General features: G+C 41.6%; 61 protein-coding genes, 1 other RNA gene, 1 pseudogene and 1 riboswitch (2 of these 64 cut by a window edge). Of the genes and pseudogenes, 55 read left to right on the forward strand and 8 right to left on the reverse strand.

From position 1 onward, the window contains the following. From dinG to A8F95_RS03595, 9 genes are all read left to right on the forward strand, one after another. Window positions 1-465: the 3' end of an ATP-dependent DNA helicase DinG gene (gene dinG, locus A8F95_RS03555; RefSeq protein ID WP_065409242.1), read on the forward strand. It extends 2,340 nt beyond the left edge of the window; the window shows 465 of its 2,805 coding nt (coding positions 2,341-2,805); its start codon lies beyond the left edge, outside the window; it ends in the stop codon at window positions 463-465. 72 nt (window positions 466-537) lie between these two features. After that, the gene (locus A8F95_RS03560) at window positions 538-1,344 is read left to right on the forward strand and encodes a ComEC/Rec2 family competence protein (protein WP_065409243.1); all 807 of its coding nucleotides are present in this window, start codon (window positions 538-540) and stop codon (window positions 1,342-1,344) included. Between the two features lie 81 nt (window positions 1,345-1,425). Continuing rightward, a complete protein-coding gene (locus tag A8F95_RS03565; RefSeq protein ID WP_065409244.1) occupies window positions 1,426-1,596 on the forward strand; it encodes a YpmA family protein in 171 nt (56 codons plus the stop codon). A 34-nt stretch (window positions 1,597-1,630) separates the two neighbouring features. Next, the gene (locus tag A8F95_RS03570) at window positions 1,631-2,830 is read left to right on the forward strand and encodes a pyridoxal phosphate-dependent aminotransferase (RefSeq protein WP_065409245.1); all 1,200 of its coding nucleotides are present in this window, start codon (window positions 1,631-1,633) and stop codon (window positions 2,828-2,830) included. Between the two features lie 405 nt (window positions 2,831-3,235). Further along, window positions 3,236-4,144, forward strand: a complete 909-nt coding sequence (locus A8F95_RS03575; RefSeq protein ID WP_065409246.1) for an alpha/beta fold hydrolase — start codon at window positions 3,236-3,238, stop codon at window positions 4,142-4,144. A gap of 616 nt (window positions 4,145-4,760) precedes the next feature. Next, window positions 4,761-6,053 (forward strand): asparagine--tRNA ligase, encoded by a 1,293-nt coding sequence (asnS, locus tag A8F95_RS03580; RefSeq protein ID WP_065409247.1) that lies wholly within the window; start codon window positions 4,761-4,763, stop codon window positions 6,051-6,053. A 204-nt stretch (window positions 6,054-6,257) separates the two neighbouring features. After that, a complete protein-coding gene (locus tag A8F95_RS03585; protein WP_049662842.1) occupies window positions 6,258-6,947 on the forward strand; it encodes a DnaD domain-containing protein in 690 nt (229 codons plus the stop codon). 15 nt (window positions 6,948-6,962) lie between these two features. After that, window positions 6,963-7,616 (forward strand): endonuclease III, encoded by a 654-nt coding sequence (gene nth / locus A8F95_RS03590; RefSeq protein ID WP_065409248.1) that lies wholly within the window; start codon window positions 6,963-6,965, stop codon window positions 7,614-7,616. Continuing rightward, window positions 7,613-8,107 (forward strand): YpoC family protein, encoded by a 495-nt coding sequence (locus A8F95_RS03595; RefSeq protein WP_049662840.1) that lies wholly within the window; start codon window positions 7,613-7,615, stop codon window positions 8,105-8,107. The genes nth and A8F95_RS03595 overlap by 4 nt, the downstream gene beginning before the upstream one ends. Window positions 8,108-8,139: 32 nt before the next feature. Here A8F95_RS03595 and A8F95_RS03600 read toward each other — a convergent pair whose 3' ends face one another. Beyond that, the gene (locus A8F95_RS03600; RefSeq protein WP_065409249.1) at window positions 8,140-11,004 is read right to left on the reverse strand and encodes a transglycosylase domain-containing protein; all 2,865 of its coding nucleotides are present in this window, start codon (window positions 11,002-11,004) and stop codon (window positions 8,140-8,142) included. Between the two features lie 54 nt (window positions 11,005-11,058). Further along, window positions 11,059-11,664 carry a Holliday junction resolvase RecU gene (gene recU / locus A8F95_RS03605; protein WP_049662838.1) on the reverse strand — a complete coding sequence of 202 codons (606 nt, stop codon included), beginning with the start codon at window positions 11,662-11,664 and terminating at the stop codon, window positions 11,059-11,061. A gap of 390 nt (window positions 11,665-12,054) precedes the next feature. Here recU and A8F95_RS03610 point away from each other — a divergent pair, with 390 nt between their 5' ends. The 13 genes from A8F95_RS03610 to A8F95_RS03670 all read left to right on the forward strand — a co-directional run bounded on the left by A8F95_RS03610 (window position 12,055) and on the right by A8F95_RS03670 (window position 23,483). Continuing rightward, window positions 12,055-12,276 (forward strand): hypothetical protein, encoded by a 222-nt coding sequence (locus A8F95_RS03610; RefSeq protein WP_049662836.1) that lies wholly within the window; start codon window positions 12,055-12,057, stop codon window positions 12,274-12,276. Window positions 12,277-12,376: 100 nt separating this feature from the next. After that, window positions 12,377-12,727 (forward strand): DUF1798 family protein, encoded by a 351-nt coding sequence (locus tag A8F95_RS03615; RefSeq protein ID WP_049662835.1) that lies wholly within the window; start codon window positions 12,377-12,379, stop codon window positions 12,725-12,727. 62 nt (window positions 12,728-12,789) lie between these two features. Beyond that, a complete protein-coding gene (locus A8F95_RS03620; RefSeq protein ID WP_065409250.1) occupies window positions 12,790-13,161 on the forward strand; it encodes a YppG family protein in 372 nt (123 codons plus the stop codon). Window positions 13,162-13,310: 149 nt separating this feature from the next. After that, complete coding sequence (locus tag A8F95_RS03625) at window positions 13,311-15,593, forward strand: DEAD/DEAH box helicase (RefSeq protein ID WP_065409251.1); 2,283 nt, start codon at window positions 13,311-13,313, stop codon at window positions 15,591-15,593. Window position 15,594: 1 nt separating this feature from the next. Then, window positions 15,595-16,830, forward strand: a complete 1,236-nt coding sequence (locus A8F95_RS03630; RefSeq protein ID WP_065409252.1) for a ribonuclease H-like domain-containing protein — start codon at window positions 15,595-15,597, stop codon at window positions 16,828-16,830. Between the two features lie 336 nt (window positions 16,831-17,166). Further along, window positions 17,167-17,403, forward strand: a complete 237-nt coding sequence (locus A8F95_RS03635; protein WP_049662831.1) for a spore coat protein — start codon at window positions 17,167-17,169, stop codon at window positions 17,401-17,403. 60 nt (window positions 17,404-17,463) lie between these two features. Further along, complete coding sequence (locus tag A8F95_RS03640) at window positions 17,464-18,030, forward strand: SLOG family protein (protein ID WP_065409253.1); 567 nt, start codon at window positions 17,464-17,466, stop codon at window positions 18,028-18,030. Window positions 18,031-18,105: 75 nt separating this feature from the next. Continuing rightward, window positions 18,106-18,423 (forward strand): cell division regulator GpsB, encoded by a 318-nt coding sequence (gpsB, locus tag A8F95_RS03645; protein ID WP_065409254.1) that lies wholly within the window; start codon window positions 18,106-18,108, stop codon window positions 18,421-18,423. A 74-nt stretch (window positions 18,424-18,497) separates the two neighbouring features. After that, window positions 18,498-18,892, forward strand: an RNA gene (gene rnpB / locus A8F95_RS03650) — RNase P RNA component class B. 108 nt (window positions 18,893-19,000) lie between these two features. Continuing rightward, window positions 19,001-20,143 carry a THUMP domain-containing class I SAM-dependent RNA methyltransferase gene (locus tag A8F95_RS03655; protein ID WP_065409255.1) on the forward strand — a complete coding sequence of 381 codons (1,143 nt, stop codon included), beginning with the start codon at window positions 19,001-19,003 and terminating at the stop codon, window positions 20,141-20,143. Between the two features lie 261 nt (window positions 20,144-20,404). After that, window positions 20,405-21,241, forward strand: coding sequence for a cytochrome c oxidase assembly protein (locus A8F95_RS03660; protein ID WP_065409256.1), 837 nt, complete (start codon window positions 20,405-20,407; stop codon window positions 21,239-21,241). Window positions 21,242-21,372: 131 nt separating this feature from the next. After that, window positions 21,373-21,474, forward strand: a riboswitch (purine riboswitch). Between the two features lie 120 nt (window positions 21,475-21,594). After that, window positions 21,595-22,179: a xanthine phosphoribosyltransferase gene (locus tag A8F95_RS03665; protein ID WP_065409257.1), complete on the forward strand. Its 585-nt coding sequence runs from the start codon at window positions 21,595-21,597 to the stop codon at window positions 22,177-22,179. Next, window positions 22,176-23,483: a nucleobase:cation symporter-2 family protein gene (locus tag A8F95_RS03670; RefSeq protein ID WP_065409258.1), complete on the forward strand. Its 1,308-nt coding sequence runs from the start codon at window positions 22,176-22,178 to the stop codon at window positions 23,481-23,483. The genes A8F95_RS03665 and A8F95_RS03670 overlap by 4 nt, the downstream gene beginning before the upstream one ends. Before the next feature lie 175 nt (window positions 23,484-23,658). Here the strand turns inward: A8F95_RS03670 and A8F95_RS23465 are convergent, their stop codons facing one another. After that, entirely contained in the window at window positions 23,659-23,799 is a 141-nt protein-coding gene (locus tag A8F95_RS23465; protein WP_483826430.1) for a hypothetical protein, read from the reverse strand. 598 nt (window positions 23,800-24,397) lie between these two features. Between A8F95_RS23465 and A8F95_RS03675 the strand changes: the two genes are divergently transcribed. From A8F95_RS03675 to A8F95_RS03695, 6 genes and pseudogenes are all read left to right on the forward strand, one after another. Next, window positions 24,398-28,039: a dynamin family protein gene (locus tag A8F95_RS03675; RefSeq protein ID WP_065409259.1), complete on the forward strand. Its 3,642-nt coding sequence runs from the start codon at window positions 24,398-24,400 to the stop codon at window positions 28,037-28,039. Beyond that, window positions 28,020-28,247, forward strand: a complete 228-nt coding sequence (locus tag A8F95_RS03680) for a hypothetical protein (protein WP_331456996.1) — start codon at window positions 28,020-28,022, stop codon at window positions 28,245-28,247. Before A8F95_RS03675 ends, A8F95_RS03680 begins: the two co-directional genes overlap by 20 nt. Continuing rightward, window positions 28,237-29,052, forward strand: coding sequence for a sulfurtransferase (locus tag A8F95_RS03685; RefSeq protein ID WP_077247188.1), 816 nt, complete (start codon window positions 28,237-28,239; stop codon window positions 29,050-29,052). Before A8F95_RS03680 ends, A8F95_RS03685 begins: the two co-directional genes overlap by 11 nt. Next, window positions 29,006-29,221 (forward strand): annotated as a pseudogene (locus A8F95_RS23160) (sulfurtransferase); the annotation flags it as partial. The gene A8F95_RS03685 and the pseudogene A8F95_RS23160, both read left to right, overlap by 47 nt. Window positions 29,222-29,319: 98 nt before the next feature. After that, window positions 29,320-30,231: a 5'-3' exonuclease gene (locus A8F95_RS03690; protein ID WP_065409261.1), complete on the forward strand. Its 912-nt coding sequence runs from the start codon at window positions 29,320-29,322 to the stop codon at window positions 30,229-30,231. 20 nt (window positions 30,232-30,251) lie between these two features. Further along, window positions 30,252-30,524 (forward strand): DUF6123 family protein, encoded by a 273-nt coding sequence (locus tag A8F95_RS03695; RefSeq protein WP_065409262.1) that lies wholly within the window; start codon window positions 30,252-30,254, stop codon window positions 30,522-30,524. 31 nt (window positions 30,525-30,555) lie between these two features. Here the strand turns inward: A8F95_RS03695 and A8F95_RS03700 are convergent, their stop codons facing one another. Together A8F95_RS03700 and A8F95_RS03705 are read right to left on the reverse strand one after the other, a co-directional pair. Next, entirely contained in the window at window positions 30,556-31,461 is a 906-nt protein-coding gene (locus A8F95_RS03700) for a DMT family transporter (RefSeq protein WP_065409263.1), read from the reverse strand. Continuing rightward, window positions 31,458-31,850 carry a reverse transcriptase-like protein gene (locus A8F95_RS03705; RefSeq protein ID WP_342669936.1) on the reverse strand — a complete coding sequence of 131 codons (393 nt, stop codon included), beginning with the start codon at window positions 31,848-31,850 and terminating at the stop codon, window positions 31,458-31,460. Before A8F95_RS03705 ends, A8F95_RS03700 begins: the two co-directional genes overlap by 4 nt. 678 nt (window positions 31,851-32,528) lie before the next feature. On the opposite strand from A8F95_RS03705, the gene A8F95_RS03710 reads away from it, so the two are divergent. Beyond that, entirely contained in the window at window positions 32,529-33,182 is a 654-nt protein-coding gene (locus tag A8F95_RS03710; RefSeq protein WP_065409265.1) for a reverse transcriptase-like protein, read from the forward strand. Between the two features lie 30 nt (window positions 33,183-33,212). Then, the gene (locus tag A8F95_RS03715; protein WP_065409266.1) at window positions 33,213-33,392 is read left to right on the forward strand and encodes a zinc-finger domain-containing protein; all 180 of its coding nucleotides are present in this window, start codon (window positions 33,213-33,215) and stop codon (window positions 33,390-33,392) included. Window positions 33,393-33,433: 41 nt separating this feature from the next. On the opposite strand, the gene cspD is transcribed toward A8F95_RS03715, so the two are convergent. Further along, window positions 33,434-33,634, reverse strand: a complete 201-nt coding sequence (gene cspD / locus A8F95_RS03720; protein WP_041096853.1) for a cold-shock protein CspD — start codon at window positions 33,632-33,634, stop codon at window positions 33,434-33,436. Window positions 33,635-33,886: 252 nt separating this feature from the next. Between cspD and mntR the strand changes: the two genes are divergently transcribed. The 11 genes from mntR (at window position 33,887) to A8F95_RS03775 (ending at window position 43,509) form a co-directional block, all read left to right on the forward strand. After that, window positions 33,887-34,306, forward strand: a complete 420-nt coding sequence (mntR, locus tag A8F95_RS03725; protein WP_049662806.1) for a transcriptional regulator MntR — start codon at window positions 33,887-33,889, stop codon at window positions 34,304-34,306. Between the two features lie 218 nt (window positions 34,307-34,524). After that, window positions 34,525-34,920 carry a hypothetical protein gene (locus A8F95_RS03730; protein ID WP_245671072.1) on the forward strand — a complete coding sequence of 132 codons (396 nt, stop codon included), beginning with the start codon at window positions 34,525-34,527 and terminating at the stop codon, window positions 34,918-34,920. A 118-nt stretch (window positions 34,921-35,038) separates the two neighbouring features. Continuing rightward, entirely contained in the window at window positions 35,039-35,716 is a 678-nt protein-coding gene (locus A8F95_RS03735) for a class I SAM-dependent methyltransferase (RefSeq protein WP_065409267.1), read from the forward strand. Between the two features lie 11 nt (window positions 35,717-35,727). Next, on the forward strand, window positions 35,728-36,252 hold the full coding sequence (locus A8F95_RS03740) for a hypothetical protein (protein WP_141676219.1): 525 nt from the start codon (window positions 35,728-35,730) through the stop codon (window positions 36,250-36,252). Between the two features lie 24 nt (window positions 36,253-36,276). After that, entirely contained in the window at window positions 36,277-38,160 is a 1,884-nt protein-coding gene (locus A8F95_RS03745) for an ABC-F family ATP-binding cassette domain-containing protein (RefSeq protein ID WP_065409269.1), read from the forward strand. 70 nt (window positions 38,161-38,230) lie between these two features. Further along, window positions 38,231-39,370: a conserved virulence factor C family protein gene (locus A8F95_RS03750; protein WP_065409270.1), complete on the forward strand. Its 1,140-nt coding sequence runs from the start codon at window positions 38,231-38,233 to the stop codon at window positions 39,368-39,370. Between the two features lie 2 nt (window positions 39,371-39,372). Continuing rightward, window positions 39,373-39,807 carry a BrxA/BrxB family bacilliredoxin gene (locus A8F95_RS03755; protein ID WP_049662799.1) on the forward strand — a complete coding sequence of 145 codons (435 nt, stop codon included), beginning with the start codon at window positions 39,373-39,375 and terminating at the stop codon, window positions 39,805-39,807. Between the two features lie 124 nt (window positions 39,808-39,931). Beyond that, on the forward strand, window positions 39,932-40,744 hold the full coding sequence (locus A8F95_RS03760; RefSeq protein ID WP_065409271.1) for a class I SAM-dependent methyltransferase: 813 nt from the start codon (window positions 39,932-39,934) through the stop codon (window positions 40,742-40,744). Between the two features lie 5 nt (window positions 40,745-40,749). After that, window positions 40,750-41,706, forward strand: a complete 957-nt coding sequence (locus A8F95_RS03765) for a thymidylate synthase (RefSeq protein ID WP_065409272.1) — start codon at window positions 40,750-40,752, stop codon at window positions 41,704-41,706. 214 nt (window positions 41,707-41,920) lie between these two features. Continuing rightward, window positions 41,921-42,940: an STAS domain-containing protein gene (locus A8F95_RS03770; protein WP_065409273.1), complete on the forward strand. Its 1,020-nt coding sequence runs from the start codon at window positions 41,921-41,923 to the stop codon at window positions 42,938-42,940. A gap of 83 nt (window positions 42,941-43,023) precedes the next feature. Beyond that, window positions 43,024-43,509: a dihydrofolate reductase gene (locus A8F95_RS03775; RefSeq protein ID WP_065409274.1), complete on the forward strand. Its 486-nt coding sequence runs from the start codon at window positions 43,024-43,026 to the stop codon at window positions 43,507-43,509. Window positions 43,510-43,594: 85 nt separating this feature from the next. Here the strand turns inward: A8F95_RS03775 and A8F95_RS03780 are convergent, their stop codons facing one another. Continuing rightward, a complete protein-coding gene (locus A8F95_RS03780; RefSeq protein ID WP_065409275.1) occupies window positions 43,595-44,581 on the reverse strand; it encodes a DMT family transporter in 987 nt (328 codons plus the stop codon). A 342-nt stretch (window positions 44,582-44,923) separates the two neighbouring features. Here A8F95_RS03780 and A8F95_RS03785 point away from each other — a divergent pair, with 342 nt between their 5' ends. The 4 genes from A8F95_RS03785 to A8F95_RS03800 all read left to right on the forward strand — a co-directional run bounded on the left by A8F95_RS03785 (window position 44,924) and on the right by A8F95_RS03800 (window position 49,038). After that, on the forward strand, window positions 44,924-45,925 hold the full coding sequence (locus A8F95_RS03785) for an ABC transporter substrate-binding protein (RefSeq protein ID WP_065409276.1): 1,002 nt from the start codon (window positions 44,924-44,926) through the stop codon (window positions 45,923-45,925). A gap of 61 nt (window positions 45,926-45,986) precedes the next feature. After that, window positions 45,987-47,006, forward strand: coding sequence for an ABC transporter permease (locus tag A8F95_RS03790; protein ID WP_065409277.1), 1,020 nt, complete (start codon window positions 45,987-45,989; stop codon window positions 47,004-47,006). Next, a complete protein-coding gene (locus A8F95_RS03795; protein ID WP_049662781.1) occupies window positions 46,981-47,775 on the forward strand; it encodes an ABC transporter ATP-binding protein in 795 nt (264 codons plus the stop codon). Before A8F95_RS03790 ends, A8F95_RS03795 begins: the two co-directional genes overlap by 26 nt. Window positions 47,776-48,195: 420 nt before the next feature. Further along, window positions 48,196-49,038: a DegV family protein gene (locus tag A8F95_RS03800; protein ID WP_049662778.1), complete on the forward strand. Its 843-nt coding sequence runs from the start codon at window positions 48,196-48,198 to the stop codon at window positions 49,036-49,038. Window positions 49,039-49,084: 46 nt separating this feature from the next. On the opposite strand, the gene A8F95_RS03805 is transcribed toward A8F95_RS03800, so the two are convergent. Beyond that, window positions 49,085-49,591 carry a PCYCGC motif-containing (lipo)protein gene (locus A8F95_RS03805; RefSeq protein WP_065409278.1) on the reverse strand — a complete coding sequence of 169 codons (507 nt, stop codon included), beginning with the start codon at window positions 49,589-49,591 and terminating at the stop codon, window positions 49,085-49,087. A 161-nt stretch (window positions 49,592-49,752) separates the two neighbouring features. On the opposite strand from A8F95_RS03805, the gene A8F95_RS03810 reads away from it, so the two are divergent. The 10 genes from A8F95_RS03810 to A8F95_RS03855 all read left to right on the forward strand — a co-directional run. Further along, complete coding sequence (locus A8F95_RS03810; protein ID WP_049666576.1) at window positions 49,753-50,523, forward strand: SGNH/GDSL hydrolase family protein; 771 nt, start codon at window positions 49,753-49,755, stop codon at window positions 50,521-50,523. Then, entirely contained in the window at window positions 50,520-51,098 is a 579-nt protein-coding gene (locus A8F95_RS03815) for a YpmS family protein (RefSeq protein ID WP_065409280.1), read from the forward strand. Before A8F95_RS03810 ends, A8F95_RS03815 begins: the two co-directional genes overlap by 4 nt. Window positions 51,099-51,254: 156 nt before the next feature. Further along, complete coding sequence (gene msrA / locus A8F95_RS03820; protein WP_065409281.1) at window positions 51,255-51,791, forward strand: peptide-methionine (S)-S-oxide reductase MsrA; 537 nt, start codon at window positions 51,255-51,257, stop codon at window positions 51,789-51,791. Next, the gene (gene msrB / locus A8F95_RS03825) at window positions 51,781-52,218 is read left to right on the forward strand and encodes a peptide-methionine (R)-S-oxide reductase MsrB (RefSeq protein WP_065409282.1); all 438 of its coding nucleotides are present in this window, start codon (window positions 51,781-51,783) and stop codon (window positions 52,216-52,218) included. The genes msrA and msrB overlap by 11 nt, the downstream gene beginning before the upstream one ends. 72 nt (window positions 52,219-52,290) lie before the next feature. Continuing rightward, a complete protein-coding gene (locus A8F95_RS03830; RefSeq protein WP_065409450.1) occupies window positions 52,291-52,557 on the forward strand; it encodes a YozE family protein in 267 nt (88 codons plus the stop codon). Window positions 52,558-52,721: 164 nt separating this feature from the next. Next, window positions 52,722-53,492 (forward strand): sporulation protein, encoded by a 771-nt coding sequence (locus A8F95_RS03835; protein ID WP_065409283.1) that lies wholly within the window; start codon window positions 52,722-52,724, stop codon window positions 53,490-53,492. A gap of 99 nt (window positions 53,493-53,591) precedes the next feature. Next, a complete protein-coding gene (deoD, locus tag A8F95_RS03840) occupies window positions 53,592-54,296 on the forward strand; it encodes a purine-nucleoside phosphorylase (RefSeq protein ID WP_065409284.1) in 705 nt (234 codons plus the stop codon). A gap of 132 nt (window positions 54,297-54,428) precedes the next feature. Further along, complete coding sequence (locus tag A8F95_RS03845; protein ID WP_065409285.1) at window positions 54,429-55,217, forward strand: M15 family metallopeptidase; 789 nt, start codon at window positions 54,429-54,431, stop codon at window positions 55,215-55,217. Window positions 55,218-55,479: 262 nt separating this feature from the next. Continuing rightward, window positions 55,480-56,955 carry a lmo1851 family serine protease gene (locus A8F95_RS03850; protein ID WP_065409286.1) on the forward strand — a complete coding sequence of 492 codons (1,476 nt, stop codon included), beginning with the start codon at window positions 55,480-55,482 and terminating at the stop codon, window positions 56,953-56,955. Between the two features lie 577 nt (window positions 56,956-57,532). Continuing rightward, on the forward strand, window positions 57,533-57,671 hold the 5' end (the start) of the coding sequence (locus A8F95_RS03855; RefSeq protein ID WP_065409287.1) for a CAP domain-containing protein. It continues 650 nt past the right edge of the window; the window shows 139 of its 789 coding nt (coding positions 1-139); the start codon lies at window positions 57,533-57,535; its stop codon lies off the right edge, out of view.

The following is a 57,671-nucleotide window of genomic DNA, read 5'->3' on the forward strand; positions in this document are numbered from 1 at the left end:
AGCGGTCTGCTTGATGAGTATATTTTGTTAGCCCAAGGGATTACGACGGGAAGCCGGAGCCGCTTGACACGAAACTTTCAGAGGTTTGATAAAGCCATTTTGTTTGGTACGAACAGCTTTTGGGAAGGCATTGATATTCCAGGGGAGGATTTGTCCTGTCTTGTGATCGTTCGCCTGCCATTTTCGCCGCCGGATGAACCGTTTGCTCAGGCTAAGAGCGAACAGTTAACGCAAGCAGGGAAAAATGCGTTCTCCGCTTTCTCTCTGCCACAGGCTGTCCTGCGCTTTAGACAAGGGTTTGGCCGGCTCATCCGCAGCAGTACAGATCGAGGCATTATTATTGTATTCGACCGGCGTATTCAAACAAATAAGTATGGAAAAACATTTTTGCAATCTATTCCTGATATTCTGATCGAGGAGGCTTCACTGAGCGAGACCATTTCCATCATTGAGAAATGGCTGTGATTTCCGGCAGGCACCTGCGTTTATTTTGCGAGTGAATGACGTACCATAACGGTATCGAAAGGAGCGGCCGTTATGAGAATCGTCTTAGCTATTGTGGTATCTATGTTATTCGTTTCTCCTATGTATGCAGCTGCCTCTGTTATTCATTTGCATTTAGAAGAAGAGGAATTTGCTCTCTCGTTTTTGCCATTATCAGACGGGGAAGCTGCCTTTTTACACACAGCAGATGGCCAGCATTTTTTAATTAATACCGGACACAAAGGCACCGAAGCGGAAATCTTTCAATATATGAATAGCTTTCAAATTCATGAGCTTGATGGGCTGATTATTACAGAAAGAAGATATTGGCGAGAGTCGTTCATTGAAGAACTCAGAAGGAAACGGAAATTAAAGAAAATATTTACCGGCTGGCCGTTACCAGCTCGTTCACGCGGCAGCCGCTTCATACATGAAAAGTGGCAGGAAGGGGATTTGCGGGAGATCAGTCCAGGGGTGAGAGTATCTGTACTTTATAGTGGATTAAGAAAGAACGAAGGCCTTGATTTTTCCATCAGACACTATGACTCCCGCCTCCTATGGCTATCCTCTGCTTCAAGATCGTCTGAGAAGAAGCTGTTAGCATTGCCTCTTAGGGACAGTAACATTGTAAAAATTCCTCAGTTTGGTAAACACGATAGTCTCTCTAATAACCTGTTAACTCACATTGACCCGCAAACGGCTGTTTTATTCAAACAAAAAGCAGCTTATCCGGATGAGAGACTAATGGAACTGCTTCATGAGATGTGGATTGATATTTACTACACAGGCCAGCACGGTATCCTCATTGTTAAATTTACAAAAGAGGGATACGAGCTTTTTTCCCTGCCGGATTTAAAATGAGCGGGATTCGCACTTTTCACAAAATTTCTTAATGACCTGTTAAAATTTCCTGATATAATATAAAAGAATGGGGGCATTCGCATGGAAAGTAAAATTGAAGTTTTATCCTCTGTTACGGTCAACAATCAGTCAGATTTATACAAAATTGTAGATACATTAAACCGTACGTTAAAGCGGGAAAATTTAATGTTTGGTTTGGCGCTTGATAAGGCAGACAAAGATAAAGCTGTTTTTACTATTTACCGTACATAATGAAATAAAATAGACAAATAGTGGAGGTATTTTTGTGAACGTACAATTAGCACAGCGGGTTAAAGCACTAACTCCTTCTACAACACTTGCCATTACAGCAAAAGCAAAAGAGATGAAAGCGCAAGGAATCGATGTGATTGGTCTTGGTGCAGGGGAGCCTGACTTTAATACACCTGAACATATCATTGAAGCGGCCTATGAATCACTGAAAAAAGGACAGACAAAATATACACCATCTGGCGGTCTTCCTGAATTAAAGGACGCGATCATTGGCAAGTTTGAAAAAGATCAAGATTTAACTTATAAACGCAGTGAAATCATTGTAACGGTTGGAGCGAAGCATGCCCTGTATACATTGTTCCAAGTTATTTTAGATGAGGGAGATGAAGTGATCATCCCAACTCCATACTGGGTAAGTTACCCGGAACAAGTAAAGCTTGCTGATGGTACACCGGTTTATGTGGAGGGCAAGGAAGAAAATCATTTCAAAATTACGCCTGAGCAGCTTGAATCAGTGATCACACCGAAAACAAAAGCGGTTATCATTAATTCACCAAGCAATCCAACAGGAATGATTTATTCAAGAGAAGAATTAGAAGCGCTTGGAGAAGTAGCGCTTAAACATAATATTTGGATTATCTCTGATGAAATTTACGAAAAGCTTGTCTATGGAGAGAATAAGCACGTATCCATTGCAGAGATTTCTCCGGCTTTAAAAGAACAGACGATCATTATTAATGGTGTATCTAAATCTCATTCGATGACGGGATGGCGTATCGGATACGCAGTAGGCAATGAGCAAGTGATTAAAGCGATGACAGACCTTGCGAGCCACTCAACATCTAATCCAACAGCTGTATCACAATATGGTACGATTGCTGCCTACGAAGGAACGCAAGAACCAGTGGAAGAAATGAAAAAAGCGTTTGAAGAGCGCTTAAATATTATCCACAGCAAGCTAAATGAAATTCCAGGCGTTAGCTGCCTAAAGCCGCAAGGAGCTTTCTATTTGTTCCCTAACGTAAAAGAAGCGGCTAAATTAACAGGATTCAGCGACGTAGACGGTTTCGTTAAGGCACTTCTAGAAGATGCGAAAGTAGCGGTTATTCCAGGAAGCGGTTTTGGTTCTCCAGACAATATCCGTCTTTCCTATGCAACGTCACTTGATCTTTTAGAAGCGGCAGTTGCTCGTATTGCGGAATATGTTAATAGCCACGCAACAGCAAACAAATAATAAATAGGTCAATGATACTGTAAGGCTGCTTCTAATTAGAAGCAGCCTTTTTGCTGTCTTTAAAAACTAGGCGCTGTTAAAGTAAGTAGTTCCGTTTTTGTAGACGAATATAGTAAATAACATATGGATTGGTATGCTGTTTTTTGGTGGTATAGCATCATTTTTATAGAAAATACTCTCAAAATAGCATAGTGAATAGCAACCCCAATATGCTATTAATAATAGAGATTATCATCCTGTGAGTTGGGGTGTTGATTTGCTTGTCATTTACGATGTTAGTTTTGGTCTATATGGAGTAAAATCAAAGATTGTTGTTATTTTATGTTGAAGCAAATATAAAGCATTTAAGTAAACTTGCACCTAAAGTAACGGACGGGTTAGCTTTAAGAAGGATTTTAATTTCCTATGCCGAATTTTAATATAGAAAAAGAAGAAAAGAGGTATACATTCTTGCAAGACTCATTTACTTTTTTACAAGATAATCGGAAATTATCTTATGTAAGCTATGGAGAGACAAATGAAAATACAGTTATCTTCTTTCATGGATTTGGTTCATCGGTTAGTTCCATTCATCCCGATACAACAATATTAGATAAATATAATGTTCGATTTTTTGCCGTTAATCGTCCAGGGTATGGAAACTCAGATTTGATGCTGAAATATACTATGGAAGACTATGCCGATTTTATAAACAATTTTCTCATTGCGAAAGGAATTCAAAAGGTTTCGATTATTGGTTGGTCAGCTGGCGGATTATATAGCCAGGTTTTCGCTGATAAATATTCCGAAAAAGTCACGTCCCTTAATTTAGTTAGTAGTGCAATACCTCTAAATAGTAAGGAAACTAAAAAGATTCTGCCTTCAAATTGGAAAATGATTTCTAATATGAATAGATACCTCCCTATCATGACAAAGATTTATTTTAAAAATCTAAGTAAGAAATTATCCAATAATTTAGATGGTACAATACAGGAATCTATACAACAAATGGTTGAAAGCGATCAGAAAGTGGTAAATGACCTGCTAATGCGGACAGTAATAATGAAAGGAACAGTGGAAGCATATAGTAATGAGGGTCTCGGGGTTTATTACGATGCTCTTGCATTATGTAAAGCAGCAAAGTGTACAAGCAACCCTTTGCTTAATGCGAACGTTCATATTTGGCAAGGTGAAAAAGATACCATTTGGACTTTGGAGACTTCTAATTACCTTCGTGAGAAATACCCTAATTCCACCTATTCTTTTATTAAGAATGAAGGACACTTACTTTATTTATCTCATTGGGATGAAATACTTAAAAAAACGTTAAGCTAACAAGTGAGTTTTAACGGTTAAGCTGAAAACTATGGTACATATTGATTAGATTGGGAAAATTCTATTTAAACGAGCAGCCTTCATTTAGGATTGGATTATCTCTTTAAAAAACATAGTCATTGTGGTCGATAACAATTGTACATCCGGTTTACAATTTATGATTATATACACGGGGATAAATAAAAAATTTATAGCTAAGGCTTTATGCCTCTTTTATATTGAAAGAAGGAATTGTACTTGTGCTAACAAGTAGTGTTAGATAAAGCAGGTACGTACCACATTGAAGTCAAAAAACTTGCGGTTTGAAAAATTCACTCAAGTTTTTTTAGGTGCTATATACACTGTTTTTTATATTGCTAATTTGTATGTTATTTAACTAGTGACTTTGAATTTTTTTCATTTAAAGGAACTACTTACTGTTAAAACGGATAGTGTTTTTACAGTTAATTGGACGGAAAACGACCGGCCGCAGCGAAAATCAATAGCCGATTGTAACAAAGCCGAAAAATTTGAAACCGACCACGTTAACAGGCATTTCTTGTACTTTTTGATGAAACATAGGTATAATATGAAGCGAATGGGTTAGAATTGCCAAATATGTTGGAGGGAATCTTACATGAAAATAACGATAGCGGAAGTAAGCCAATTCGTTGGACAAGAAGTAACGATTGGCGCTTGGCTGGCAAATAAACGTTCTAGTGGAAAAATTGCTTTTTTACAGCTTCGTGATGGAACAGGCTTTATCCAAGGCGTTGTTGTCAAAAGTGAAGCAGGAGAAGAACTCTTTAAAACAGCAAAAGCTCTGACGCAGGAATCTTCTCTATATGTTACAGGGATCGTCCAGGAAGACAACCGTTCGCCTTTTGGCTTTGAGTTAAATGTAACGGGTCTAGAAGTGATTGCTGAAGCTGTTGATTACCCAATCACACCAAAAGAGCACGGAACCGAATTTTTGATGGATCATCGTCATTTATGGCTGCGCTCTCGACGCCAGCATGCGGTTATGAAAATCCGCAATGAAATTATCCGGTCAACATACGAGTTTTTTAACGAGCGGGGATTTGTAAAAGTCGATCCGCCGATTTTAACCGGCAGCGCACCAGAAGGAACGTCCGAATTGTTCCATACTCAATATTTTGATGAAGACGCTTATCTTTCGCAAAGCGGGCAGCTTTATATGGAAGCGGCAGCGATGGCGCTTGGAAAAGTATTCTCCTTTGGACCGACCTTCCGTGCTGAAAAATCAAAAACCCGCCGTCATCTTATTGAATTTTGGATGATCGAGCCGGAGATGGCCTTTTACAACTTTGAAGATAATCTAAAGGTACAGGAAGAATATGTAGCCCACATTGTCCAGTCTGTTCTTAAGAATTGTCGTTTAGAGCTCGAACGGCTTGGCCGGGATACTTCGAAGCTAGAGCAGATTAAAGCGCCATTCCCGCGTATTACATATGATGAAGCGATCGAGTTTTTACACAAAAAAGGCTTTAACGATATTCAATGGGGGGACGACTTTGGTGCTCCTCATGAAACGGCGATTGCCGAAAGCTATGACAAGCCTGTATTTATTACGCATTATCCTACTTCTCTCAAGCCATTTTACATGCAGCCAGATTTAAATCGCGAAGAAGTCGTATTATGTGCGGATTTAATTGCGCCAGAAGGCTATGGAGAAATTATTGGCGGTTCGGAACGGATCCATGATCTAGATTTGTTAAGCGAGCGGATTAAGGAGCATGAACTTGATCCTGAAGCTTATAAGTGGTATCTTGAACTCCGGAAATACGGCTCCGTTCCTCATTCAGGCTTCGGTCTTGGTCTTGAGCGGACAGTTGCTTGGATTAGCGGCGTTGAACATGTTCGGGAAACAATTCCTTTCCCGCGTTTATTAAACCGTCTCTATCCGTAATGGTCATGAGGTCATCTTGCCAGCAAACAATGAACCCGTTTTGCCATTAATATTTCTTGGCTTGACGGACGAGTTCTAAAAGCAGGCGAGGCGGCCTTTTCTTTATTTTTCATCTGCTAGTAAAAAGACAAATCACAATTTCTCATTTGTCAATTCTCAATTTTATAATTTCCCCATGATATACTTAATTGTGAGGTGTCTGCAATGGAACAAAAAGAATTATTAATGCGTTGGATGAACGAAGGAATGGTTAGTATTCCCCAGGTTTTGCTTACCTACTATAAAAAATTAAAGCTTAATGAAACAGAGCTTGTTTTATTACTGCAAATTTTTTCTTACAAACAAAAGGGCCGGCATTTTCCGACATTTGAGGAACTAGCGGATCGGATGACCATCTCTGCCGGTGAATGTTCCCTCTTAGTAAAAAAACTTGTACAACATCAAATACTGGCAATTGAACAAGGAGATACGCTAGGCTTTGAAAGTTATTCGTTAACCCCGCTTTGGAAGAAGCTTGCTGATTTTATGCTGCAGCAGTCAAGACAATCTGCGCTGCATCAAGCGATGAGCGAAGAGCAGGATTTATACACATGTTTTGAAAAAGAGTTTGGCCGGCCGCTTTCTCCACTCGAATGCGAAACACTGGCGATTTGGATTGATCAGGATCATCATGATGCGGTTATTATTAAAGCAGCTTTAAGAGAAGCGGTCATTTCAGGAAAGATGAATTTTCGCTATATTGACCGGATTCTTTTTGAATGGAAAAAGCAGGGGATTGAAACGCTAGAGCAGGCAAGAGAGTATGGCCAGCGTTTTAGGAAGAATCAATTACCCGTGGATCAAGTGCAGCGATCGAAGAAAGCTGTTCCATTCTACAACTGGCTTGAGCAGTAAAAGGAGAGAAAAGGTATGCTGAATAAAACGCAAATACGATATTGTCTAGATACGATCGCTGACATGTACCCCGATGCTCATTGCGAATTGATTCATGACAATCCCTTTGAGTTAGTGATTGCTGTCCTGTTATCTGCTCAATGCACGGATGCTCTAGTGAATAAAGTGACGAAAGATTTGTTTAAAAAGTATAAAACGCCGGAAGATTATTTAGCTGTTCCGCTGGAGGAACTTCAAGAGGACATTCGTTCGATTGGCTTGTTTCGCAATAAGGCAAAAAATATTCAAAAGTTATGCCGTATGTTAATTGAAGAGATGAATGGCGAGGTGCCCAGAACACAGGATGAACTAGTGAAGCTTCCGGGTGTGGGCAGGAAGACAGCTAATGTCGTAGCTTCTGTTGCTTTCGGCGTGCCTGCTATTGCTGTTGATACGCACGTAGAGAGAGTCAGCAAACGGCTCGGTTTTTGCCGCTGGAAAGACTCTGTAACAGAAGTGGAAGAAACGCTGATGCGAAAAATCCCAAAAGAAGAATGGTCTGTTACGCATCATCGGCTCATTTTTTTCGGACGCTATCATTGTAAAGCCCAATCTCCTCAATGTGAAATTTGTCCGCTGCTTGACTTATGCCGAGAAGGTCAAAAACGGATGAAGAAGCGAACGGGATGAGAAAGCAGATTGTAAAGGTTTCAGAACAATTGAAACACCCCTTGTTCTTTTCTGCAGAAGAATTCGTGGAATTGCCAGGGGGGCATTCGCTGTCTGCGCCTCCTTTTTTTATTTATGAATTATCGGAGAGGGAACGGCCTTGGATAGAGGAAAAGCAGGGCTTGCCTTTCGTGGAAAGAGAATGGTCCCAGCTCCAATCTCAGCTTGAAGAAAAGTTTCAACAGCGGGATAAGAAGATTCAGCTAGAAATGAAAGCGGCCATTGCCTTATTTTTAATGAAGCTATTTTGGAGCAACGGCCAGCCAGTACAATTGAACAACTGGAAACAGAACGTGAAGAAACTTGATATCAAGCCGGTAAATGTCGAAGAGCGGCTTGAATTTATTTTTAATCGCCCTTACTCGTATCATTCTTATAGACAAGTATTTGAACTTATGAGTGAACAGGAAAAACAGGTAGCGAAGTATTCAATACTGAGACAGAAAAAATAAAAGGATGGCCTTGTGCCATCCTTTTTTGATTATTATTCATCTGTACTTTGTGTTTGGGCACCCGCAGGAGGAGTAGGAGTGCCTTGTTGTGTATTGCCGCCAGAAGCAGGAGGTGTTCCTGTTCCTCCACCCGGAGGAGTAACAGGCGGTTTACTTGTATTGCCGCCTGTGCTTCCACCGTTGCCGCCGGTATTGCCGCCGTTACTGCCGCCGCCATTGTTGCCACCGGTATTGCCGCCGTTACCGCCACCATTGTTGCCGCCAGTATTGCCGCCGTTACCGCCGCCATTGTTGCCACCGGTATTACCGCCATTACCGCCGCCATTGTTGCCACCGGTATTGCCGCCGTTGTTACCGCCATTGTTGCCACCAGTATTACCGCCATTGCCGTTGTCATTACCATTGCCATTATCGTTGTCATTGTCGCCTGGGGTTGATTGATCATCATCAGGCTGTGTTGCCGGTGGATTATCCTCGTCACTATTTGCCGGAGGCTCTTCACCTGTCGGCACAGTGATAGATGTTGAGGCCGTATCCACTGTTTGACCATCCACGGTTGCTGTTACGGTATAGCTGTATGAATTTCCTGGCTGGGCATTGCCGAAGACGGCGGATGTGCCGCTAGTCGATTGAGATTCACCAGTTGAGGAAGAAACAGCAAAGCTTGGTGTTCCCTTTCCTCCAAACGACCAGGATACTTTTATGCTTTGAGAGGATGTGTCATAAGAAGCAGTAAGGTTCTCAATTTTTCCTTCTTTTTCTTTTTCTTTATCCTCGTCGTCTTTCTTGTCTTTAAAGTCATTAAATACTTTCTTAGGCTCTTCCCCTTTAATGAATAGTTCATACACTTTTTCGCTGTCAGGAGTACCTGCTCCTGCAATTTCAGCTGGGTTTGATCCTTTTTTAATTGGAAGCTCGACTACGCTATTTGGTTTTTTAAAGTTCTTCGTTTCTTTATCGGATGATACTTCTTCCATCAAGTGTTTAAACAATTGCTTGGAAATGTTTTGGCTATCTTTTGATAAATATTCTTTTTTACTTTCATATCCTGTCCAGATGGCTGCTGTGTAGTTTGATGTATAACCAACAAACCAAGAATCTGGTGCAGCTGAAGAAGGAATATTCCATTCTCGCTTCTCTTTTTCTGTGTAGTTCGTTGTTCCGGTTTTCCCTGCTAAAGGAAGGCCAGGAATGTTCGCTCGGCGGCCTGTTCCTTCTTTCACTACGTCCTTTAGCATGTCGGTAATCATATAAGCCGTGTAATCATTCATAGCTTTCTTCGGCTTAATCGGGTTTCTTACTTCTGTATCACCGTCAGCGAGGACGATTTTCTTTACTGTATGGGGCTTAATATAAGTGCCTCCGTTACCAAAAGCTGCATAAGCACCAGATAAATCAAGCGGAGAAATGCCGCTCATGGCTCCGATAGAGTTAGATTCATTTTCTGATTGACTCTTGGCAAGCTGGATTCCTACGTTATTTAAGAATTCATTAGCTTTTTCATGGCCGACCTTTTTATAGGTTTGCAAAGCAGGAATATTACGAGAATAGGTAAGAGCTGTTCTCATTGACAAAGGGCCCATATAAGATCCGCCAGCGTTTCGAATCGGTGTTCCGTTTGAATAAGTATCAGGCCGGTCATCGAGCTGTTGGTACGTTGACCACTTTAAATACTCAATAGCTGGTCCATAATCGATGAGCGGCTTAATAACTGATCCAGGCTGACGTTGCTTTAAATCTACCGCATAGTTAAAGCCACGCTCGACCTTTTGATTTCGTCCGCCGCCAATGGCTCGGACTTCTCCGGTTTTCGTATCGATTAAAGAGATTCCTGCCTGGAATTTTTCGCTTGGATAATTGATGATTTCTTCTGTATCCAAGAGTTTTTCCATATAAGTTTGTGCTTTTGGATCAAGGGTTGTGTAAATTTTTAACCCGTCAGAGTAAGGGTTGTATCCGCCCATTTTTTGGACTTCTTCCACTACCATATCAATATAGGCGTTGAACTTTTTTGCAGGACCAGTGTCTGGCTTCTGCTCAGCGAGCTGGTCGGCTACAGATGTTTGTTTTGCTTTCTCCATATCAGAGGTGGAGATTTTATGGTGCTGCTCCATTAAAGACAGCACAACATTCCGGCGCTTTTCTGCTCGGTCCGGATGTTTGAATGGATTGTAGTTATTCGGGCTTTGCGGCATGCCGGCAATCAATGCTGCTTCAGGTAAAGTCAGCTCATCAAGTTCTTTTCCAAAATAATGATTGGCTGCTTCTTTAATGCCGAAAATGCGGTCTGACATAAAAACTTTATTCACATACATTTCAAAGATTTCTTCTTTGGAGTATTCTTTATCAAGCTGATAAGCGAGCCATGCTTCCTGGGCTTTTCGCTTTATTGTTTTATCAGGAGACAAGAAGGACATTTTTACAACCTGTTGAGTAATCGTACTTGCTCCCTCTGAGCCAAAGCCATTTGTTACGTTTTTAATTGCGGCTCCTCCGATACGGATAATATCGACACCGTGATGTTTAAAAAAGCGAGCATCTTCTGTCGCAAGGATCGCATCTCTTACTAAAGGTGGAATATCCTCGTATTTGACATAATCACGCTTTTGCGAACCGACAGATGTAACAAAATCGCCATTCATATCATAAATTTTGGATGAAATCGGGTCATGCAGCAGCCCTTCGTCAAGCTTCGGAGCGTCCTTTACCATAAGTGCAAATGTACCAAGCCCGCCCGCAAGCATTAATAAGAATAAGGCGGCAAAAGTAAGAAATATTTTTTTAGCTAAAGATGATTTTTTCTTCTTTGGTTTTTTTGCAGCTGGCGCCGTGTTTTGGGGCGCACGTTTTTTTTGTTTCTTTCTTCTTTCTATACGTGAATTGTATTGATCAGACATTTGTGCAATATCCTCGCTTTCAATGGAAATAAAGAGTGTTAAGCTTCTGTTATTCTAAAAATATAGCTGATCGATGACAGATAAATAAGGGATACGGGGGTGAAGGCCTGTCTGAATCGAAAAGCCTGAGCTCTCAATTTCCGCTTTTGTAATCGATTTTCGGCCGCCGTTCTCCATTCTATCCCAATACTCGAACAAACGGCTCGCAGGAAGGTAAAATACTTCCCCGGTTGTGGTGAAACGAATAATAACAAAGCTGATGCCTTTCTGCTTTTCAACGTTTTTCATATGGGTAATTTGGTGACGATGAAAGTTTTTTAATGGAAAAGCTGTTGCGTTCTTCGTTTCTTTTGCTTCAAAGTCAACGTATTTCCCCCGGTACACGCCATTATAGTCAGTGGTGGAAGCTTGTTTAAAGTAGGCTTCCTTGATGACTGCTGCGCTCCTTCTAGGATAGTCCACCTGAACAATTTGTACAGGCGTCGGCTTTTTATGGATTACTGCTAATCCACGCTCGAGATAGAAGGTATTCGTATCATTCAAATCCTCCTCAAGCGTCATTCCTCTGTTGCTGTAGCTATCCTGCAGAGGAGGCTGTCTAGTTGTCCTAGTTTTCGTATCCGTTACATATTTCTTTCCGTTCGGATATTTTATTGTCATTGCATACACCTCACAAGATAATACATATCATAACAGAAAAATTATTTACAGGGGAAAAAATAGAGTGATTTTTTCCTTTTTCCGTTCGGTATCCGAAGTGAGAGTTCTTACCCGGCAACCCTCTTGTACAGTTATGCAGCTAAACCATCTCATATAACCCTTTTCGCGCTTCTTTATTATAACCTTTTCAGACGTGCTCTGCATTTTAAAGAATATGGTACCTTGAGAGAATAAAAGCTTTGTCGAATAAAATGAATTTTTTTGACCCGCTGCTTCTTTCTTTGCCGAATAGAACCTAGTTTTGTCAGGCAGGAAGGAATTCATTGGGAGAAGAGAGAAAGAGGTGAGCAAGAGAAACAGCGGGGAAAAAATTTAAAAGGAGTGGGGAGAATGACGAGAGAAGAAGTGCTTCGTACATTAAATGAGATTGAGGAAAAGGTAGAGCAAATTGAAAAAGTATTAAAGAAACGTGTGACCATTATGCACAAGGCTCACTATTCACGTCTTTGGAAAAAGAAAGAAATGGTCATGGCGCGCATGAATCAGCTTGAAGAAGGGGCAGATTTCTTATTGGCTGCTACTCCTTCCTATAGAATGGTCCAATCCTTTTAATGTATGAAACAGAAGTAAGAGCGGCCTCTTGAAGACTCTCATAAAAACTTATAAACTATATAGGTACGAAAGAATGATGGGGTGAAGAGGAGAGTAGGATATGAGCAGACTTCAAGAATTAACAGAGAGGCTAATAGAGATCGTCACCCATGCCAATAACCGTTATCATATAGCGAGAGAGCAACAGAAAAAAGGAGATTTTTATAAAGAAGTAAAACCGTTTGCGGATGAAGCTCATCTGCAGTTAAAGGAATGGGAAAAAGAAATTAGGACTTGTTTACAGACGACACGTTTTAAATATATTCATGATCCCCAAGTGAAATCCGTCGTAGAAAATATAGAGCTGATTTCAGTGCAGGCATTTTTTCCGGAAACGAGCTATACACGCTTTCGAAATTATGTAGAATCAACTCTCTTTGTTTTACAGCAGCTGTTAAAAGAATTAAGATAGCATTCACTTTTTTCCTCGAATCAACGTAAGATGTTATAACCAACATTGTGGGAGGGAAAAAGATGAACCCGTGGGAACAGGTGCATCCATATTCTGGACCTTATCCTTATCAATCGCCGGCCGCCTATCCCGGCTACACACCTTCTCCACCTGGGTACAATCAATATCCAGGTGATTTATGGAGTCATCCGCTTTATCAAATGCAAATGCCAGAGGGACCGTACCAAATGTTTTCACCTGCTTCTTCCATGCCGCAAACTATACCGTCGGCACCGCCAGCGAAAAGCAATAGCCAGCTTTTGCTGAAATCTTTTCAAAATAAAGACGGTACATTTGATATTAACAAAGCAATGGATACGGCGGGAATGATGGTGAATACAGTGTCCCAGCTGTCAAAAGTTGTGAAAGATATGTCTGGCTGGCTAAAAGCATAAGAAAGTGAGCGTTTATCTCTAGCTCTATGGCCCTAAAGGAAAGAATCCTTCGGGGTCTTTTTGTTGTGTAAAAAGCAGATCTTTACATAGACTGTTGTTTTCCTTCCAAATGGATCGTTTGTTCGCTAAAATAGAGAGGAGGTGAGAGTATGCTATTCAGGAGAAAAACGTTACAAGAGGCCATTGATTGGCTAAGGCAGGAAGAAGCCGTCCGTTCAAATATTATTCATTGGCATACGATCCCGGAAAAAAAGGCGGATACCGTTTCGCTGCCGGCTGATATTGCCCCTGAGCTTGCAGCCGCATTAAAGAACAGAGGAATTGAAACGTTATATACCCATCAATTAGCGGCTTATGAAGCAGCAAGAAAGGGAGAAAGCTTTGTAGCCGTCACACCGACAGCATCCGGGAAAACACTTTGCTATAATTTACCGGTTATTCAATCTATTATTGAAAATGAAGAAACACGGGCTCTTTACTTGTTTCCTACTAAAGCCCTTGCCCAAGATCAAAAGAGCGAGATCAATGAGTTAATCCAGGAGATCGGGCTGCCGATCAACAGCTACACGTATGATGGAGATACACCGGCAAATATCCGGCAAAAAGTGCGGAAGGCTGGACAAGTTATTCTCACAAATCCTGATATGCTGCATTCCGCTATTTTGCCTCATCACACGAAGTGGGTATCGTTATTTGAAAACTTAAAATACATCATTATTGATGAACTTCATATATATAGAGGGGTGTTTGGTAGTCACGTAGCCAATGTGCTGCGCCGCTTACAGCGCATTTGCCGCTACTATGGAAGTGATCCGGTTTTTATTTGCACTTCTGCTACCATCGCTAATCCACTAGAGCTTGCTGAGTCATTAACTGAAAAAAAGATAAAATTAATTGATCAAAATGGAGCGCCGGCTGGCAAAAAGCACTTCGTGTTTTATAATCCGCCTGTCGTTAATAAGCCCCTTAATATTCGGCGCAGTGCGGTCCTTGAAGTCCGCCGTCTTGCAGGTGAAATGTTAAAAAATAAAATCCAAACGATTGTCTTTGCCAGAAGCCGGGTACGGGTTGAAATCCTTTTGACGTATTTGCAGGAGCTCGTCAAAAATGAACTTGGCCCTAAGTCCATTAGAGGCTATCGAGGGGGATATTTGCCTACACAGCGCCGTGAGATTGAAAAAGGATTAAGAAATGGAGAGATTTATGGGGTAGTGAGCACGAATGCGTTGGAATTGGGAGTAGATATCGGTCAGCTGCAAGTGTGTGTGATGACTGGCTATCCTGGCACGATTGCGAGTGCTTGGCAGCAGGCGGGAAGAGCCGGCCGCCGCCACGGAGAATCACTCGTTATTATGGTAGCAAGCTCCGACCCGCTCGATCAATTTATCATTGATCATCCTGATTATTTCTTTAAGCGGACGCCGGAAACAGCCCGCATTAATCCTGACAATCTCGTCATTTTAGTTGATCATTTAAAATGTGCTGCCTATGAGCTCCCTTTTAAAAAGGGAGAATTATTTGGGCAGACGGATGTTGAAGAAGTGTTGGAGTTTTTAACAGAGGAAAGAGTGCTTCATGAAAATCATGGCCAATGGTTTTGGATGAATGATTCCTTTCCGGCTCATAATATCAGCTTGCGCTCTGCTTCCCAGGAAAATGTCGTCATTATTGATATTTCCACAACAGCCAGCCATAAGGTGATTGGAGAGATGGATACTTTTAGCGCTATGACGCTTTTACATGAAGAAGCCATTTATCTTCATCAGGGAATCCAATATCAGGTAGAGGAGCTTGATTGGGAAGAGAAAAAAGCCTATGTCCGCGAAGTAGATGTCGACTACTTTACGGATGCGAATTTGGCTGTTCAGTTACAAGTATTAGAGGAAGATCAAAAGCAGGAAAAAGAGCATGTTACATTTTCTTATGGGGATGTTGCTGTTCATGCGATGGCTACTATTTTTAAAAAAATTAAATTTGATACACATGAAAACATCGGATCAGGGCCTATTCACTTGCCGGAAGTAGAGCTGCATACGAATGCGATGTGGATGTCATTGAATGCGGAATTAAAGGATTTGTCGGAGGAGCGGCTAGAGAACGGTCTGATTGGGGCGGCCCATTCTTTGAAAGCGATCATCCCTTTATTTGCAATGTGCGATCCAAATGATATTCATATCGTGCCGCAAGTAAAAGCGAGCCATAATCAAAAGCCAACGATCTTTGTATATGATCATTATCCGGGCGGAATTGGATTAAGTGAACAGGTTTTCAATCAATTAGAAGAAATTATAAAGCAGGCAGCCGAACTGATTCATCATTGCCCTTGCCCAAGTGGCTGTCCTTCCTGCATCGGCACAGAGACCGCTCTTCATACGGCTAAAAAGGATGCATACCGCCTGCTTGAGATGTTTCTAACGATAGGAGCGAAATAAAATGGGGTTATCTGGAAAGCTTCAGCGGATGAAGCGCCATATTGTAAGGGAAGAGACAAAGGAAATGATAGAAAAGCCAGTCGTCCAGCAGCTCGATTTTCCTCACATGGATGAATGGGAAAAAGCGGGGGCAAAGCCCTATGTGTTAGGTGATCAATGGTGTCTTATCCGTGAAGCCAGCTATCCACTCTCTTTTCAGCACGGCAAGCATCAATTTTCCGAAGTGAAAAAAGCAGTCGCTAAATGGAACGAATGGGAAGGGACGCATCCGCTGTCTGCCAAAGGATTGGCAGCTTCAGATTTATTTTTCTTTGATACAGAGACGACGGGTCTTGGAGGCGGAGCAGGAAACACCATTTTTTTGCTCGGTTATGCAAGAATAAAGGAAGAGGAAGTAGTGGTACGCCAGCATTTTTTGCCTGCTCCAGGAAATGAAGTCGCTCTCTATTCAAGCTTTCTCGAAAAAGTAGATTATACGACGCTTGTTACGTATAATGGAAAATCGTTTGACTGGCCGCAAGTGAAAACACGCCATACACTTGTTCGTGAACACGTTCCGAAGCTGCCGAGCTTTGGTCATTTTGACTTATACCATGCGTCCAGAAGGTTATGGAAGCATTCGATGGAGTCTGTCAAACTTGTCAACGTCGAAAAGGAAAAACTGGACATTGCTCGAGTAGAGGATATCCCTGGCTATTTGGCGCCGATGATTTATTTTGATTTCGTCGAGCGAAAGCACCCTGAAGGCGTACTGAAAGTGATGGAACATAATGAAAGAGATATTTTAACCCTTATCACCCTTTATACTCATATTAGCTTTCATCTATTACAGGAAGGAAACCATTATACTAGCCGGGAACGACTAGAGGTGGCAAAGTGGTTATCAGCGGTGGGAGAAAAAAAACTCTCGGCGGGAGCTTACCAGGAGTTGGTGGATGAGCAGCATGAAGAGGTACAAACGACTGCCAGCCATGCTTTAGCTTCTCATTTCAAAAGAGAAAAAGAATGGGATCAAGCGGTGAATCTTTGGAAAAGAGTGTGTGAAAAAGGAAAGCTGCCTGAAAGGATAGAGGCGCATATTGAGCTTAGCAAATATTACGAACATCAACGAAAATGTTATGGGCAAGCCCTGCACCATGCAGAGGAAGCTCATAGACTCCATAACAATACGAGCAAACGAATGGAAGAAGATTTAATCAAAAGAAAAAAACGGTTAGAGCGAAAGATGGGTGTGTAGGTAATTAGATCTAATTTTCGTTTTGAAAAACGACAAATTTTTAGTTGCTTCAACAAAAATAATTTCCTTTTCTTTATTGTTTCTTGTGACAAAAGGCGGTAAAATGTAGAATGGTATGAAAAGATATAAGAAAATATTTACGGGGTGGAATGAACGTGTATCGCGCTTTATTTGTGTTGTTCTTTGTTGTTGTCGGCTTAACGGCTTTTTTTATGACCAATATGAAAGATAGCTTTTCAAACTTTATGTGAAAATAGGTATTCATAATAGTACATGTCCCCTTGCTTCTACATAGACTGTTTTATATAGACAGAGAGGGAAAGGGGGAAGAGAATCATGCACTACAACCGTCCTATTGTATTACCGGCTGTGATTCATCCACCGATGTGTTGCGAAAATCACACTTTTGAGCAATTTATTGTGCCGCATATTCATCCAACACACACGGCCAACATCAATCACCAAATGTACCAACATCAACATTATTACCCACAAACTCAATCCTTTGCTCAAGATGTGAACAACCAGCAATTTGTCTGTGGTGGAGGACCGCGGAGGCCATTTGGTTTTTAAGTAGATAAAAAAGTGAGGGGCAATCCCTTGCTTTTTTATTATGTTAAAGGAGGTTTTGGGGTGTCTGTTTGGACAGTAGCCGGGTACAAACCCTACGAGCTTGGAATTTTTAAAAAAGATGATCCGGCGGTCTTTTTTATAAAAAAGGCTTTAGAGAAGGAGCTGCGCAGATTGCTTGAGGAAGGAATGGAATGGCTGTTAATTAGCGGTCAGCTCGGTGTCGAGTGCTGGGCAGCGGAAGTGCTGTTTGAATTGAAGAAAGAATTTTCCGATGCTAAACTTGCTGTCCTTACTCCTTTTTTGCAGCAGCATGAAAACTGGAAAGAGGACAACCAAACTTATTACGAAGCCATTTTGGCACAAGCTGATTTTGTGGATTCGGTATCAAAGGAGCCGTATAAGAATCCAGTACAATTTCGGAACAAAAATCAGCTGTTTTTACAAAAAGCTGCCGGCTTGCTGGCTGTCTATGATGAAGAAAAGACGGGATCTCCCCAGTATTTGTGGAATATGGCCCGTACTCTTCAACAGAGCCAACCCTTTGAGATCCGCCAAATAACATTTTATGATTTGCAGCTCATTGCAGAAGAAGAGCAGCTGAAGGAAACGGATTGGGATTATAGCTGAATAGATTGACAAATTGGCCCGTTTTTGAAAAAATAAATGAAACATGGTTTGGAATATATTGAGGTGATGACGGGAATGTTATCTAGTAAAGTGAAACTGACTGCAAAGGATATTTTAGAAAAAGATTTTAAAACCTCTATGAGAGGATATAATCCAGATGAGGTTGACCAGTTTCTTGATTTAATTATCAAGGACTACGAAGTATTTCATCAGGCAATTGAGGAACTTCAACAGGAAAACCTTCGCTTGAAAAAGCAAAGTGAAACAACAATGCGCCGTTCCCAGCCGGCCCCTCCTCCACAGCCTGCCGTTGGCTCTACAAACTTTGATATCTTGAAACGATTATCGAATTTAGAGCGGCATGTATTCGGGGATAAGCTGTATAACGAATAGCTTTTTCGGTTTTTTTAAAAAAGCTATTGCATTTATTAGTGTTTTCCTATATAATAGTGCAGATGACAATAATAGCGTTCGGGTAATCGCTGCAGCTCATTGGTTGCAGAGGAAAGTCCATGCTCACACGGTGCTGAGATGCCCGTAGTGTTCGTGCCTAGCGAAAAAGTAAGCTAGGGCAGTTCGGCTTCGGCTGGATTGACGGCAAGGAAAATGCCTAAGTCTTCGGATATGGCATGACTACTTTGAAAGTGCCACAGTGACGTAGCTTTATAAGAAATTATAAAGGTGGAACGAGGTAAACCCCGCGAGTGAGCAACCCAAATTTAGGTAGGGGCACTCTCTTTAAGGAAATGAACGATAAGAGGGGCGGATGTTTCAGAACGTCCGCAGATAGATGATTACCACCGGAGTACAAGATCATCCCTGATCGCTTGCAGTACGATGGTACAGAACATGGCTTACAGAACGTTATTATGGGATATAATTGCACAAGCTCTCCTTTATGGAGAGCTTTTGTTCTATACGGATGTTTTTTTATAATAAATACATAATTTTAAAAAGTGCAGGTGATTAGATGTCAACCTATACATTAATGGCCACGGCAGCGATGGGGTTGGAGTCGGTAGTGGCGAATGAAGTAAAGAAGCTTGGCTATGAATGCCGGACAGATAATGGAAAAGTCATTTTTCAAGGGGATGAATCGGCAATCGCCCGCTGTAATATGTGGCTGCGAACGGCAGACCGTGTAAAGATCATTGTTGGCGAGTTCAAGGCGACAACATTTGATCAACTATTCGAAGCAACAAAAGCTTTGCCATGGGAGCAATACTTGCCGAAAGAAGCAGAGTTTCCAGTGCAAGGGAAATCGGTGAAGTCTACTTTATTCAGTGTTTCTGATTGTCAAGCAATCGTTAAAAAAGCGATTGTTGAGCGGTTAAGAAGTAAATATAAAATTCAAACATGGCTGCAGGAGACCGGCCCGTTATTTAAAATTGAAGTATCTTTATTAAAAGACAAGGCAACGTTAACGATTGATACGAGTGGTGCGGGACTGCATAAAAGAGGTTACCGCATTGCCCAAGGCGGCGCTCCGTTAAAAGAAACATTAGCGGCAGCCCTTATTCAGCTGACCAATTGGCAGCCTGATCGGCCGTTCGTCGATCCGTTTTGCGGTTCTGGAACGATTCCGATCGAAGCAGCGTTGATTGGCCAAAACATTGCACCGGGATTTAACCGGGAATTCCTCTCAGAAGCATGGCACTGGATCGGTGAAGACGTATGGGAAAACGCCAGAGTAGAAGCGGAGGATCTAGCCAACTATGATCAGCCGCTTGATATTGCAGGAAGTGATATTGACCATCGAATGGTAGAGGTTGCACAGAAGAATGCTTTTGAAGCAGGGCTCGCTGATTTGATCCAATTTAAGCAAATGAATGTAAAAGACTTTTCTTCTACAAAAGAATACGGAGTCATCGTTGGGAATCCTCCTTACGGCGAGCGTCTTGGAGATCGGCCGGAAGTCGAAAAAATGTATCGGGAGATGGGACAGGCGTTTGCTGATTACGATACATGGTCTGTGTATATGTTAACCTCTCATGAAGGGTTTGAAGAATTTTACGGCAAAAAAGCAACTAAAAAGCGTAAGCTCTTCAACGGATTTATCCGGACAGACTACTATCAATACTGGGGAAAGCGCCCGCCAAGAAATAAAGACTAAGGGAGTGCCTGGCCGGAGCCTTTACAAGATAGCCTAGAAAAGTTGAGAATCTTTGTTAAAATAGAAGAAACAATCAAAAAGAGGCTATGAACAATGACTCGCTTTTTTGTTATCTGTCTGCAGTGTGAAGGATAAGGCTCCTTGTCAGGCTTCCTATTTCAAAAGACAGCGGCCTGATTGTATAGAGATAGACTTTGTTTACATTCTGAATATAGATAAGGAACATCGTTTAATTATTTATAACAACGGGAGGACAATCAAGTGATCGGAAATGTTGTTTCTGATGCTAATTGGTTTCAGCTATGGGGAGTAGGCTATCTTATTTTCTTGGGGCTCTTATCTTTTCTATACAGAAAGTTAGCTTCTTCCGGTAGGTATACATTTAAACGGATGCAACGGTTTTATTTTTATTCATCTTTAATGTTGTTTTACATTTTCGTAGGCAGTCCGTTCGCTGCAATCGCGGCAGAAGACTTATTTAGCGCGCATGTCGTCGAGCTAATGGTTATGCTTTTTGTCGTACCGCCGCTGTTTGTGTTAGGCTTGCCAAGAGAGTTTTTGCGCTCTTTCTTTTGGTCTTATCGGATGAGAGTTGCTTTAAGGTTGTTTACACATCCGTGGGTAACAGCTTTATCCTTTAACTTGCTCTTGTCTATTTATCTTGCACCGGATATTTTTAATTTTCTGCAAAAACATACCATGCTATTGTCTATGACCCAATTCATTATGCTAGGGGCCGCATTTTTAATGTGGTGGACGATTATTTCTCCGCTGCCTGAGATTAGCCGTCTATCTGAATCGATACGGGTGATGTATGTCTTTGTAGCTTCCGTGCTATTATTGCCAATTGGCATCTTCTTGCTCGTTGCGGATAGTCCTTTTTATGACGTCTATACGCAGGGCCAGCAGTTGTTGCCTAATTTGACAGCACTTCAAGATCAGCAGCTCGCAGGTGGGATGCTTAAAGGAATTCAACTCACTTCTTATGGGATTGCTCTCTTCCTGCTTATTTCAAAATGGGCGAAAAAAGAGGAGGAGCCGGATGATGATTTTCCCTTCTATCCCGGACAAGCAATGAACTACCCGATAAAAAAATAAGGGAGCAGCTGGATCGTGACTAGCTGCTCCTTTGGTGTTTGATCGAAAATTCCGAATAATTAAAGATAAAAAAATAAAAATGTTCGTGAATAGCATTGAAATTCTAATTTATGCTGATATAATAAAGAATACAATTAAACGTAACATTCGCTCATATAATCGCAGGAATATGGCCTGCAAGTTTCTACCGGATGACCGTAAATCATTTGACTATGAGTGAGCAGTGGAAGGGCAGTCTTTCTTGTTGCCTTCTCAAACCCAAAGGGCATTGCTTCACTCAGTAATTGAGGAATGACATGATCTTTTGGGTTTTTTCTGTCCCAAAGGTCAGAAAAGATTGAGGAGGACACAAAATGAAGAGTTTACAAGAAAAAATTATAAAAGATGGTAACGTGCTTTCAGATCAAGTGTTGAAAGTAGATTCGTTTCTAAATCATCAAATCGACCCTAAGTTAATGAAAGAGATCGGTGAGGAATTTGCCAGCCGCTTTACGAATGATAAGATTACGAAGATTTTAACGATTGAATCAAGCGGGATTGCGCCAAGTGTGATGGCTGGTCTTGTGCTTGGTGTACCGGTCGTTTTTGCGAGAAAGCGTAAATCTCTTACGTTAACACAGGATCTTTATACAGCAGATGTCTATTCCTTTACGAAGCAAGAAACAAATCCAATTGCTGTTTCCAAGTCTTTTATCACGAATGAGGATCGTCTGTTGATTATTGACGACTTCCTTGCCAACGGACAAGCTGCTTTAGGCTTGTTAGACATTGCTGAACAAGCGGGTGCTTCTGTCGCTGGAATCGGTATCGTCATTGAGAAAGCTTTCCAAGATGGCGGCAATTTGCTTCGTGAGAAGAATGTAAGAGTAGAGTCTCTTGCAAGAGTGCAATCGCTTGAAAATGGTAAAGTCACATTTGCAGAAGGAGCACTCGTATGAAACCTTCTAAGTTAAAAACAGCTTCATTAGGCCTTCAGCATGTGTTAGCGATGTATGCCGGAGCTGTTATTATCCCGTTGATCGTTGGGAATTCGATGGGGATGACACCTGAGCAGCTGACCTATTTAGTGTCGATCGATATCTTTATGTGTGGAGTAGCGACTTTCTTGCAAGTATGGAAGGGCCGCTTTGTAGGAATCGGCTTACCTGTTGTGCTGGGATGTACATTTACAGCTGTTGGTCCGATGATGGAGATTGGTGAGAAACATGGACTTTCAGCGATTTACGGAGCCGTACTGGCCTCAGGAATTTTTGTCTTATTGATTTCATCTTTCTTCAGCCGGCTCGTTCGTTTCTTCCCGCCAGTCGTCACGGGTTCGGTAGTGACAATTATTGGGCTTACGCTCATTCCAGTAGCGATGAATAACATGGCTGGCGGGCAAGGCAAACCAGACTTTGGTTCTGCTCCTAACATTATTCTAGCGTTTACTACTTTATTTATTATTATTGCCCTATTCCGCTTTTTCAAAGGGTTCGTACGCTCGATTGCTGTATTGATCGGCTTGCTGGCCGGAACTGTCATTGCAGCATTTATGGGAAAGGTGGATTTTTCTCCTGTACGAGATGCAGCGGTTGTTCATATGGTTCAGCCTTTTTACTTCGGCTGGCCAACATTTGAGTGGTCATCCATCATTACGATGATTCTTGTAGCGGTAGTAAGCATGGTAGAATCAACAGGTGTGTACTTCGCTGTTTCTGACATTTGTGATGAGAAAATTAATAAAAAAGACATCGCAAAGGGATACCGGGCGGAAGGACTAGCCTATACACTCGGCGCTATCTTTAATGCTTTTCCTTACACAGCGTTCTCACAAAACGTGGGACTCATGCAATTATCCGGGGTAAAATCCAAAACCGTGATTTACTATACGGCTGGCTTTTTAGTTATTCTTGGGTTAGTTCCGAAAATTGGTGCCTTTACAACGATTATTCCAAATGCTGTTCTCGGCGGCGCTATGGTAGCTATGTTTGGAATGGTAGTCGCTCAAGGAGTTAAAATGCTGAGCCGGGCGGACATGGCTTCTCAGGAAAATTTATTAATCATTGCTTGCTCGGTTGGCATGGGTCTAGGGGTAACGGTCGTACCCGGATTATTTGCAGGTCTGCCATCTAGTGTCCAAATTTTAACGAGCAATGGCATCGTCGCAGGCAGTCTGACAGCTATTTTCTTGAATATTTTATTTAATGAATTAGGCAAGAAAAGTAAGAAGGTTGTACCGTTAACAGGATCAAAAGTTTCATAAGAACGTTGATGATATATTTATAAGAAAGAGCAGACACTTAATAAGGGGTGTCTGCTCTTTTTTCGTTGAGAACATACTGGTTATTGAGCATAATCTTATTTCCGCTTTAATAAGATTATATTCTTTCAGCTTGACACCGCAAGCGATGGAAGCATTGAATTAATTCCTTTTCTTGTTAAATCATATCCAATGTGATGGTGCACACATTTAAAACCTCTTGTTTATCAACAGTAATAAAGGCCTTTCCTGCTTGATCATGAGCTTTGCGATAATTTGTGACTGTAAATTGAATTTTCTTTTTCAAAGGGTCGCAGATAAAGCTCTCTAATCACCACTTAATTTTATTTCATGGCCAGTTCCCCAAACTTTCACCTTCTTTTTATAAATACAGAATCAAGTAAGGATGGTTTGCTCAGGCTGCTGTTCATTCTGCTGAAAACAATTTATATTTTTGCAAGAAGAAAGAATCGTTTTACGTATATTTTTAAAAAAACAGAAAAAATTAAAAATGGAATTGAAAATCATTATCGTTCATGCTAAGATGTAAATGAAGATGAAAATTATTCTCAACCACACAAAATTCAAAAAGGACGGTGCTTTTCATGGTTTGGATGTTTGTAACGGCGACAGTTGTAGTATACGGAGGCGTAATGAAATATGTAATGGGCCACGTCGGCAAACCACAAGCACCGCACAGTTGATTAATAAATTAAGGTCTATCATTAATTGGCGGGGAAAGTGTCCGCCTGCAGGGATCATTAACAATCAATCATTAACAAATCGATACATTCAATAATAGAATCAAAGAAGGCGGCTGATGCCTTCTTTTTTTTCGTATGGGAAAGTGGACGAAAATCGTATACAATAAAAGAAACTTGCAATAGATGAGAAACTTATATAAGGAGACTTACAGAATGTCAGTAGCAGCTATTCAGCAATCGATGACCCAAATGATTTCTAAAACAGTCGGGCTTTTTGAGACGTTTCAACAGGCTGGTGATGAAGAAAGAGCCGAAAAAGCCAAATTGTTTTTAAAAAAATTACACGATGAAGAGTTTATCGTTGCCTTTTGCGGGCACTTCTCTGCGGGAAAGTCAACGATGATCAACGAATTGACCGGAGAAAGCCTGTTGCCGTCAAGTCCGATTCCGACAAGTGCCAATCTGGTGAAAATCCATCATGCATCCGAAGATTTTGCGAAAGTCTATTATAAAGACAAGCAGCCGCTTCTTTTTAAGGCGCCGTATCGTTTTGAGAGAGTGAAAGAGTTTTGTAAAAACGGGGAAGAAGTCGAAGCGATTGAAATTGGCCATAGTAAGTCCAACCTGCCAGCAGAAGTAACGGTAATGGATACACCTGGGGTTGATTCGACAGATGACGCTCACCGCATTTCAACCGAATCTGCTCTTCATTTGGCAGATATGGTGTTTTATGTGATGGACTACAACCATGTGCAGTCAGAATTGAATTTTATTTATACGAAAGAGCTGCTTGCACATGGAGTCAAGCTGTATCTCATTATTAATCAGATCGATAAGCACCGGGAAGAAGAGCTTTCATTTGAAGAATTTAAGCAATCCGTCTATACGTCCTTTGCTGCTTGGGGAGTGAAGCCGGAAAGGTTTTTCTTTACGAGTTTAAGAGAGCGTTCATTACCTGGCAATGATTTTGAAGAAGTAAAATCCCTAATCCAGGAAAGTATGACAGACAGAGAGGAGCTTTCCCTTCGCTCTGCTGAAACGATGATGAATCGACTCGTTAGCGAACATCTCGCATGGCTGAAAGAAGAGCAGGCTGCAACGAAGGAAGAGCTTTTACATGTGCTTGGTGATCATTGGAATGAAGAAGAAATCGTTGAAAAAGAACAGCAGTCAAAAGAACAGCTCGACAAACGCGATGCGAAAGCACTTGTCCGTGAATTAGAAGAGTCACGGGATAAAGTGCTGCAAAATGCTTACTTAATGCCTGCTTCTACACGTGAGTTGGCAAGAGAATTTTTGGAATCTGTCCAGCCTGGTTTCAAAGTGGGGATGCTGTTCAGCAAAAAGAAAACAGAAGAAGAGCGACAAAGAAGGTTAGAGCGCTATCTTGCTGATTTAAAGGAAAAGACAGAGACGCAGCTAGAATGGCATTTGCGTCAGCAATTAAGCAGTTGGCTCAAATCGAGCGGACTGAACGATGATGAATTGCAGCTAGAGGCAGAAGAGCTGGCGATTCCTGTCGATGAACAGTTAGTTATGAATACAGTAAAGTCAGGTGCGATGGCAACCGGTGATTATGTTTTGACTTACACTGATGATGTTGCAAGCCAACTGAAAAAAAGAGCCCGTACTTTGACGGATGAAATAAAAGAAAAAGCAGCTGAACGGATGGAAAGACGCTTTGCAGCGGAAAAGCAAGAATTGCAGGCTAGATGGTCAACATGGCACGAAAAACTCCAAGCCGTTCAGCAGCTAGAAAGCTTAAAAGCAGCCGCTAATGAAAGACAGCAAACGCTTCGCCGGCTATTAGCAGAAGACGAGGTCAGCATTCCTTCACAGTATGAAACGTTCGTGAAGCAGTGGGAGGAGCAGCAAAATAACGTAACAATTTTCGATGAAGTGTTAGCTGCAGAGCTTGTGGCACCGCCTGCTGAAAAGAAAGAAGCAGAAGTAGAAAACAAAACAGCCCCTGTTGAAAAAGCGGCGGTCACAGTAAGTGACATAGCATCCCGCTTAAAGGAAATGAGTGGGAAGCTCGCAGGTATTCCGGGATTCCAGCGTTTCATTGATGGCCTAAAACAAAAAGCGGACCGTCTAGAAGAGCGGAAATACACCATTGCTTTGTTTGGTGCCTTCAGTGCTGGTAAATCTTCTTTTGCGAACGCGATGCTTGGTGAAAAAGTGCTGCCGGTTTCTCCAAACCCAACGACGGCAGCTGTTAATCGCATTCATCCGCCTAATGATCAGCATGGGCACCGGACAGCTGCGGTCCATTTAAAAACAGAAAAGCAGCTGCTAATTGATTTACAGCAATCATTGCAATTTTTTAATAAAACAGTTCAATCGCTTGCTGAGGCTTATAAAATAATCCCGAATTTAGGGCAAAACAGTGGAGGAGAAGGCCGTGAAAATATTCATTTATCTTTCTTGAAGGCTTTCCATGAAGGCTACCAAGACTATAAAGAGGATCTCGGCCAAACGCTTTCTGTTGATTTGCCTGCTTTCCAAGGATTTGTCGCTAACGAAAAACAAAGCTGTTTCGTTGAATCAATTGATTTGTATTATGATTGTGAATTTACACGCCAAGGTGTTACCCTTGTTGATACACCGGGGGCCGATTCCATTAATGCCCGGCATACAGGTGTTGCTTTTGAATATATTAAAAACTCGGACGCTATTTTGTTTGTGACGTATTACAACCATGCCTTTTCAAAAGCGGACCGAGAATTTCTTATCCAGCTTGGGCGTGTCAAAGATGCTTTTGAACTCGACAAAATGTTCTTTATTGTGAACGCGATTGACTTAGCGAGCAGCGATGAAGAAGTGGATGAAGTGATTCAATATGTAAAAGATCAGCTTCTTCAATACGGTATTCGTTTCCCACGTATTCATGGCGTTTCTAGTCTAAAAGCGATCCAAGAAATCGAGCGCGGAGAGCTTGATCATCCTCAATCCAATTTGCGGCCATTCAAGCAGGAGTTTCAGCAGTTTTTAGAAGGTGACTTGGCAGAAATGGCGATCCAGGCGGCAGAAGCCGAGCGGGTACGCGGATTAGAACAGCTTCGTCAATTAATTGCAACCGCAAAAGAGAATCGGGATAATCGTGAGCAGAAAAAAGAAGAACTCGAAAGCCAATTGAACGAAATTAGCCATTATATAAAAAATGAAGCTGTTCAATTAATTGAAAAGCGGATGACCCAGGAAATAGATGAGCTTGTTTTTTATTTAAAACAGCGTGTCTTCTATCGTTTTTCCGACTTCTTTAAAGAGGCCTTTAATCCGGCAGCCTTGAACGGCAGCCGTCCGATTAAAGCGGCGTTAAGTGAAGCGATGAAAGAGCTGCTTGAGGCGGTAGGCTATGACTTAGCCCAAGAGATGAGAGCGACGAGCCTTCGTTCGGAGAAGCAAGCTCATAAGCTGCTGACGGAAAAACATGAAACGATCAAACTACACTGTCAGTCCGTTCAGCCACAGCTGCAATTTTCTGCGATTGAATGGCCATCAAGAGAAACACCTGAATTTCCGACTGCTTTTGAAGAAATGGCACCTGAAGCATTTAGTGACGCTTTATCGATCTTTAAAAATGCAAAGTCTTTCTTTGAAAAAAATGAGAAACAGTTGATGCAGGAGACTTTGCATAACCGCTTATCAGATCTAACTGATCAATACTTAGCGACAGAAAAAGACAAGTTGAGCAGGTGGGCACTCGAAGAAGCAATAGAAGGTATGAATTTAATGAAAGAAACAGCGGCTTCGGATGTTGAAGAACAGTTCACTGCCTGGCTGCAAGTGCTCAACGAGGCGGAGAATATCGAAGAATGGGAGCAGACACTCGTTGAATTGGAGCGACCGTAAAAAAGAAATCATCAACCATTTTCATGCCTGTGCCACTTGTCGGCATTTTCAGCCGTCGAAAACAGAGGAGGGGATGCGTTATGATTGCACCCGTCTACAGTATGAAACGAAACCTCACTATCAATTTAATTGTTGGGATCCGAAAGACAAAGTCGTAAAGCTGTTAAAAAAGAAACTCGATCAATTGCTTGGTCCTGATGACGAGTGAAAAAGGAGAAGAAAGCGTGAAGTATATCCATTCAATTAACTGGTTATTAGAGCATTTAGATGATCCGAATACTTGTATCGTGGATTGCCGTTTCAACTTAGCAGATCCTGATGCTGGTGAGAGAGCATATAAGCAGGCTCACATTCCTGGTGCTTTCTATGCTCATCTTGATCGAGACCTGTCTGGGGAAAAAGGTGTTCACGGCGGGCGGCATCCTCTCCCTGATCTACAAGTATTTCAAAAGACGGTAGAAGCTTATGGTATTACGGATGAAACAGTCGTTATTGCTTATGACAATGGTGATGCAATGTTCGCCGGCCGTTTCTGGTGGCTGCTGTCTTATATAGGCCATCAGCATGTATACATTTTGGATGGCGGTTTTTCCGAATGGGAAAAGCGAAAGCTCCCTGTTTCGGTTGAGATTCCCGCTCCGAAGCAAGGGCGCATATCGCTGAATGTGCAGCAGGACTGGATTGCTTCTATTGAAGATGTGAAAAAGGCAGCACTTGAAAAGGGAGGAGCCATTCTTATCGACTCACGGGCGCCTGAGAGATATGCTGGAAAAGTAGAGCCGCTTGATCGGGTGCCGGGGCATATTCCTACTGCTGTGAATTACTTTTTCCAAGAGGGGCTTAACGGTTCATTGTGGAAAACAGCAGAGGAACAAAAGGAGCGGTTTCATAAATTAAATTCAATGGACTCGGTCATTGTATACTGTGGATCGGGTGTATCGGCTACCCCAAATATTATTGCCTTAAAGCAAGCGGGNGAAAACAGCAGAGGAACAAAAGGAGCGGTTTCATAAATTAAATTCAATGGACTCGGTCATTGTATACTGTGGATCGGGTGTATCGGCTACCCCAAATATTATTGCCTTAAAGCAAGCGGGCTTTCAGCATGTCCGCCTCTACGCTGGCAGCTATAGTGATTGGTCCTCTTATGAGGAGTTGCCGGTAGAAAAAGAAGACCATTAAGTGTACAGTCCGTCTCGTTGTGAACAGCGAGGCGGCTTTTCTTTTGTTTTTGCTCAATCAACAGAGGAGTTATGATAAAATAATAGTGAGGTGACAAAATGAATAAACGAGAACATTTGCTGCTTATAGATGGCATGGCCTTACTTTTTCGGGCCTTTTTCGCGACTGCGGTGAGCGGCCAATTTATGGTGAACTCCAAAGGAATGCCAACCAACGGGGTCCAAGGCTTTATGAAGCATGTGCTCACAGCGATTGAATATATGAAACCAACCCATGCAGCAGTATGCTGGGATATGGGCAGCCAAACATTTAGAAATGACTTGTTTTCTGATTACAAATCGAATCGGCAGGCACCGCCTATTGAGCTCCTGCCGCAATTTGATCTGGCTAAAGAAGTAGCCGGTTCTTTTTTGCTGCCTAATATCGGGGTAAAAGGTTATGAGGCAGATGATTGTATTGGTACGATTGCCAAGCAAGAGCACAAAGAAAGGCGAGTCACGATTTTAAGTGGAGACAAGGATCTTTTACAATTACTTGATTACAATATTGAAGTAACACTTCTTCAAAAAGGATTTGGCAATTATGTAACCTATACAGAAGAGAGCTTTGCTAACCAATTTTCCATAACCCCTAGACAATTTATTGATGTGAAGGCCCTCATGGGAGATCCGAGTGACGGCTACCCAGGAGTAAAAGGCATCGGTGAAAAAACCGCATTTAAGCTTGTAAGGGAATATGGCACCATTGATGGCATTCTCGCAAATATTGAGCAGCTGACTCCTTCCCAGCAAAAGAAAATGCTTGAAGGAATGGACATGCTCCAGCTGTCACGGCAGCTTGCCGAGATTCATTGCAATGTACCGTTAGTTTGGAATATTAAAGAAGCAGATTGGGAAGGAATTGGAAGAGGGGCGGAACAGGCCGTAGAGGAACTAGAATTAAAAGTAGTGCGCCGCCATTTGATCCAAATGAAAGCCTCAGCCGTCTATGCAGAGGACCCATTTGCTTAACGTTCAAGGTGGGAACTTAAGTGAAGAAAGAACAGGTGCTGACTGATTATTTACTTAGATTAGAAGAAAAAGGCTTCCGTTTTTCCGATGAAATGATTGCCTTTATTTATTTCGGCAAGGCCTCGACAGATGCTTCAGATCTATTAGTGATGGCAGGTATTGAAATCACTTTGAAAGTACAAAAAGAATTTGACGGCAGCTTTTTTCTATCCTTATTGGAATGGTTTAAAGAAAAAGGGATAGCAGATCGAGAGACCGCCCTTCGTTTTGCTCATTCGACAGGCTTATTATAATGAAAAACCGTCCGGATGACCCTGGACGGTTTTATGATTTATTTGCAGCAGATCGAAAACCAAACAGTTTTTGAACAGGAATTTCTGCCAACAGCATGCCGATGAAAATGAAGGCACAACCGGTTAGTCCGGCTGCAGTGAGTCGTTCATCTACTAATAAAAAGGCTGTTAACGCACCGAACACAGGCTCCATAGCTAGAATAAGCACCACTCTCGTTGGAGTAGTAAACTTTTGAGCGGTTGTCTGAATGAAAAAAGCCAGAGCTGTAGCTAAAAAGGCCGTAATAAGCAGAGCATTCCAAACAGCTGGATTTAGTAAGGTAGAAGCAGTTAAAGCAGATTGCCAGTCTTCGAGCAAAAAACCGCCTAAAAAACATAAAATAGAAACCGTTATAATTTGTACAGCTGTTAGGGCCAGCGCAGAAGAAGACTGAGTGTAAGCATCCGTAAAGATGATGTGAAAAGCGAAACCGAATGCACAAATTAACACGAAAAAGTCGCCAATGTTCCATCCGCCCGCTCCGCCTGCTGTCAGCAAATATAGACCAGCAGCGGCTGTCACGGAGCCAATCGCTGCACCTGGTGAGGGCTTCTTTTTTAAGAGAGCGAGAGAAATAAGCGGCACAAGAACAACGCTTAATCCTGTAATAAAACCTGTTTTAGAAACAGTTGTATATAAAAGGCCGATCGTTTGAAAGGCATAGCCGATGGCAAGACAAATACCTAAGATGATCCCATGCTTCCATGTTTTTACCGTAAGCTGGGCAGTTTCTTTTCGAAAGAAAATAATGGTAAAAAGCAGGAGAGCCGCACAGAAAAAGCGAATACCGTTAAACAATAACGGCGGCAAAAGCTCAATAGCCTGCTGCACAATAACAAATGTCACGCCCCAAATGAGAGCAACAAACAATAAAGAAAGCTCGGAGGCCCATTTCATCGCTTCTTAGCTCCTTTGTTTTGCTGAACAGCCTTACGAGCAAGTCCGTCTGCGCGATTTTCTTTGCTGGGGATCCATTTTACAAAAAAGAGCGGAAACTCTTTCGATAACGATAGAATTTCCTGTAATAACGGTTTGTAAAGTTCTTTATGTATGTATTCCTTTTCAATAGCCTGAACCACTGTTTGAGAATCGCTGCGCAGGGAAACAGTAGCTGCCTGTCTTTCTTTTAAAAGCTCCAGCGCTTTAATAACAGCCAGAAACTCCGCTTCGTGTGTATCCCTTACACCAAGCGGGAACGAATAACGGTCAACAATGGCACCATCTTTAATAAAAACGCCTGCCCCTGCCCATCCGGGAGACCCGGTGCTCGCTCCATCTGTATACACCTCAAACAATTGAATCCCCCCTTTATGTTCATATCAATAAATTTTACGGAAAAAATAAACAATTTGCAATAAGAAAAGCGAAGCCGACTGCTTTGCTCCGACAAGTATAAGACGAAATGGCGAAGTGGCGAAGTGGCGTTCTTCAGCCACATAGCCAGATCGGCTTATGACCTCGAGGGGCAAGGAGGCATAGCTGGACAAGAGAAGAGGGAGATCGATTTGCCTAGCGCGATAGGAGATTAGAAATTTTGCAGGCAGAAGCGTTTGGGTATAAAGCCAGAAGGGTATCCAATAAAGCTATGCTCTGCTATTAGTAGACAGGTAAAAGAGTCCGTTTGTCGGAAATTTTTTCTTTAAATAGGAAAGGCTATAAACAGTAGCCAATTGTCAGAGGCCATGCTGCTGATTTGGCAGTTTAACCTGAATACGGCCGCTTGCAGACTGATGAGTGTTGTAACAGCATCACTATCCCGTCTGTCCAAATAGTCGATATAGGACTAAAAATATAGTAAAGTTAACGATAATAACCGATAAAGCCCGACTGTTTGCTGAACGTATAGCATCTCCTGTTATATGAACAAAATAGCAGGAAAATGTCTGTCTTTATTCATGCGTTTACGCATAACGTACAATATATAAAATCATGAAAACGGGTTAAGAAGAAGGCGGGGAATCGATATGAAAATGAAGATTAAATGGCAATACGAATTTAGAGGAAGAAAAACGGAATTTGAATCAGATTGGATAAGCAAAGAGGCGGTTCTGCCGATTATTGAGGATTTGACGAAAACGGGACGAATGAAAGCTGCAGCGATTATCGATGAGCTTTTAAATGAATGGACGGTTAAAGAGTTTACCAAATTAAATAAGAAGCTGGATGAGGAACCGGGAGAAGTGGAAGTGTACTTTGATGGCGGGTACGATCGAGATACGCAAACAGCTGGAATAGGGATTGTTGTTTATTATAAAAAGAATGGAGAGGACTGGCGCTGTCGGGTAAATGAGCGGCTGCTTCAATTAGAGTCCAATAATGAGGCTGAATATGCTGCACTTTATAAGGCAATTGGGTTACTTGAGGAGATTGGAGTTAAGCAAGTGCCAGTGACGATCACAGGCGATTCGCACGTGGTGTTAAAGCAGTTGTCTGGAGAATGGCCTTGCTTTGATGAAACATTAAACAAGTGGTTGGACCGCATTGAACATAAAATGGAAAAACTTCGGTTGACGCCACTTTACAAACCAGTAGACAGAAGGCAAAATAAAGAAGCGGACAAATTGGCGAATCAAGCTTTACAGGGGAATTTTGTGAATAGCCATTCCGTGATTTCCTAAGCGAAAGCTGTAAAGAAAGGTGTGACATATTTGGAGAGAAAACAGCTTATAGCAGAAGTAGAAGGAATTTTGCAGACATATTGTGAAGGCTGTTTGTTAAAAGCCACTTTTCGTAAAGAAAAGGGTAAATCATTTGCCCATAAGTTTTGCATTACAAAATGTACAGTGGGTGAACAACTGAGAAAATGCGGCGAACAGCTGCTTAAATAAAATAAAAAAGCCGGCACATCCTGCCGGCTTTATAAGTTCGATTATAGTTTTACAACGTTAGCAGCTTGAGGTCCACGGTTTCCTTCTACGATTTCAAAAGAAACTTCTTGACCTTCTTCTAAAGATTTGTAACCATCGCCTTCGATTGCAGTGAAGTGAACGAATACATCGTCTCCGCCTTCAACTTCGATAAATCCGAAACCTTTTTCATTGTTGAACCATTTTACTTTACCGTTTTGCATGTTAATGAATCCTCCTAAATCTTCGAAACACATCTTATCTATATGTGCCCAAATAAAAATATTCATTACAAACAGAAAAACTGTTTATAATACGTATAATATACCGAAAAAAGTAAAAATAGTCAAGGAACGGGAAGGGAAAAAAGTAAAAAAATTTCTTTCTTCCCGATTCATAGGAGAAGCTTCGTTATCTTGTATTGAACTCTCTTCTATAGTAAAATTAAATTGATGAGTAAATTCAGGAGGATCCCAATGCCAACACCAAGCATGGAAGATTACATAGAACAAATTTTTATACTAATAGATAAAAAAGGGTATGCCCGCGTTTCTGATATCGCTGAAGCCCTATCTGTCCACCCCTCTTCTGTAACAAAAATGGTGCAAAAATTGGACAAAGATGAATATTTAATATACGAGAGATATCGTGGATTAGTCTTGACAGCCAAGGGGAAGAAAATTGGCAAGCGTCTTGTGGAAAGACACGATTTACTCGAGGAATTCTTACGGATCATCGGGGTAAAAGAAGAGCATATTTATGAAGATGTGGAAGGGATTGAACATCATCTAAGCTGGAACTCTATTGATCGCATTGCCGATCTTGTAGACTATTTCAATGAAGATCCAAAAAGGATTGATACGTTACTCTCTCTGCAAAAGAAACCGCTAGAATAAAAAAGTTGTCCCGCAAACAAACGTGTAGTTCACTGCTGGGACAACTTTTGTTAGTTCTTATTACCTATATACAAACTGCTGCTTTTCTTCTGTTATAAATAAAATTAATGAGTCTCTGAGCCTACATAGGAGAATAAACAGGCAAAAAAATCATAAGAAGATAAAAAGCAGAGTGAGTTGAGGATGAAATGCGGGGGGAAATGAATTTTTATTCTTTAATGAAAAAACTGGATCAGACGTTGACACTAGAGATAAAAAAAGAATTTCCAGGCGCTCGTTGCGTAGGGGGGAAATACTCGCCAGATACACATTCCATTACCCTCTTTAAGCAGGATATTGCCATTCAATGTGAAAGGCTTCTTGGCTCGTTGGAGCAGATGAGGGAATATGAATGGATTATCTTTGCACATGAGCTGGGGCATGCTTTAGACGAGGAGCTTGCTGATTTAAGTGTTCGCCTGGAAGAAACAAAGAGCGTGGATATTCTGGCGCAAATTGAATTAAATGCCTGGAGAATTGCAGAAGAACTTATTCCTTTTGTTGATTCTCATTTATTTGCTCGTGTCAAAGAAGAATCACTGCGATACTTTTCAAGAAGTCCGCTAATCAGTTAACGAAGCGATCATTTGCATGCAGTAAAGTGAGACCGCCCTAAGTGAAGGGGCGGTTTCATTTATATTGCGGAAAGTTATTTGATTCCCTTACAATGAAAGAAAGCAGGGAGGGATGATGATGGGAAACGAATCATGGCAGCAAGATGCAAAAACACAGTGGAATGCAAGAGCCGGCGGATGGCAGGCAAAAAGTGCTGATATGTGGGAAAAGGGCAGCCGTAAGGGGGTTTGTTCTTTCTTCGCTCATTACGTCCCGCAAAACAGTCTTGTAGCCGATTTGGGCTGTGGTGACGGCTATGGCAGTTACAAGCTGCATCAAACAGGATATAAAGTGATCGGAATGGACTTATCGACCAAAATGGTTGAATTAGCTCAAAGGTTTGAAACAGAAGGATTAACTTTTCAACAAGGTGATTTAGCCAATCTACCATTTATGGGGGAAGAGCTTGATGCGGTGATCGCTGTTAACTCTCTGGAGTGGACAGAAAAACCATCGCGTGTGCTGCAAGAAATTAAACGTGCCCTAAAGCCTGGCGGAAAACTTTGTGCAGCCATACTGGGCCCGACGGCCGGCCCGCGAGAAAATAGTTATAACCGTTTAAGTGGCGAATCGGTCATTATGAATACCATGATGCCGTGGGAGTTCACCAAATTGGCGTTGGACAGCGGCTTTCAATATATAGCTGAAGAGCATGTATATAAGAGCGGCGTTTCGGAAGCAGCAGTCCAGACTTTTCCTGCTGAATTAAAGCAGGCGTTAACCTTCTTCACATTATTTATGTTGGAGAAAAAATAATCAGATGTAGTTTGAATAAGTATAAAGAAGGTGTTGATTTGTTTGATCCGACCGCTTTTGATAATATCAAATTCATGATACAGGCCGAAGTATACGATCGGGACCTGGCTGGCCTTTTTCACGTCCATAGCCGGAAGGATCTAGTCGATCTCGCTACGCTCAGTCGGGAATCCGTGATTACATTTTCTCTTAAAGACAGTGCTGATCTCCGTGTCTCACTGGTCGTTAAGGCAGATCTTGAAAAGCTGGCGGGTGAGTTGCTGCCGTCGTCGAATGCCCTTCCTGGTGTATCGCTGCATATTCTGTATTTTGGAACGGAGCGGAGTTTGATGGCAGAAAGGATGGATCTGTTAGAGTGGATGTGGGGGACAGAGCGGCGCTATGAACGGAAGAAAATTGACTCCGATCAAACAGGAACCACATATGAATGGCACGTTTATTTTGAACGGATTATAACAGAAGAAATGATGGATGAACTTGGTGATTTAATCAGTTTTATTGGAGAGTCACTGCGGACAGTAACGGAGACTGAATGATTTGCAAATAGGGAGAGAAATGAAATGAGAGCACTTACTGTGCAAGACATGACAAAATCGTACGGGGAAAAAGTGCTATTTGACGGGCTGACTTTTTCCATTGCCGAAAAAGAAAGAATTGGTTTAATTGGCGTCAATGGCACTGGAAAATCAAGCCTCTTAAAAATTGTGGCGGGGAAAGACCTGCCGGATAGCGGAGAAATGGTTTCGCCAAACGATTATACAATTGCTTATTTAGAGCAGGAACCGGAAATGAATCCAGCACTCACCGTCATGGATCAAATTTTCTTAAGTGATGCTCCGGTTATTCAGCTGTTAAAGGAATATGAAGGCACATTAAAACAGCTTGAACAGGACCCGCAAGACCAGGAGGTAGCAGAGCGGTTATTTGAGCTACAAAAGCAAATGGATGCTCTCAATGCATGGGAGGCAAACACAAATGCGGAAGCGATTCTGACACGGCTCGGCATTCCTGATTTCAGCCGGAGGATCGGTGAACTATCCGGTGGGCAGAAAAAGCGGGTCGCCCTCGCTCAAGTATTAATTGAAACACCAGATTTATTAATCCTCGATGAACCGACCAACCACTTAGACTATGAAACGATTGGCTGGCTGGAAGAATATTTGAGCAAGTATCAAGGAGCTGTTTTGCTCGTTACCCATGACCGTTATTTTCTTGATCGGGTAGCCAATAGAATGTTTGAGCTTGATCATGGCAGCTTGTATACATATAAAGGGAACTATCAAGAGTATATTGCTGCCAAAGCAGCACGGGAAGAACAGCAGGCTGCTGAAGAAGATAAACGGAGAAACCTATACCGGCGGGAGCTTGCCTGGATGCGTCGGGGAGCAAAAGCAAGAACGACAAAACAAAAAGCACGGATTGACCGTTTTGAACAATTGGAAGGAGCGCTTGGTCAAGGACCGAAAAAAGAGCAAATGGATTTAGCGATGAAGGGCAGCCGGCTTGGCAAGCAAGTATTTGAGCTGAAGGATGTCTCAAAATCATTTGAAGGAAAAGTGATTCTAAAAGACTTTAATTTACTTGTAAAGCCTGGAGACCGTTTTGGGATTGTTGGTAAAAACGGCAGCGGAAAATCAACTTTTATGAATTTACTTGCTGGTAAGCTTGAGTTTGATAACGGGGAAATGGTAACAGGGCAAACAGTAAAGATAGCTTATTATACACAAGAACGCACGGATATGGATGAAAGCATGAGGATGATTGCCTATATTCGTGAATCAGCAGAAGTGGTTACCACAAAGACTGGAGAAAAAATTTCCGCTGCGCAAATGCTTGAGCGTTTCCTCTTTCCGATGCATGTGCACGGTACGCCGATTTATAAGTTGTCTGGTGGAGAAAAGCGACGCCTTTATTTGTTAAAACTATTAATGACACAGCCAAATGTTTTGTTGCTCGATGAGCCAACAAATGATTTGGATACAGAAACATTGACTGTGCTAGAAGATTATTTAGAAGAGTTTCCTGGTGTCGTCATTACGGTTTCTCACGACCGATACTTTCTTGATAAAACAGCAGAACGTCTCCTTGTCTTCGAGGGGGATGGTATCATCAGTTCGTACTATGGGCTTTATAGTGACTATTTGGCGGAGCAGGCTGAAGCAGAGAAATTGGAAGAGGCACCGGCGAAAGAGCCGAAAGTAGAAGCTGTCCGAGAAAAGCCAAAAAAGAAGAAGTTAAGCTATAACGAGCAACGGGAGTGGGAGACGATTGAAGCAGATATCGCCAGTATAGAAGCCCGGATAGCGGAAGCAGAGGAAGAACTAGAAGCAGTAGGGAGCGATTTTGAAAAGGCCCAACAGTTAAGTGCAGAATTGGAGCAGCTTAACGAACAGCTGGAACAATTCATTGAACGTTGGAGTTATCTATCAGAATTCGTTCAATGAGCAAAAGCAAGTATCAGCTGTTATATATATGATAGAATGGCGATAAAGAGTGCGAAAGGAGCCATTCATTTTGCGTATTTTAAAGATTGAACCAACACCAAGTCCAAATACAATGAAAGTGATTTTGGATGAGGAACTGTCTGCAGGAAAAAGTAATAATTATAAAGCGGGCGCAGCAGAAGGCGCCCCGAAAGAGATTCAATCGATCCTCTCGATAGAGGGAATAAAGGGTGTTTACCATGTCGCTGATTTTTTAGCGATTGAACGAAATGGAAAATATGATTGGCAAAACCTGTTGCCTCAAGTAAGAGAGATTTTCGGAGAAGCGGTCTCGGGAGATCACGCAGCAACAGCCAGTGATGAGGCGTATGGAGAGGTACAGGCCTCTATCCAAACGTTCAAGGGAATTCCTATTCAATTAAAACTCACGTCTGCTACGGAAGAAAAACGTTTTCCGCTGCCTGATTATTTCATGGTAGCATTTAAAAAAGCACAATTAGCTGATGACAATTATGTGCTTCAACGAAAATGGGAAGACTTTGGTATCCGCTATGGCGACTTAGAGGAGATCGGCAAAGAAACACTTGAAGAAATTGTTGCTGCTTATCCACAAGAACGTCTGGAGGCTTTAGCAGCGGCGGGAGCTGAAGGGAAATCAGCGGCTGAAACGAAACGGCGCGGATTAAAATTAACGATTCCAATGTGGGAAGCAGAGGAAGACTGGCGCCGCCGTTATCAGTGGCTTGAACAAATGGAAGATCCAACAGAAGAAGATTTGCCATTGTTAAAGCTTGCACTCGCTGACAGCAAACCGGCAATTCGTCGTCTGGCCGTCGTTTATGTCGGTATGATTGAGGATAAAAAAGTGCTGCCGCTCTTGTATCAAGGATTAAATGATTCGACCGTAACAGTCCGTCGCACAGCCGGGGATTGCTTGTCTGACCTTGGTTTTAACGAGGCCATTCCAGTGATGTGTAAAGCACTCGAAGACAAAAGCAAAATTGTCCGCTGGCGGGCTGCCATGTTTTTATATGAAGTGGGAGATGAAACGGCATTGCCGGCTTTAAAGAAGGCTGCAGATGATCCGGAGTTTGAAGTGCAAATGCAGGTCAAGATGGCGCTTGAACGGATTGAAGGCGGCGAAGAAGCAAAAGGTTCTGTTTGGAAGCAAATGACAGAAGCAAGAGAAAAGGAACAAACGGAGGGATAGACATGACAAATGCTTATGAAGAATATATGAAACAAATGGCTGCACCGATGCGATCTGAATTAACGAATGCTGGTTTTAAAGAGTTGACGACAGCGGAAGAAGTGAGTGAATTCATTTCTAGTGTAGAGGGAACAACACTTGTAGTGGTCAATTCGGTTTGTGGCTGTGCAGCTGGACTTGCTCGCCCGGCTGCAGTGCAAGCGACGATGCATGACCCGGCGCCTGATCATTTAGTTACCGTATTTGCTGGTCAGGATCGGGAAGCGACGGCACAAATGCGCGAGTTTTTTGACGGTTACGAACCATCTTCCCCATCAATGGCTTTATTAAAGGGCCAAGAAGTCGTACACTTTGTTCCGAGAGAACATATTGAAGGAAACGATATCGGTTCGATCATCCAGGATTTAACGAAGGCATTTGATCAATATTGTAAATAAAAGGACGTCTTGAGACATTCTTCAGGCTGTTGACAAATGTTTTTAATCAGTCTGCGGATATGGAAAATAGACTTTTTTACACTTTTAAGGATGTCTTGAGGCATCCTTTTTTACAGGAGAAAATATGATTGTATCTACATCTGCACGAACAAATGAACGGCTTGAAGAAAAAGCGAGACAGGCAGCGGTCGAGCTCGGCTGCCCATTTGTAAAAAGAAATAAACGGTCCGTTGCTTCACTGCAGGCTGAATATGGAGCGGATTGCTTGATTGTGGCCAAAAGTCGGCTGGAGTTTTATGCTTCAGATGCCAATGAGCCTTTTTTCTTTCACCCAAACTCGGCCTCTTTTCGTGTGAAGCGGCTGCTGCGAGGGGAAATTGATCCTTTTATTGAGGCAGCTGGCTTACAACCAGGCATGACGTTGCTTGACTGTACGCTAGGTCTTGCGTCAGACAGCATTGCAGCCAGTTATATAGCGGGAGCTGCCGGCCGAGTAGTAGGAATAGAGGGGAACCCGGTACTTGCTTATATAATTAAACACGGGTTAAGCGAATGGGAATCTCCTCTGTCCGATTTGAACGAAGCGATGAAACGAATTCACGTAGTGAGCGGTTCCTATCAAAATATATTGAGGTCTCTCCCTAATCAATCATTTGATGTTGTTTACTTTGATCCGATGTTTACGAAGCCAATCCTGGCTTCAGAAGGAATCGCTGGTTTGAGAAAACTCGCTGTCCATGACGAACTAATAGAGGAAACCATACAGGAAGCCTGTCGTGTTGCCAAACAACGGATCGTATTAAAAGATCACTATCAGTCGAGCCGTTTTTCAGAGCTGGGCTTTAAACAGCATATTCGACCGACCTCGCTCTTCCATTTTGGAACGATGGAAGTGGAGAAGAAAGAAAGCGGAGGCAGTGTGACGAACAAGGAGTGAGCAGAATGAGTAAGAATGAGCAGCAATACTTAGATTTGTGTCGATATATTTTAGAGGAAGGAAGAAGAAAAGAGGATCGGACCGGTACAGGAACGATCAGCATATTCGGTTACCAAATGCGATTTGATTTGCAGGAAGGCTTTCCGTTGTTAACAACAAAACGAATTCCGTTTCGGTTAATTGTGAGTGAACTGCTATGGTTTTTAAAAGGCGATACGAATTTACGATATCTTTTACAGCACAACAACCATATTTGGGATGAATGGGGCTTTCAAAAATGGGTCGAGTCAGCTGAGTATAATGGGCCGGATATGACGGATTTCGGAATTCGAAGCCAACAAGATGAGGAATTCAATAAAGTATATCAGGAGCAGTTGGCTATTTATCAGGAGAAAGTGCTGCAAGATGATGATTTTGCTCAAAAGTTCGGTGATTTAGGGAACGTATACGGAAAGCAGTGGCGCAGTTGGGAAGGAGCAGATGGCGAAGTATATGATCAAATTCAATATATTATTGATGAGATCAAACGCAATCCCGATTCAAGGCGTTTGCTTTGTAATGCATGGAGTGCCTCGGAAATAAAGAATCAGCAGCTTCCTCCTTGCCATTATGCCTTTCAATTTTACGTGGCAAATGGAAAGCTCAGCTGTATGTTTAATATGAGATCAAACGATGTTTTCTTGGGACTTCCTTTTAATATTGCGTCCTATGCCTTGCTTACTCATCTAATCGCTCATGAGTGTGGCTTAGAGGTAGGCGAGTTAATTTACACCGGTGCCGATGTTCATATTTATTCCAATCACATTGAACAAGTAGAAAAGCAATTACTAAGAGAGCCACGGGAGCTTCCATCGTTGAAGTTAAATGAACAGGTAAAAAGCGTGTTTGATTTTAGCATGAATGACATAGAGTTAGTTGGTTATCATCCGCATGGTCCTATTAAAGCGCCTGTAGCCGTTTAAACGAATATTTATTTGAAACAGTGGAATGGAAATGATTCCACTGTTTTTAATTGCATCAGACGGTCATTTGAATTTACAATGTGATTGTTGTCACACTATAATGAGGTTACCGATTTCTTTAGACGGAGTAATGGATAGACCGCTTTTTCTTATAATGGAAGCCTTCATTTACTAATATGATGGTGATGGCAGAAGATAGTGGAGGTCATTTAAATTGACGAATTACGAGCTAAATGTACAAGGTTCTTTATTTGATTGGGATATCGAAAAGGGAACGATTACATTTGAAAACGATGAAGTGGTTCTATTCTGGGTTAACACAGCTTTTAAAGCGCTGCTTGATTCGATAGAAGAGATATCAGGTGAAAAAGCAGCTAAGCTTGTTCTCGAAACGGCAGGATATCGGACCGGAAAAATTGTAAGCAGCTTTTATCTGGAATCAATTGGCGATACCGAAAAAATTCTAGAAAAACTACCTAATACATACGTAACGGCTGGTTGGGGAGTCACGGAAATTGTATCTTTTTCAGAGAAGGAAAAAACAGCAGTTGTTCGGGTGAAAAATAGCTGGGAGTATAAAATCAATCTAGCCCAGGGAAAAGAGGAAGAAGGTACTTTTCTGCCTGGACATTGGGCTGGGGTCCTAAGCGGGCTGCTTGGTGCAAAAATCTGGTACCGGGTTTTAAAGAGCCAAGTCGAAGGGGAGGACTGTACCGAGTATGAGTTTTTTCCATCTCACATCACTCCTACCTTAAATGTCAATGCGATGATTCAGGAGGAGGAGCAGCGAGCTAAAAGAGGACTAGAAGAAAGTATTTCAGAGCGGACAAAAATGCTGTCAGACATTATAAAGGATATTTCTTCTCCGATTATTCCAGTTATCGAATCGATCTTAGTTATTCCTTTGATAGGGAAATATGAAGAGTTTAGAGCAGAAGAGCTCTTAAATAGAACGCTTCTGAACTTGCCTAGGTATCAAGCGTCCTACCTTATCCTTGATTTAACAGGCTTAAAAGGGGTAGATGAATATACGCTGGACTTCCTGCAAAAGTTCGTTCGAGCAGCTTCTTTATTAGGGACGAGTTGTTTGCTAGTTGGAATTACGCCAGAGTTGAGCATGCAAATTGCTCAAAGCGGCTACGAGGTTTCCGAAATCCCTTGCTTTTCAATACTTCAGCAAGGCATTAAGTATGCTTTAGATCAGCAAGGCTTGCAAATTACGAAAAAACAGTGAGCGAATGTTAAAAGCAATAGAAGCTGTGTCCGCTTTTTAAGAGAGAGGACAGCGGCAGACCGATTGAGAAAGCGGGTGGCAACATGATTTCTTTTATTTGGGCAATGGATGAAAAGGGCGTAATGGGCAAGGAGAATGGACTGCCATGGCGCCTTCCAGCAGATTTAAAATTTTTTAAGGAAACGACGATGGGCCATCCTATTGTGATGGGCAGAAGAACGTATGAATCAATTGGCAAGCCTCTTCCTGGACGCGAAAACATTATTATTACCCGCGATCAGAATTACGAAGCAGCAGGGTGCACAGTCGTTCACTCTGTTGAAGAGCTCGTAGAAAGAGCAAAACGAGAGGAAGAGTTATTTATTACCGGCGGAGCCGAAATCTTTAAACAAATGCTTCCTTATGCCGATCGGTTATACGTCACTCTTATCTGTCATCAGTTTGAGGGGGACACGTTTTTTCCAGATGGGATTGAATGGGAAGATTGGCAGCTCATTTTTGAAAAGCAAGGCGAAAGAAATGAGAAAAATCCCTATGAGTATTATTTCCGAATTTATGATAGAAAATAGTAAAGTATTTCTGCAGCTTGCAGCCCAAGTCTCTTAATAAGATTTGAGCTGCAAGCTTTTTTATGTAAAGCCGGGTGTCTAACTGTCATTTATATGTTTGTTCGCAAGCGCGCTGCCGTCTTTTGAATAACAGGAAATGACCGGTTCCATTTCGGCTTACAACTGTAATGCCTACAGCAACGAGAATAAGTGCACTGAAAATATTAGCGGTTAAATGTTCTCCAGTGATAAATAAGGCGGATAGCAATGTACCCGAAACAGGCATCACAAATCGATAGAGTGCGATCTCACCTGCTTTGTTGTACTTTAACAACGAATTCCACAAGGCAAAAGCAGCAGCCGATATAAAGACAGAATAACCCAACAAGACCCAGGCGTTAGGTGTAAAAGTCATGGAATGGGACTCGAGATTCGGTGTACCAATGATCAGCATAAAAAGAGACCCGGCAAACATTTGCCAGCCGGTCAAAGTGAAAGGGTGTATATTAGAAGCCAATCTTTTAGACAAGAACGTACCAAAAGCGCTTACTAAGCCTGAAAGCAGCATAAAGCCTTCTCCAAAGAAAGAAAAACCCCCGGATGTGCCCTGCCCCCAATTGGCCAATATAATTCCTCCGAATCCCGCTGTTAAACCAAATAGCTTGCGCCAATTTAAGCGGTCATTCGAATAAATGAAATGAGCCAAAAAAACAGTAAAAAATGTTCCGCAAGAATTTAGGATTGCCCCCTTCATTCCAGAAGTATGAGCTAATCCAATGTAAAAAAGGGAGTACTGTATGCTTGTTGACATCAAGCCTAAGCTAATAACGGCCGGCCATTGGCGCCAGCTTAATTTAAGTGCTTTTCTATCGGCACAGAGCATAATAAATAATAGTAACAGCGCTGCCATCATAAAGCGTATGCCAGCAAAAACGATTTTTGCAGCTAAATCCGCTTCGTCCATTTTAAGTTCTTCATAACTTAGTTTCAAAACAGGAAAAGCGCTTCCCCATAATACCGAGCAAAACACCGCAATCGCTACTACCCAATATTTATTTGTAAGAAAGTGCGCCTGTCCCTTGTGCTGCCTCATATTAACCATCCTTCATTTTTGTCTATTAATCTAGTTATTATACACTACTGCTCTATAGAGGCAACCACCTTACATCTTAAGCTTGTTTGCTTTTGTTTAATGAGAGAAGGGATTAAAAACAATAAAAAGCAGAAATGTTTTTTTTGGATAGTATGTAAAAAAATAAAAGTCATAAGGAAAGTCAGTTTTGGCGCTACAACGCACAAAAGCGTTAACGCCAAAAATTGATATTATTAATATTCTGAAAACACTTGATTTTCTGTTTCCTTTCAAGCATAATAAATTTATCTCAGAAATAGTTGGAAAGTTGTTAGGAAGATAGGGACTTAAGGGGGAGAGTAAATGAAAAAGTGGATAAAAGGAATGGCAGCCGCTGGAATAGCGAGTGCCGTTTTGCTAGCTGGCTGTGGAGGAGAAACGGAGGAAAAAGGACAAGAATCGTCCGGAGGAAACAAAGAGAAAACGTATAAGATTGGCGTCACACAAATTGTTGAACATCCATCTCTTGATAACGCTTACAAAGGGTTCCAAAAGGCGTTAGAGGATGCAGGCATAAAGGCGGATTATGATGTTCAGATTGCTCAGGGTGATCAAAATAATAACCAGACGATTGCCAATAACTTTGCTGGCGACAAGGTAGATTTGATTTTTGCTAATTCCACACCAAGTGCTACAGGAGCACTTAATGCTACGAAAGACATCCCAATTGTTTTCACCTCTGTTACAGATCCAAAGGCAGCAGGCCTAGTGAAAGATCCGCAGAATCCTGGTGGTAATATTACAGGAACAACTGATTTACATCCGGAAGCTATTCCGAAAACAATTGAATTTATGGCGAAAGAGTTTAAAGGCAAGAATGTAGGCGTTATTTATAATGCTGGGGAACAAAACTCTGTTGCCCAAGTAGAAGAAGTTAAAAAGGTAATGGAGAAGAACGGATTAAAAATGGTGCCTGTAACAGTATCTGCTTCTTCAGAGGTTAAGCAGGCTGCTGAATCTCTTGCTGGTAAGGCTGATATGATTTATATCATCACTGATAACACAGTTGTCTCCGCGCTAGAGTCCGTTATCCAAGTTGCGAACCAAAAAGATATTCCTTTGTTTGTCGCTGAATTAGATTCTGTGAAACGCGGAGGATTCGCAGCATTTGGTTTTGAGTACTATGACATTGGTTATGAAGCGGGAGAAATGGCTGTGAAAATTCTAAAAGATGGAAAAAAACCAGGTGATCTCCCTGTACAGCCTCCACAAAACTTAAAACTGCTTATTAATGAAAAAGCAGCGAAAGAAATGAATATTGAGATAAAAGATGAGTGGAAAAACGAAGCGGAATTTGTAAAGTAATCAACGGGGAGGCTTTTAACTGAAAGCCTCCTTGCCATCCGTCCAACAGGAGGAGATTTATATGTTTACAGCTTTATTTGGCTCAGTAGAAGTTGGTGTTATCTATGCCATCATGGCTCTAGGTGTCTACCTGTCCTTTAGAATATTGGACTTTCCGGATTTAACGGTAGATGGAAGCTTTGTAACCGGAGGAGCGACAGCGGCCGTATTAATTATTTCTGGCGTCAATCCTTTTCTTGCAACCATTGCCGCTTTATTAGCTGGATTTTTGGCAGGATGTGTGACTGGCATTCTCCATACAAAAGGTAAAATTAATCCGTTGTTGTCAGGGATTTTAATGATGATTGCCCTCTATTCAATTAACCTTCGTATTATGGATAAACCGAATGTGCCGCTTCTTGCAGAAGAAACGGTTATCACCAAGATTACATCTTGGTGGCAAGGTTTAGGGTTCGACAATGTGATACAGAGCCTCTTCACTTCTATCGGACTTAGCGACTATATTCCTTCAACATGGGGAATCCTCATTGTCATGCTTATTGTAGCTTTTGCTATTAAGAAGATGGTCGATCTTTTCTTAAAAACAGAGGTTGGTTTAAGTCTACGAGCAGTTGGTGACAACGATGGAATGGTGCGCAGCTTTTCAGCCAACACAGACTGGCTAAAAGTGCTCGGATTAGGTATCTCAAATGCACTCGTAGCTTTTTCAGGTGCACTCGTAGCTCAATATAATGGATTTAGTGATGTCGGAATGGGAATTGGTATGATTATTATTGGTTTGGCTTCCGTTATTATCGGAGAAGCTGTAATCGGAAATGCATCAATTGTTAGAGCGACGCTTGCTGTATTAATTGGTGCAATTTTATACCGTTTGATCGTGACATTAGCATTAAGAGCCGATTTCCTTGAAACAGGCGACATGAAGCTTATTACGGCTATCATTGTTATTTTTGCTTTGGTGGTGCCTAAGTTAATTGATAAACAAAAAGCCGGTGCAAGAAAGAAAAAACGGGCCGCTCAATTAGATTCGGCTAACCCAAATGGAGGGGATCAGGTTGCTGCAGCTAGATCAGATTTATAAAGTTTTCTATGAAGGTACCCCTGATGAAAAGATTGCTTTAAACCAATTATATTTACACATGAAACCAGGCGATTTCGTTACCGTTATTGGCAGTAACGGAGCTGGAAAATCAACTTTAATGAATATCATTTCAGGAAATATCTTTCCTGATTACGGAACAGTAAAAATCAATGGAGATGACATGACCTCTATGTCTGAGCACAAGCGTGCCAGAAAAATTGGCCGCGTCTTTCAAAATCCGCTCGCCGGGACGGCACCAACGATGACAATTGAAGAAAATTTAGCACTTGCTTACAATCGGACGAAGCCGAGATCCCTTCAATTTGGTGTAACGAAAAAGCGCCGTGAGTTCTTTCGTGAGCAGCTAGAAATTCTTCATCTTGGCCTTGAAAATCGGCTGCAGGCTAAAGTAGGCTTGCTGTCTGGTGGTGAACGGCAGGCGCTCTCTCTATTGATGGCTACGTTCACAAAGCCCGATATCCTGCTTTTAGATGAACATACAGCCGCTCTTGACCCAGCAAGAGCAGATTTGATCACCAAATTAACGAAAGAGATTGTGGAAAAATTCCAGTTAACGACGTTAATGGTTACCCACAATATGCAACAAGCGTTAGATCTTGGCAATCGTCTTATTATGATGGACAAAGGACAAATTATTTTCCAAGCAAATGAAACAGAAAAGCCAGATTTAACAGTAGAAAAGCTGTTAGCTGAATTCCAAAGAATACGTGGTGAAGCGCTCTTAAGCGACCGTTCACTTCTAGCATAAAACGCTCCCCTCTCCAAAAAGCCATAGCTTTTTGGAGAGGGGATTATTTTTTTTCCAAGCAAGCATAACTGCATAATAAGGAGCGAAGGCTAAGTGCATGGTATCAACTGTTTTGCTCTTCAATATGACACTATTAAAGATGAAAATTGTGTTTTAACAGTTAACTAGAGGAAAAGACGGCAACTTCCCCATTATGCCCTCGCGGGATCCCATACGATGCGGAGGCTTACGGATCGCCCGCGAAAAGCATCCGCCTGCAGTGAAAATGAACAATCAAGCAAAAAAATAAAAGAAGAAACACTTAAAAAGAATGAGGACTATCTTCGTTCTTTTTTGCATTTTGTCAAAAGTAGAGGATGCTATCGGCAGTATTTAACGTTATAATATCCTCAGGTTGATTGATGATAAGGATGTGGAACCGTGCAAAAAATTAAAATTGTAACAGATTCAACAGTGGATTTGAAGAAAGAAGTGCTGAACCAGTACGGGATTACAATCGTGCCTTTAACGATTTTCATAGATGGAGAGACTTATTTAGATACAGTGGATATTTCGCCTGATGAATTTTTAGAAAAAATGAAACGGGCAAAGGAATTGCCAAAAAGTTCACAGCCGTCTGTAGGCCGCTTTTTAGAAGTGTATGATGAGCTAGGAAAAGACGGAAGCCAAGTGCTGTCTATTCATATGACAGGAAAGATGAGTGGAACGGTACGGGCTGCAGAACAAGCGGCGGAAATAAGCCAATCGGATGTGACAGTGGTCGATTCAGGTTATATTTCAAAAGCGCTTTCTTTTCAGGTAATCGAAGCAGCCAAGCTTGCTGAGCAGGGAACACCAATGGAGGAAATTGTTCGTCTGCTGCAGGAGATTCGTTCGCAGACGAAGCTTTATATTGTAGTAGATACATTGGAAAACTTAATAAAGGGAGGACGTATCGGTAAAGCAAAAGGCTTTATTGGTTCGCTTTTAAATATCAAGCCAATCGCTAATCTTGATACGGGAGAATTGAACCCGGTGGCAAAAGTACGCAGTCATGCTCAAGTTGTTAAATATTTATCTACTCATATTGCTGAAGAAGTTAGAGGAAAAAAAGTGATGAAAATTGGCCTTGTCCATGCGGATGGCTATGAACTAGCGAGCCGGCTTAAAGAAAAATTAATCGAGCTGACTGGATTTGAAGATTTTGAAATTGAGACAACCACTCCCATCATTTCAACACACACAGGGTTAGGGGCTCTTGGTGTTATGTATTGGGCTAGATAACGATGGAGTAAAAAATGTTCCGAAAGCATAGCTTTCGGAACATTTTTTATGCAGGCATTGGAGTCGGTGTCGGCTTAGCATAGCCTTCTTTATATTTTTCGTCGATGTATTGACGAATTTCTTTTAATGATTTGCCGTCTTGTGACATCATGATCGATTCGGCGGCAATTTCGAGGCATACTCCGCAACGAGTGCCGTGGTCATCCCAGACAACTTTGTCCTTTGATATGTCCGCAACAAAGCAATTTAAATTGCTTTTGTGTCCGGCTGAATCGCTGCATCCGCAATAACAAGGCATGGAGGCAAGAATATCGGGATGCTGAGCAGCAGCAAGATAGATCGTTCTCATGTCGTCGTTTTTATCATTTAAAAAAGCGGGCAATTCCTCAGCAGAAGAAGTAGCTTCTTGCAGATCTCCATTCGGTAGAGTATGAGCATCACCATGGCCGGCGTGTTCTGTTTCTCCGGCCTTTTCCTTGTCCGATTTGGCTGAGCAGCCCGCAATCAGGACCATTAAAATACCGAGAACGGCAAAATAATGAACTAATTTCATTCATCTAAACTCCTTTTCAGTGTTTTTGCTATACAGTTAAACATATTATACTATACAATCGTTCAAGAGCCTATTTAGAAAGTGTAGTCCATACCTCTTCTAAAAAAGGAATATGCTATAATATGAATAATTCAAACTGCGGGGTGAACAACTTGAGAAAAATGTGGATCATTTTCTTCACCTTTGTGTTCAGTTTAACAGGCTGTTCCACATTTCCGAACGAAACAGCAGAAATCATTCCAAAAAATTTAAACGTCGTTTCGATTGGTGACTCTTTAACGCAAGGAGTTGGAGACAGTACAGAAAGCGGCGGCTATATTCCTTATTTGCAAAACCGGCTGGAGCAGCTCGCTGAAGTGAAGAAAGCCCGTTTTGTGAATTATGGCGTAAAAGGCAATCGTACTGATCAACTGCTGAAAAGGCTCAGCCAGCAGGAAGTAAAAGACTCCTTAAAGAAAGCTGATCTTGTCATTATTACAATCGGTGGAAATGATGTGATGAAAGTATTTAGAGATAATTTTACACAACTAAATGTCAAAGAGTTTGATAGACAGCGTTTATCTTATGAAAAGCGCCTTGACGACATTATCCAATCGGTTAGAAAGCAGAACAGAGACGCAGGCGTCGTCTTAATAGGTCTTTATAATCCGTTTTTGAAAGTGTTGGGTAACGTAAAAGAAGTAGAAGCGATTATAGCTGATTGGAATGAAGGAAGCAAAGAGGTAGTCGAGCAGTACGATAAAACATGCTTCGTTCCTGTGGAAGATCTTTTTAAAAACACGAAGGAGAATCTTTTATACAATGATCAGTTTCATCCGAATGATAAAGGATATGAACTGATAGCAAATAGAATATTTGAAACGATTGACGGACAAAAGCTAGAGGAACTAACAAACAAAAAAATTATTTACGCAAATGAGGAGAGCGAATGAAGAAAGGTTGGAAATTAGCGTTTTTAGGATTGCTTGCGATAAATGTAGTGGTGGTTCTTGTCCTTCTTATCGGTTTGTTGTCACCGATAAAAGAGGAGCCGCTTCCAAAAGCTTCTCCAGAAAAAGAGGCAGTTGAGTTTCATGTACAATCCAATAAAGAAGATTTAAATAGAGTCATAAAAGCATTTATAGAAAAAGAAAAAGCCAAAAGCTTCGTTGATTACAATGTGTATCTGCGTGATCAAGTAGAGTTATATGGAGATATAGCCGTATTCTCTGAGCGGATCGATTATAAATTAACATTTGAGCCGGAAGCGTTGAAAAATGGAAACGTCGTCCTTCGGCAAAAAGGGATTAAGGTCGGTAAAATTAATTTGCCAGTGTCTTACGTATTAAAAACGGCAAGAGATGCTTACCATTTTCCCGACTGGGTCAAAATTATGCCTAGTGATGAGCTGATTTATATCTCTTTGGATAAAATGAAGCTGGAAAGCGATTTAAGAGTGCGAGCGGATCGTATCGATCTTAAAAAGGATGATATCCGTTTTACATTCCAGCTGCCGATAGAACAATAGTGATATTATCTAGCTGGATGAAAACAAATATTTGTCAACAGCTTGAGCTGTCCTTTATCAGGGCAGCTTTTTTTGTGAGCTGAATGATATCCCTTTCTTGCAAAATCATTTAAAATGGTTAAAATAGGGTATTACTTTCCTAAGAGGTGATAACAGATGGAAGAGAAAGCAATCTTTGCCGGAGGCTGTTTTTGGTGTATGGTAAAGCCGTTTGACGAGCAGCCGGGCATTAAAAAAGTCGAATCTGGATATACCGGAGGATTTACTGAAAATCCAACGTATGAAGAAGTATGCAGTGAAGCGACCGGTCATTACGAAGCGGTAGAAATTACGTATGATCCGGACGTTTTTCCATATGAGCGTTTACTCGATATTTACTGGATGAACATTGATCCGACAGATATTGGCGGCCAGTTCTATGATCGGGGCCAGTCTTATCAGCCGGCTATTTTTTATCGTACGGAAGAGCAGCGCCGTCTTGCGGAAGAGTCTAAAGAAAAGTTGAACAAGAGCGGGCGCTTTCCTGTTCCGATCACGGTCAAAATTTTGCCGGCAAAGCCATTTTATCCAGCAGAAGAATATCATCAACATTACTATAAGAAAAATCCAGCTCATTATGAGGCCTATCACCAAGGGTCAGGAAGAGCAGCCTTTATTCGTAACCATTGGGGAGGGAAGAAAATTGAAAGATAATCAGCCAGAATTAAAGCAAAGGCTAAGCAAGCTTCAATACGAAGTCACACAAAAAAATGGAACGGAGCCTCCTTTCCATAATGAATACTGGAACACCTTTGAAGATGGAATTTATGTCGATATTATCTCCGGCCAGCCTTTATTTTCATCTCGAGACAAATATGATGCTGGGTGTGGCTGGCCAAGCTTTACGAAACCAATTAAAGAAGAGGAGATTGCAGAGAATCAGGATTTAAGCTACAACATGGTACGCACAGAAGTCAGAAGCAAGACAGCGGATTCTCATCTCGGCCATGTTTTTCCGGATGGGCCGGGGCCTGCAGGTTTGCGTTATTGCATCAATTCAGCCGCTTTGCGTTTTATTCCAAAAGAAAAGATGAAGGAAGAAGGCTACGCTGAGCTGTTATCGTTATTCGATGAAGAATAAAAGAGGTTCTCTTTTACAGAACATCGCTAATAAGGAATGCCCTCATTTTTAAAAAAATGTTCTTTACACGAAATGCCTTCTTCCTTTATATTGAGTGAAAAAGGAGATGGGGTTTTGCGAAAGTCATTTTTTCACTATTTAATGAAATTTCGCGAAGAGCCGCCGAGAGATGAACTGGCGGAGTTCGCGAATCATGCATTCCATGATCACAGCTTCCCCAAAATGGCTAGCCAGTATGATGAATTAAGCCGCTATTTAGAGTTGAATGGTTTTTATTTATCAAGCATGGCCATATTTGATGAGGCGTGGGATCGTTATATCGAAGAAGAAAAAGAGTAAGAGATTGCCTAGAGCAAAGAACCAAAGAGCAGCACTCTAGCAAAAGAGTGAAAGCGGGGACTTGCAGGCAGTCTCTTTTTTTAGAACAAATGAATGAATGTGAAACTTTTCAAGGAAAGCAGCGTATGTTAAATGAATGTATAAATAGAAAAGGGGGAATTGAAATGTCATTTTTCAATAAAGTATTAGCGAGTATAGGAATTGGAGCGGCTAAAGTAGACACAAAGCTCGAAAAGCCAGAATACACAGCTGGGGAAACAATTAGAGGAGAAGTAGAAATATCCGGAGGAAGTACTGAACAACAAATTGATTCTATTTATTTAACGGTATATACGACTTTTATCCGTGAAGCAGATGACCGCAAATATACCGACCATGCAGCGGTAAAAAAACATAAGTTAAATGAACCGTTTAAAATAGGCATTAATGAAAAGAAATCCATTCCTTTCTCGATGGAGCTGCCAATCGATACGCCAATTACTTATGGCAACACGCGTGTCTGGGTGGCGACTGGGCTTGATATTAAAAATGCTGCTGATCCTGGAGATAAAGATTACATCGAAGTGCGTCCGACAACGCTGGCAGCTTCGGTGCTTGATGCCATCGGCCAACTCGGTTTCCGGCTGCGGGAGGTAGAGTGCGAACAAGCATCCAAACGGATAGGGAGCCGTTTCCCATTTGTACAAGAATTTGAATTTGTTCCGACAAGCGGTCCATTTCGCGGCAAGCTAGACGAACTAGAAGTTAGTTTTTTAGCGCAGGCTAAGGAGAAAGCAGAGTTGCTCATCCAGGTTGACCGGAAAGCGAGGAGCATCGGCGGATTATTTGTCGAGGCGCTTGAAATGGATGAAACACTTTTGAGACTTACCGTCACTTCTCAGGATGTGCCACGTTTAGACGAAAAGCTCAAGAACGAAATTGCTAGATACGCTTAACTAGTGAAAGGATTGGGGAAGTACTCATATTCATTGCAGACCCTTCTAAAAAGAATTACAATAATGAAAGCAGTCAGAGATTATTTAGGAGGGTTTACAATGAGTATTCATATCGGTGCAAAAGAAAATGAAATAGCGGAAACGGTCCTGCTCCCAGGAGATCCGCTGCGGGCAAAATATATTGCGGAAACATTTTTAGAAAATCCGGTTTGTTACAATGAAGTTAGAAATATGTTTGGTTATACAGGAACATATAAAGGTAAAAAAATCTCTGTACAAGGAACAGGGATGGGAGTTCCGTCTATTTCCATTTACATAAACGAGCTTATGCAAAGTTACAATGTCCAAAATTTAATCCGTGTCGGTACATGTGGGGCTATCCAAAAAGATGTACACGTTCGTGACGTTATTTTAGCGATGAGTGCGTCCACCGACTCCCAGATGAACCGATTCACATTTAATGGGGTGGACTACGCTCCGACCGCAAACTGGGATCTGCTAAAGAAAGCATTTGATGCCGGTACTGAAAAAGGGCTTCAATTAAAGGTAGGAAATGTGTTTACAGCGGATATGTTCTATAATGACAATGCCGAGCATGAAAAATGGGCTAACTATGGCATTTTAGCGATTGAAATGGAAACAGCTGCTCTTTATACATTGGCCGCAAAATATGGCCGCAAAGCGCTGTCTGTCCTAACGGTAAGTGATCACATTTTAACAGGGGAAGAAACAACTGCCGCTGAGCGCCAAACAACATTTAATGAAATGATTGAAGTGGCCCTTGAAGCAGCTATTCAAGAGTAAAGTAAGGGGTGTGTTTTAAACATTCCTTCATAAACAGTAAGCCAGCCTGTTAACGGGCTGGTTTTCCTTTGAATGCTCAACAAACGTCCTGTAGAAGATTTAAGGAATTTTAGTGGAAAATAAGGTGATGAAATGAAAAAAACAGGATGGCTACTAACCGCTGCTCTATTGCTTAGTGGTTGTCAGCAGCTAGACGGAAAAGAAAAGCAGGAAAGTCATCAGGAAAAGAATGTATCAGAAAAACAGTCGCCGGCAAAAGAAGCTTCTGCTGGTCCTAAGCTGGAGGCCGCCTACTTTAATAAAATAAAAGAAGTAAATGGCAAAAAAGTCATCACAAACCCTGAAAATATAATGGTGCTTGTGAATAAACAATTTTCTTTGCCAGGAGATTATACACCGCCTGATTTAGTACGTCCGAAAGTAGCTTTTTCATTTGGAGAACAGGATATTGAAAAAAGCCACATGAGAAAAGAAGCTGCTGAGGCGCTTGAAAAAATGTTTGCTGGCGCCAAACAGGAACAGATTCAATTATTCGCTGTTTCGGGTTACCGTTCTTACAAGAGACAAGTAGAAATCATGAATAATCAAATAGCATCAGCAGGTTCCTTCGAAAAAGCAGCTCAGGCAGTTGCCCCTCCTGGACAAAGTGAGCATCAGACAGGGCTCACGATGGATATATCAGCGGAAAGTGTCAATTTCGATTTACTGCAATCGTTTGAAACGACGAAAGAAGGCCAATGGCTGGCGAATAATGCTCATAAATATGGATTTATTTTACGTTATCCAAAAGGGAAGGAAAAAGTAACGGAGTATATGTATGAGCCGTGGCATTTTCGCTATGTTGGCGTAAAAGCAGCCGAAGAAATTTTTCGGCATGGCTGGACGCTTGAGGAGTACTTTAATAACGTAGAGAAAATATAGACAGGCGTTCTGTTTCTTTCTCTGTTCAGAAGGATGAGGATTAAGTTGATGGAAGCAGCTAGTGTTTTAAAATGTGAATTTGATGCATAGGAATGCCCATGATCATTGTGGGCAGGTAAGTAACAAGGATAGGCAGTATTTGTTCATACATTAATCTCTCCTCTTATAGGCAGGAGAGGTTTTTTCTTTTTAATTCAATTGAAAACTGATAGAATGTAAGAGTTGAATAAACGAACATTAAGCATGGAAAGCGGTGAGCATCATGGATGAAAACAAGTCCGATCAACCCAGTGGCAAGCATCCATCTCCTTACATTCGGTTGAAGAAATTTCACTTTATTATGCTTGTATTCTTCCTCGTATTCGCGACAGCGGCCATTACTACGCTCGCTCTTGCCTTTGGAGGAGAAAAGGCAGCAGAAGTCGGCATGAAGCCGCGTGGAGAATTTGAAAAGCTATATGAAGCCTACGATAAATTGGAAAAAAACTATTATCAAGACATTAATGAAGAAAAGCTGATAAATGGGGCCATTAATGGCATGCTCGATTCTCTTGATGATCCTTATTCCGATTACATGGATAAAAAAGAAGCTAGTCAATTCCATGAAAGTGTTTCCTCCTCCTTCGAAGGCATCGGGGCAGAAATACAAGAAGAAAAAGGCATGATTAAAATCGTTTCGCCGATTAAAGGCTCACCTGCAGAAAAAGCAGGTCTTCGTCCAAATGATCGAATTATGGCGGTAGACGGAAAGAGCCTGGAGGGGATGAGTTCTTCAGAGGCTGTATTATTAATCAGAGGCGAAAAAGGAACAAAAGTGAAGTTGAAAGTACAGCGTGCTGGAACAAAAGAGCCAATGGAAATCACGATTGTACGTGATGAAATTCCAATCGAGACGGTTTATGCTGAGATGAACAATGACAAGGTAGCGCACATTCAAATTACAAGTTTCTCCGAGCATACGGCAGCCGAGCTGAAAAAGGCCATAGAAGAAATGGAGAAAAAAGGCATGAAATCTATGGTGCTCGATGTACGGCAAAATCCGGGAGGGCTGCTTGATCAAGCAGTTGAGATGACGGATATGTTTGTACCAGAAGGAAAAGTGTTATTTCAAGTAGAGGATAATCAAGGCAGACGTGAAAAAATGGTATCTGACAGCAAAAAGAAAGTCACGGTTCCAGTTGTCGTGCTAGTGGACAGCGGAAGCGCCAGTGCTTCAGAAATCTTTGCAGCAGCTATGAAGGAATCTGCTGGTGTTACTCTAATTGGAGAAAAGACGTTTGGAAAAGGAACCGTACAGACGGCAGAGGATTTCAAGGACGGATCAAACATGAAGTTCACAACGGCCAAATGGTTAACGCCAAACGGCAATTGGATTCATAAAAAAGGAATAAAGCCAGATATAGAAGTGAAGCTTCCTGATTATGCTAATCTACCTTATCTTAACCCTGATAGTGAATTAAAGCTTGACAGCTTGTCAGAAGAAGTGAAAAATGGAGAGAAAATGCTCGAAGCGCTTGGATATCATCCTGGTAAAGTAGATGGCTTTTTCGATAAAGCAACGGAAGAAGCGGTAAAAGAGTTCCAGAAAAAATCAGGCATTGAACAAACTGGTGTACTGTCAGGTGACACGACTGTTCAGTTAATGACAGATCTAAGAGAAAAGATCCAAGAAAACGATACACAAAAGGAAAAGGCGATCGAAATACTGAAAGAGAAGCAGAGCAGCTCCGCTTCTTAAAAAATGATTCCATTAAAGATAAAGGTTTAAATAATGAAAAATTAAAAGCCGGTATCTCCCCTAGATATAGAAGGGATACCGGCTTTTAATATTGAAGTTTCGTACCTCTGTAAAGATCCACGCCCTCTAATCAGTAAAATTATATAATTCCATGATAAGCGATTTGTAGATATTGTAAACAGAGAAAAACCTTACTAATGATCACTGCTTGAATAGAAAAAATTCCAATAAATATTCCTCTTTTGTTAAAGTAATATGAAAAAATCGTCGGGGTTGTCATGATAATGTCTTTTTTGAAAAAAACATCTTTTTCTTTCCCTTTTTTTAAAAAATAAAACGTTCCAATTTTATGAAGACGACCCTTACCTATGGAAGGTCCCCTTATAATTTCTTATTTGTGAAATCAGCGGTAAATGTTGATATCTCAAGGCTGAGCCAACTTAATAGATTTCTAGCAGCCACCGGTTCTTTTTCAAAAAGAGAACTGGTTTTTTTGCTATGAATTGCCTCTCTTATTACAAAAAAATCATGTTACGATTTTACTGTCAAAAAAAGAAGAAATAGGAGTGAAGTTTACATGAATAAAAAAGTAGTTGTTTCATTAGCAGCGTCATTAACATTGTTTGCTTCTCCGTTCGTTAATAAAACAGAAGCAGCAGAAATTTCAAAGCCAACAGTAAAGGTTCAGTGTCAAACTGGACAAGTTGTGATTCCTA

It is taken from the genome of Pseudobacillus wudalianchiensis, from assembly GCF_001685015.1.
Lineage (GTDB): Bacteria > Bacillota > Bacilli > Bacillales > Domibacillaceae > Pseudobacillus > Pseudobacillus wudalianchiensis.

Coding starts and splice junctions, on each gene's coding strand:
- A8F95_RS03560 (WP_065409243.1), top strand. CDS start 538: ATGAGAATCGTCTTAGCTATTGTGGTATCTATGTTATTCGTTTCTCCT.
- A8F95_RS03565 (WP_065409244.1), top strand. CDS start 1,426: ATGGAAAGTAAAATTGAAGTTTTATCCTCTGTTACGGTCAACAATCAG.
- A8F95_RS03575 (WP_065409246.1), top strand. CDS start 3,236: ATGCCGAATTTTAATATAGAAAAAGAAGAAAAGAGGTATACATTCTTG.
- asnS (WP_065409247.1), top strand. CDS start 4,761: ATGAAAATAACGATAGCGGAAGTAAGCCAATTCGTTGGACAAGAAGTA.
- A8F95_RS03585 (WP_049662842.1), top strand. CDS start 6,258: ATGGAACAAAAAGAATTATTAATGCGTTGGATGAACGAAGGAATGGTT.
- nth (WP_065409248.1), top strand. CDS start 6,963: ATGCTGAATAAAACGCAAATACGATATTGTCTAGATACGATCGCTGAC.
- A8F95_RS03595 (WP_049662840.1), top strand. CDS start 7,613: ATGAGAAAGCAGATTGTAAAGGTTTCAGAACAATTGAAACACCCCTTG.
- A8F95_RS03600 (WP_065409249.1), bottom strand. CDS start 11,004: ATGTCTGATCAATACAATTCACGTATAGAAAGAAGAAAGAAACAAAAA.
- recU (WP_049662838.1), bottom strand. CDS start 11,664: ATGACAATAAAATATCCGAACGGAAAGAAATATGTAACGGATACGAAA.
- A8F95_RS03610 (WP_049662836.1), top strand. CDS start 12,055: ATGACGAGAGAAGAAGTGCTTCGTACATTAAATGAGATTGAGGAAAAG.
- A8F95_RS03615 (WP_049662835.1), top strand. CDS start 12,377: ATGAGCAGACTTCAAGAATTAACAGAGAGGCTAATAGAGATCGTCACC.
- A8F95_RS03620 (WP_065409250.1), top strand. CDS start 12,790: ATGAACCCGTGGGAACAGGTGCATCCATATTCTGGACCTTATCCTTAT.
- A8F95_RS03625 (WP_065409251.1), top strand. CDS start 13,311: ATGCTATTCAGGAGAAAAACGTTACAAGAGGCCATTGATTGGCTAAGG.
- A8F95_RS03630 (WP_065409252.1), top strand. CDS start 15,595: ATGGGGTTATCTGGAAAGCTTCAGCGGATGAAGCGCCATATTGTAAGG.
- A8F95_RS03635 (WP_049662831.1), top strand. CDS start 17,167: ATGCACTACAACCGTCCTATTGTATTACCGGCTGTGATTCATCCACCG.
- gpsB (WP_065409254.1), top strand. CDS start 18,106: ATGTTATCTAGTAAAGTGAAACTGACTGCAAAGGATATTTTAGAAAAA.
- A8F95_RS03655 (WP_065409255.1), top strand. CDS start 19,001: ATGTCAACCTATACATTAATGGCCACGGCAGCGATGGGGTTGGAGTCG.
- A8F95_RS03665 (WP_065409257.1), top strand. CDS start 21,595: ATGAAGAGTTTACAAGAAAAAATTATAAAAGATGGTAACGTGCTTTCA.
- A8F95_RS03670 (WP_065409258.1), top strand. CDS start 22,176: ATGAAACCTTCTAAGTTAAAAACAGCTTCATTAGGCCTTCAGCATGTG.
- A8F95_RS03675 (WP_065409259.1), top strand. CDS start 24,398: ATGTCAGTAGCAGCTATTCAGCAATCGATGACCCAAATGATTTCTAAA.
- A8F95_RS03690 (WP_065409261.1), top strand. CDS start 29,320: ATGAATAAACGAGAACATTTGCTGCTTATAGATGGCATGGCCTTACTT.
- A8F95_RS03700 (WP_065409263.1), bottom strand. CDS start 31,461: ATGAAATGGGCCTCCGAGCTTTCTTTATTGTTTGTTGCTCTCATTTGG.
- A8F95_RS03710 (WP_065409265.1), top strand. CDS start 32,529: ATGAAAATGAAGATTAAATGGCAATACGAATTTAGAGGAAGAAAAACG.
- cspD (WP_041096853.1), bottom strand. CDS start 33,634: ATGCAAAACGGTAAAGTAAAATGGTTCAACAATGAAAAAGGTTTCGGA.
- mntR (WP_049662806.1), top strand. CDS start 33,887: ATGCCAACACCAAGCATGGAAGATTACATAGAACAAATTTTTATACTA.
- A8F95_RS03730 (WP_245671072.1), top strand. CDS start 34,525: ATGAAAAAACTGGATCAGACGTTGACACTAGAGATAAAAAAAGAATTT.
- A8F95_RS03735 (WP_065409267.1), top strand. CDS start 35,039: ATGGGAAACGAATCATGGCAGCAAGATGCAAAAACACAGTGGAATGCA.
- A8F95_RS03745 (WP_065409269.1), top strand. CDS start 36,277: ATGAGAGCACTTACTGTGCAAGACATGACAAAATCGTACGGGGAAAAA.
- A8F95_RS03755 (WP_049662799.1), top strand. CDS start 39,373: ATGACAAATGCTTATGAAGAATATATGAAACAAATGGCTGCACCGATG.
- A8F95_RS03760 (WP_065409271.1), top strand. CDS start 39,932: ATGATTGTATCTACATCTGCACGAACAAATGAACGGCTTGAAGAAAAA.
- A8F95_RS03765 (WP_065409272.1), top strand. CDS start 40,750: ATGAGTAAGAATGAGCAGCAATACTTAGATTTGTGTCGATATATTTTA.
- A8F95_RS03775 (WP_065409274.1), top strand. CDS start 43,024: ATGATTTCTTTTATTTGGGCAATGGATGAAAAGGGCGTAATGGGCAAG.
- A8F95_RS03780 (WP_065409275.1), bottom strand. CDS start 44,581: ATGAGGCAGCACAAGGGACAGGCGCACTTTCTTACAAATAAATATTGG.
- A8F95_RS03785 (WP_065409276.1), top strand. CDS start 44,924: ATGAAAAAGTGGATAAAAGGAATGGCAGCCGCTGGAATAGCGAGTGCC.
- A8F95_RS03790 (WP_065409277.1), top strand. CDS start 45,987: ATGTTTACAGCTTTATTTGGCTCAGTAGAAGTTGGTGTTATCTATGCC.
- A8F95_RS03805 (WP_065409278.1), bottom strand. CDS start 49,591: ATGAAATTAGTTCATTATTTTGCCGTTCTCGGTATTTTAATGGTCCTG.
- A8F95_RS03810 (WP_049666576.1), top strand. CDS start 49,753: ATGTGGATCATTTTCTTCACCTTTGTGTTCAGTTTAACAGGCTGTTCC.
- A8F95_RS03815 (WP_065409280.1), top strand. CDS start 50,520: ATGAAGAAAGGTTGGAAATTAGCGTTTTTAGGATTGCTTGCGATAAAT.
- msrA (WP_065409281.1), top strand. CDS start 51,255: ATGGAAGAGAAAGCAATCTTTGCCGGAGGCTGTTTTTGGTGTATGGTA.
- A8F95_RS03830 (WP_065409450.1), top strand. CDS start 52,291: ATGCCTTCTTCCTTTATATTGAGTGAAAAAGGAGATGGGGTTTTGCGA.
- A8F95_RS03835 (WP_065409283.1), top strand. CDS start 52,722: ATGTCATTTTTCAATAAAGTATTAGCGAGTATAGGAATTGGAGCGGCT.
- deoD (WP_065409284.1), top strand. CDS start 53,592: ATGAGTATTCATATCGGTGCAAAAGAAAATGAAATAGCGGAAACGGTC.
- A8F95_RS03845 (WP_065409285.1), top strand. CDS start 54,429: ATGAAAAAAACAGGATGGCTACTAACCGCTGCTCTATTGCTTAGTGGT.
- A8F95_RS03850 (WP_065409286.1), top strand. CDS start 55,480: ATGGATGAAAACAAGTCCGATCAACCCAGTGGCAAGCATCCATCTCCT.